At 30.2% G+C, this 57,671-nt stretch carries 53 protein-coding genes and 2 tRNA genes (1 of these 55 running past the window's edge); 37 read left to right on the forward strand and 18 right to left on the reverse strand.

Going from position 1 to position 57,671, the window contains the following annotated elements; all coding sequences use genetic code 11:
- The first annotated feature begins 223 nt into the window (after positions 1–223).
- The 3 genes from BM549_RS07910 to BM549_RS07920 are packed head-to-tail and all read left to right on the forward strand — an operon-like array spanning position 224 to position 3,675.
- The gene (locus BM549_RS07910) at positions 224–2,392 is read left to right on the forward strand and encodes a histidine kinase (protein ID WP_290469784.1); all 2,169 of its coding nucleotides are present in this window, start codon (positions 224–226) and stop codon (positions 2,390–2,392) included.
- A 31-nt stretch (positions 2,393–2,423) separates the two neighbouring features.
- On the forward strand, positions 2,424–3,161 hold the full coding sequence (locus tag BM549_RS07915) for a LytTR family DNA-binding domain-containing protein (RefSeq protein ID WP_290469785.1): 738 nt from the start codon (positions 2,424–2,426) through the stop codon (positions 3,159–3,161).
- Position 3,162: 1 nt separating this feature from the next.
- The gene (locus BM549_RS07920; protein ID WP_290469786.1) at positions 3,163–3,675 is read left to right on the forward strand and encodes a gamma carbonic anhydrase family protein; all 513 of its coding nucleotides are present in this window, start codon (positions 3,163–3,165) and stop codon (positions 3,673–3,675) included.
- Between the two features lie 172 nt (positions 3,676–3,847).
- On the opposite strand, the gene murI is transcribed toward BM549_RS07920, so the two are convergent.
- The 8 genes from murI to BM549_RS07960 all read right to left on the reverse strand — a co-directional run bounded on the left by murI (position 3,848) and on the right by BM549_RS07960 (position 12,163).
- Entirely contained in the window at positions 3,848–4,630 is a 783-nt protein-coding gene (gene murI, locus BM549_RS07925; protein ID WP_290469787.1) for a glutamate racemase, read from the reverse strand.
- A gap of 75 nt (positions 4,631–4,705) precedes the next feature.
- On the reverse strand, positions 4,706–5,206 hold the full coding sequence (locus BM549_RS07930; RefSeq protein ID WP_290469788.1) for an OmpH family outer membrane protein: 501 nt from the start codon (positions 5,204–5,206) through the stop codon (positions 4,706–4,708).
- A 30-nt stretch (positions 5,207–5,236) separates the two neighbouring features.
- Entirely contained in the window at positions 5,237–6,229 is a 993-nt protein-coding gene (locus BM549_RS07935; protein WP_290469789.1) for an OmpH family outer membrane protein, read from the reverse strand.
- A gap of 234 nt (positions 6,230–6,463) precedes the next feature.
- Positions 6,464–8,995 (reverse strand): POTRA domain-containing protein, encoded by a 2,532-nt coding sequence (locus BM549_RS07940; RefSeq protein ID WP_290469914.1) that lies wholly within the window; start codon positions 8,993–8,995, stop codon positions 6,464–6,466.
- Between the two features lie 52 nt (positions 8,996–9,047).
- Positions 9,048–9,785, reverse strand: coding sequence for an isoprenyl transferase (locus BM549_RS07945; RefSeq protein WP_290469790.1), 738 nt, complete (start codon positions 9,783–9,785; stop codon positions 9,048–9,050).
- A gap of 1 nt (position 9,786) precedes the next feature.
- Positions 9,787–10,479, reverse strand: coding sequence for a DUF6089 family protein (locus BM549_RS07950; RefSeq protein ID WP_290469791.1), 693 nt, complete (start codon positions 10,477–10,479; stop codon positions 9,787–9,789).
- A 144-nt stretch (positions 10,480–10,623) separates the two neighbouring features.
- Positions 10,624–11,499 carry an NAD kinase gene (locus tag BM549_RS07955; protein ID WP_290469792.1) on the reverse strand — a complete coding sequence of 292 codons (876 nt, stop codon included), beginning with the start codon at positions 11,497–11,499 and terminating at the stop codon, positions 10,624–10,626.
- 4 nt (positions 11,500–11,503) lie between these two features.
- Positions 11,504–12,163, reverse strand: coding sequence for an acetoin utilization protein acuB (locus BM549_RS07960; RefSeq protein ID WP_290469793.1), 660 nt, complete (start codon positions 12,161–12,163; stop codon positions 11,504–11,506).
- A gap of 92 nt (positions 12,164–12,255) precedes the next feature.
- Between BM549_RS07960 and BM549_RS07965 the strand changes: the two genes are divergently transcribed.
- From BM549_RS07965 to BM549_RS07995, 7 genes are all read left to right on the forward strand, one after another.
- Entirely contained in the window at positions 12,256–12,969 is a 714-nt protein-coding gene (locus BM549_RS07965) for a pyridoxine 5'-phosphate synthase (protein WP_290469794.1), read from the forward strand.
- Positions 12,969–13,739 (forward strand): alpha/beta fold hydrolase, encoded by a 771-nt coding sequence (locus BM549_RS07970; protein ID WP_290469795.1) that lies wholly within the window; start codon positions 12,969–12,971, stop codon positions 13,737–13,739. The genes BM549_RS07965 and BM549_RS07970 overlap by 1 nt, the downstream gene beginning before the upstream one ends.
- 18 nt (positions 13,740–13,757) lie before the next feature.
- Positions 13,758–14,111: a phage holin family protein gene (locus BM549_RS07975; RefSeq protein ID WP_290469796.1), complete on the forward strand. Its 354-nt coding sequence runs from the start codon at positions 13,758–13,760 to the stop codon at positions 14,109–14,111.
- Positions 14,112–14,208: 97 nt separating this feature from the next.
- On the forward strand, positions 14,209–15,537 hold the full coding sequence (tig, locus tag BM549_RS07980) for a trigger factor (RefSeq protein WP_290469797.1): 1,329 nt from the start codon (positions 14,209–14,211) through the stop codon (positions 15,535–15,537).
- Between the two features lie 184 nt (positions 15,538–15,721).
- Complete coding sequence (clpP, locus tag BM549_RS07985) at positions 15,722–16,396, forward strand: ATP-dependent Clp endopeptidase proteolytic subunit ClpP (protein ID WP_013870046.1); 675 nt, start codon at positions 15,722–15,724, stop codon at positions 16,394–16,396.
- A 73-nt stretch (positions 16,397–16,469) separates the two neighbouring features.
- On the forward strand, positions 16,470–17,702 hold the full coding sequence (gene clpX / locus BM549_RS07990; protein WP_290469798.1) for an ATP-dependent Clp protease ATP-binding subunit ClpX: 1,233 nt from the start codon (positions 16,470–16,472) through the stop codon (positions 17,700–17,702).
- Positions 17,703–17,767: 65 nt separating this feature from the next.
- Positions 17,768–18,292 (forward strand): GNAT family N-acetyltransferase, encoded by a 525-nt coding sequence (locus tag BM549_RS07995; RefSeq protein WP_290469799.1) that lies wholly within the window; start codon positions 17,768–17,770, stop codon positions 18,290–18,292.
- A gap of 212 nt (positions 18,293–18,504) precedes the next feature.
- Here the strand turns inward: BM549_RS07995 and BM549_RS08000 are convergent, their stop codons facing one another.
- The gene (locus BM549_RS08000; protein ID WP_290469800.1) at positions 18,505–20,019 is read right to left on the reverse strand and encodes a GH3 auxin-responsive promoter family protein; all 1,515 of its coding nucleotides are present in this window, start codon (positions 20,017–20,019) and stop codon (positions 18,505–18,507) included.
- A gap of 43 nt (positions 20,020–20,062) precedes the next feature.
- On the opposite strand from BM549_RS08000, the gene BM549_RS08005 reads away from it, so the two are divergent.
- Positions 20,063–20,854, forward strand: coding sequence for a DUF2797 domain-containing protein (locus BM549_RS08005; protein ID WP_290469801.1), 792 nt, complete (start codon positions 20,063–20,065; stop codon positions 20,852–20,854).
- Positions 20,855–20,923: 69 nt separating this feature from the next.
- Here the strand turns inward: BM549_RS08005 and rpsU are convergent, their stop codons facing one another.
- The 3 genes from rpsU to BM549_RS08020 form a co-directional block, all read right to left on the reverse strand.
- Entirely contained in the window at positions 20,924–21,118 is a 195-nt protein-coding gene (gene rpsU, locus BM549_RS08010) for a 30S ribosomal protein S21 (protein ID WP_013870051.1), read from the reverse strand.
- 95 nt (positions 21,119–21,213) lie between these two features.
- A complete protein-coding gene (locus tag BM549_RS08015) occupies positions 21,214–23,895 on the reverse strand; it encodes an AsmA-like C-terminal region-containing protein (RefSeq protein WP_290469802.1) in 2,682 nt (893 codons plus the stop codon).
- A 132-nt stretch (positions 23,896–24,027) separates the two neighbouring features.
- Entirely contained in the window at positions 24,028–24,759 is a 732-nt protein-coding gene (locus tag BM549_RS08020) for a queuosine precursor transporter (protein ID WP_290469803.1), read from the reverse strand.
- A gap of 107 nt (positions 24,760–24,866) precedes the next feature.
- Here BM549_RS08020 and folK point away from each other — a divergent pair, with 107 nt between their 5' ends.
- Positions 24,867–25,994 (forward strand): 2-amino-4-hydroxy-6-hydroxymethyldihydropteridine diphosphokinase, encoded by a 1,128-nt coding sequence (folK, locus tag BM549_RS08025; protein WP_290469804.1) that lies wholly within the window; start codon positions 24,867–24,869, stop codon positions 25,992–25,994.
- Between the two features lie 4 nt (positions 25,995–25,998).
- Here the strand turns inward: folK and BM549_RS08030 are convergent, their stop codons facing one another.
- Complete coding sequence (locus BM549_RS08030; RefSeq protein ID WP_013870055.1) at positions 25,999–26,529, reverse strand: RNA methyltransferase; 531 nt, start codon at positions 26,527–26,529, stop codon at positions 25,999–26,001.
- 180 nt (positions 26,530–26,709) lie between these two features.
- Between BM549_RS08030 and mutS the strand changes: the two genes are divergently transcribed.
- The 3 genes from mutS (at position 26,710) to BM549_RS08045 (ending at position 29,621) form a co-directional block, all read left to right on the forward strand.
- Positions 26,710–29,331, forward strand: a complete 2,622-nt coding sequence (gene mutS, locus BM549_RS08035; protein WP_013870056.1) for a DNA mismatch repair protein MutS — start codon at positions 26,710–26,712, stop codon at positions 29,329–29,331.
- An 86-nt stretch (positions 29,332–29,417) separates the two neighbouring features.
- Positions 29,418–29,489: transfer RNA gene (locus BM549_RS08040), tRNA-Gly, on the forward strand.
- Positions 29,490–29,537: 48 nt separating this feature from the next.
- A tRNA-Leu gene (locus BM549_RS08045) sits at positions 29,538–29,621 on the forward strand.
- A gap of 104 nt (positions 29,622–29,725) precedes the next feature.
- On the opposite strand, the gene BM549_RS08050 is transcribed toward BM549_RS08045, so the two are convergent.
- Positions 29,726–30,412 (reverse strand): hypothetical protein, encoded by a 687-nt coding sequence (locus tag BM549_RS08050; protein WP_290469805.1) that lies wholly within the window; start codon positions 30,410–30,412, stop codon positions 29,726–29,728.
- 273 nt (positions 30,413–30,685) lie between these two features.
- On the opposite strand from BM549_RS08050, the gene BM549_RS08055 reads away from it, so the two are divergent.
- Positions 30,686–31,309 (forward strand): Pycsar system effector family protein, encoded by a 624-nt coding sequence (locus BM549_RS08055; protein ID WP_290469806.1) that lies wholly within the window; start codon positions 30,686–30,688, stop codon positions 31,307–31,309.
- A gap of 64 nt (positions 31,310–31,373) precedes the next feature.
- Here BM549_RS08055 and BM549_RS08060 read toward each other — a convergent pair whose 3' ends face one another.
- A complete protein-coding gene (locus BM549_RS08060; RefSeq protein ID WP_290469807.1) occupies positions 31,374–34,010 on the reverse strand; it encodes a valine--tRNA ligase in 2,637 nt (878 codons plus the stop codon).
- A 185-nt stretch (positions 34,011–34,195) separates the two neighbouring features.
- Between BM549_RS08060 and BM549_RS08065 the strand changes: the two genes are divergently transcribed.
- On the forward strand, positions 34,196–34,621 hold the full coding sequence (locus BM549_RS08065; protein ID WP_290469915.1) for a DUF1573 domain-containing protein: 426 nt from the start codon (positions 34,196–34,198) through the stop codon (positions 34,619–34,621).
- Positions 34,622–34,674: 53 nt separating this feature from the next.
- On the opposite strand, the gene BM549_RS08070 is transcribed toward BM549_RS08065, so the two are convergent.
- Positions 34,675–36,009 (reverse strand): PDZ domain-containing protein, encoded by a 1,335-nt coding sequence (locus BM549_RS08070; protein ID WP_290469808.1) that lies wholly within the window; start codon positions 36,007–36,009, stop codon positions 34,675–34,677.
- 75 nt (positions 36,010–36,084) lie between these two features.
- On the opposite strand from BM549_RS08070, the gene BM549_RS08075 reads away from it, so the two are divergent.
- From BM549_RS08075 to BM549_RS08120, 10 genes are all read left to right on the forward strand, one after another.
- Complete coding sequence (locus BM549_RS08075; protein WP_290469809.1) at positions 36,085–37,275, forward strand: pyridoxal phosphate-dependent aminotransferase; 1,191 nt, start codon at positions 36,085–36,087, stop codon at positions 37,273–37,275.
- Complete coding sequence (gene murB, locus BM549_RS08080) at positions 37,275–38,288, forward strand: UDP-N-acetylmuramate dehydrogenase (RefSeq protein ID WP_290469810.1); 1,014 nt, start codon at positions 37,275–37,277, stop codon at positions 38,286–38,288. Before BM549_RS08075 ends, murB begins: the two co-directional genes overlap by 1 nt.
- Before the next feature lie 64 nt (positions 38,289–38,352).
- Positions 38,353–38,883, forward strand: a complete 531-nt coding sequence (locus BM549_RS08085) for a sigma-70 family RNA polymerase sigma factor (RefSeq protein WP_290469811.1) — start codon at positions 38,353–38,355, stop codon at positions 38,881–38,883.
- A gap of 34 nt (positions 38,884–38,917) precedes the next feature.
- Positions 38,918–39,688: an anti-sigma factor gene (locus BM549_RS08090; RefSeq protein WP_290469812.1), complete on the forward strand. Its 771-nt coding sequence runs from the start codon at positions 38,918–38,920 to the stop codon at positions 39,686–39,688.
- Positions 39,689–39,797: 109 nt separating this feature from the next.
- Positions 39,798–40,001, forward strand: a complete 204-nt coding sequence (locus tag BM549_RS08095; protein WP_290469813.1) for a membrane or secreted protein — start codon at positions 39,798–39,800, stop codon at positions 39,999–40,001.
- 5 nt (positions 40,002–40,006) lie between these two features.
- Positions 40,007–41,125, forward strand: coding sequence for a glycosyltransferase (locus tag BM549_RS08100; protein WP_290469814.1), 1,119 nt, complete (start codon positions 40,007–40,009; stop codon positions 41,123–41,125).
- Positions 41,116–41,661, forward strand: coding sequence for a sigma-70 family RNA polymerase sigma factor (locus BM549_RS08105; RefSeq protein ID WP_290469815.1), 546 nt, complete (start codon positions 41,116–41,118; stop codon positions 41,659–41,661). Before BM549_RS08100 ends, BM549_RS08105 begins: the two co-directional genes overlap by 10 nt.
- A gap of 77 nt (positions 41,662–41,738) precedes the next feature.
- Positions 41,739–42,620 carry a lipoyl synthase gene (gene lipA / locus BM549_RS08110; RefSeq protein WP_290469816.1) on the forward strand — a complete coding sequence of 294 codons (882 nt, stop codon included), beginning with the start codon at positions 41,739–41,741 and terminating at the stop codon, positions 42,618–42,620.
- Between the two features lie 3 nt (positions 42,621–42,623).
- Positions 42,624–43,637, forward strand: coding sequence for a type I glyceraldehyde-3-phosphate dehydrogenase (gene gap / locus BM549_RS08115; protein WP_290469817.1), 1,014 nt, complete (start codon positions 42,624–42,626; stop codon positions 43,635–43,637).
- A 71-nt stretch (positions 43,638–43,708) separates the two neighbouring features.
- Positions 43,709–45,880, forward strand: a complete 2,172-nt coding sequence (locus BM549_RS08120) for an ATP-binding protein (RefSeq protein WP_290469818.1) — start codon at positions 43,709–43,711, stop codon at positions 45,878–45,880.
- Here the strand turns inward: BM549_RS08120 and lpxK are convergent.
- Entirely contained in the window at positions 45,877–46,884 is a 1,008-nt protein-coding gene (lpxK, locus tag BM549_RS08125; protein ID WP_290469819.1) for a tetraacyldisaccharide 4'-kinase, read from the reverse strand. The genes BM549_RS08120 and lpxK overlap by 4 nt on opposite strands.
- 77 nt (positions 46,885–46,961) lie before the next feature.
- Between lpxK and BM549_RS08130 the strand changes: the two genes are divergently transcribed.
- From BM549_RS08130 to BM549_RS08145, 4 genes are all read left to right on the forward strand, one after another.
- A complete protein-coding gene (locus tag BM549_RS08130; protein ID WP_290469820.1) occupies positions 46,962–48,056 on the forward strand; it encodes a Nif3-like dinuclear metal center hexameric protein in 1,095 nt (364 codons plus the stop codon).
- A 2-nt stretch (positions 48,057–48,058) separates the two neighbouring features.
- Positions 48,059–48,838 (forward strand): C4-type zinc ribbon domain-containing protein, encoded by a 780-nt coding sequence (locus tag BM549_RS08135; RefSeq protein ID WP_290469821.1) that lies wholly within the window; start codon positions 48,059–48,061, stop codon positions 48,836–48,838.
- Between the two features lie 116 nt (positions 48,839–48,954).
- Positions 48,955–49,620, forward strand: coding sequence for a peptide-methionine (S)-S-oxide reductase MsrA (msrA, locus tag BM549_RS08140; RefSeq protein ID WP_290469822.1), 666 nt, complete (start codon positions 48,955–48,957; stop codon positions 49,618–49,620).
- A gap of 124 nt (positions 49,621–49,744) precedes the next feature.
- On the forward strand, positions 49,745–51,661 hold the full coding sequence (locus BM549_RS08145; RefSeq protein WP_290469823.1) for a T9SS type A sorting domain-containing protein: 1,917 nt from the start codon (positions 49,745–49,747) through the stop codon (positions 51,659–51,661).
- Here the strand turns inward: BM549_RS08145 and BM549_RS08150 are convergent.
- Complete coding sequence (locus BM549_RS08150; protein ID WP_290469824.1) at positions 51,658–52,458, reverse strand: bifunctional 2-polyprenyl-6-hydroxyphenol methylase/3-demethylubiquinol 3-O-methyltransferase UbiG; 801 nt, start codon at positions 52,456–52,458, stop codon at positions 51,658–51,660. The two genes, BM549_RS08145 and BM549_RS08150, sit on opposite strands and share 4 nt — an antisense overlap.
- A 64-nt stretch (positions 52,459–52,522) precedes the next feature.
- Here BM549_RS08150 and BM549_RS08155 point away from each other — a divergent pair, with 64 nt between their 5' ends.
- The 6 genes in view from BM549_RS08155 to BM549_RS08180 are tightly spaced (at most 39 nt apart) and all read left to right on the forward strand, a layout consistent with a single transcriptional unit that may run on beyond the window.
- Positions 52,523–53,173: a hypothetical protein gene (locus BM549_RS08155; RefSeq protein WP_290469825.1), complete on the forward strand. Its 651-nt coding sequence runs from the start codon at positions 52,523–52,525 to the stop codon at positions 53,171–53,173.
- 14 nt (positions 53,174–53,187) lie between these two features.
- Positions 53,188–54,453, forward strand: coding sequence for a kynureninase (gene kynU, locus BM549_RS08160; RefSeq protein WP_290469826.1), 1,266 nt, complete (start codon positions 53,188–53,190; stop codon positions 54,451–54,453).
- Between the two features lie 6 nt (positions 54,454–54,459).
- A complete protein-coding gene (locus BM549_RS08165; protein ID WP_290469827.1) occupies positions 54,460–54,804 on the forward strand; it encodes a hypothetical protein in 345 nt (114 codons plus the stop codon).
- Positions 54,797–56,194, forward strand: coding sequence for an NAD(P)/FAD-dependent oxidoreductase (locus BM549_RS08170; protein WP_013870081.1), 1,398 nt, complete (start codon positions 54,797–54,799; stop codon positions 56,192–56,194). The genes BM549_RS08165 and BM549_RS08170 overlap by 8 nt, the downstream gene beginning before the upstream one ends.
- 11 nt (positions 56,195–56,205) lie before the next feature.
- Positions 56,206–56,631, forward strand: a complete 426-nt coding sequence (locus BM549_RS08175) for a RidA family protein (protein ID WP_013870082.1) — start codon at positions 56,206–56,208, stop codon at positions 56,629–56,631.
- A gap of 39 nt (positions 56,632–56,670) precedes the next feature.
- Positions 56,671–57,671: the 5' portion of an aldehyde dehydrogenase gene (locus BM549_RS08180; protein WP_290469828.1), read on the forward strand. 442 nt of this gene lie beyond the right edge of the window; only the first 1,001 of its 1,443 coding nucleotides appear in the window; its start codon is at positions 56,671–56,673; the stop codon falls past the right edge of the window.

Consider the following 57,671-nt stretch of genomic DNA (forward strand, 5'->3'; position numbering starts at 1 on the left):
TTTAATATATATATATAAAACGCCATTGCATAGCAATGGCGTTTTTTGTTTCTACACATTTTATATTTAAAAAATGCAATTGAGTATATATAAGGTGTTAATGAGTGAATAGGCTTTTAAAATGAGTAAAACGTGTATATTAGTACATTATGTAATGCTATTTTAAAATTTATAGTTTTATTATACGATTAAAAGTGTGTAAGTTTATGTTTTACAATCTAAAATGATAAAATATATACAAGGCATTATTTTTTTGTTAGGCTTAATTTTAAGCCCGTTTGCTGTTGCCCAAACTAAAAGTAATGATGCTTCTGCAATTAAAAGTCAACAATTTACTATAAGAGGTACAGTTAAAGAAAGTGATACAAAACGACCTATTAAAAATGTAAGTATTCAAGTTAATGGAGGAAAATATACTTTTACAAATACAGAAGGCGCATTTAGGGTTGAAGCAAAAATTGGCGATGAACTTATAGTAAGTCATGAAGATTTTCATACTATTTATTATACAATAGAAAAAGATGAAAATATAGATGTAGAAGTAAAGCCTAATTACGAAAGTATACAATCTAAAAAATATAGAAATAATACAACGTTTGGAAGTCTTATAGATTCAGCTAAATTTTATAAAAGAAAATCTGCCGAAAAAAGCATCCAGTTTGTAAGTGAAAGTATAAAAAATAGCACATCGGCAAAAGAAAACGCCGAAGCTTTTGAAACACTTGGTGATATAAATATGTACTGGAAGCAGTATGATTTAGCTATTTCAAATTATAAAATAAGCTTAAATAGTGATCAAAACAATGGCGTAAAACTAAAGCTTGCAAATGCTTATAAGGCAAATAAAGAATATCAAAATAGTTTATTGGTTATACAAGGTTTAAAATTAAGTGACTTATCTAATTATCAAACTGTAGCATATTACGAAGCTTTAGGAGATACAAATAGAGCATTAAAAAAATACAATAGCTCTATAGACTTTTATAAAAAAGGATTAGAAGTAGCAAAACAGTATTTAATAAGCTCGAAAATAACAGATTTAAATTCAAAACTTGCACAAACATATAATGATAATGGAGCAAAAACAGAAGCAAAATCTTACTACCAGAACGCATTGTCTCTTGCGGCTAAAGAAAATAAATCTCGAGCAATAAAAGAAAAAATTAAAGTAGCAGATTTTAATAACTCTAATGCAGAATACGAAGAAGAAATAGTTTTAAGAAAAGAAGCTATACCACAAATAGAAGCTATAGAAACCGATTCTTTAATAGAGAATGAAAGCGATATTACAGTACAAAAACAAAATTATAAAATAGGAACTGCCTATTACCTTCAAAAAGACTATAATAAAGCCATTCCTTTTTTAGAAAAAAGTGTAGAAGAAGCCAGCAAAAGAAAAGATTTAGTAGTAGAAAAAGACGGAAACCGAAAGCTTTACGAAGTGTATAAAAGCGCAGGTGATTTTGAAAAAGCCCGAATTGCTTTTGATGAGTATGCAAAATCTTTAGAAAAACTATACATAGAAAAAGAACAGCAAATAACACAAATAGCGCGTTTTAACAAAAATATAGCCGAAAAACAAAACCGTATTATATCTTTAGAAAACGATAGAGAATTATCGCAAAGTAAATACCAATTAACAACAGAGCGAAATAAAAATCAAAAAATTATAATTTACTCACTAGTAGGCGGTTTGCTATTATTATCACTTGTAGCATACTTAATGTATAAATCTATAAAACAGCAAAAACTAGCAAATAATTTATTAGCATTAAAATCCTTACGAAGCCAAATGAATCCGCATTTTATATTCAATGCGTTAAACTCGGTAAATGGTTTTATAGCAATAAACGATGAGCGTACAGCAAACAAATATTTAAGTGATTTTTCTAAATTAATGCGTGCAGTATTAGAAAATAGCGAAGAAGATTTTATACCACTACAAAAAGAAATAGAACTTATAGAATTATATACAAAATTAGAACACTCTAGGTTTAAAAATAAATTTGACTATAATATAACAGTAGACAAAGCCATAAACTTAGACCACTATAAAATACCACCAATGCTGCTTCAGCCCTATATAGAAAATGCTGTATGGCATGGTTTACGTTATAAAGAAACAAAAGGCGTATTAGATATATCTATAAAAAAAACGGGAGCAAATCAAATTACTATTTCTATAATAGATAATGGCATAGGGCGTGAAAAATCTAAAGCCTTAAAAACAGCGAACCAAAAAAAGCAAAATTCAAAAGGTATGGGCAACATAAAAAAAAGAGTGTCTATATTAAACAATATGTATAAAGATAAAGTAGATGTTTTTATAGATAATTTTAAAAATACTGGCGATACAGGAACTAAAGTTGTTGTTACTTTAAAACGCGATTAAAAGCAACAACACACAATTTTATATTACAACCATGAAACTAACCTCAATAATAGTAGAAGACGAAGAAACCAGCAGAGAAATTTTAAAAAACTATCTCAGTAAGTACTGTCCAAATGTCGAAGTCGTTGGCGAGGCATCTAATATAAACGATGGATTAGAACTTATTAGAAACAATACCTTAGATCTCGTATTTTTAGATGTCGAAATGCCTTACGGTAATGCGTTCGATTTATTAGACAAAGTAGGCGATCGGCAATTCGAAACCATATTTGTAACAGCATACAACCATTATGCAATAGATGCATTAAATGCACATGCCTCTTACTATTTAATGAAACCCATAGCAATAGACGATTTAATAAAAGCAGTAGATTACGTTACAAAAATAAAAACCAAAGAAAACGCCTTACAAGATCAAGTTTTAGTACCCAAAGCACCAAAAAACATAGAAGGTAAAATAACACTACCACAACAAGACGGTTTCGAAATTATAAACACAAAAGATATACTATATTGTAAGGCAGACGATAATTATACAGAAATTTACCTAACCAACAATAAACGTAAAATAGTAAGTAAAACACTAAAGTATATAGAAGAAGCCTTAGGCGATATAAACTTTGCAAGAGTGCATAAAAGTTACCTAGTAAACGTAAACGAAATAATAAAATACGTAAAAGGAAAAGGCGGAAGCCTTATATTAACCAACGGAAAAGAAATTATAGTATCACCATCAAAAAAAGCACAATTACTCTCTTATTTTAAATAATATGCCAATAATAAAACCCGTAAACAACAAAGCACCACAATTACCAGACGATTGTTACATAGCAGAAAACGCAACAATTGTGGGAGATGTAACCGTAGGCAAACAATGCAGTATATGGTTTAATGCCGTACTTCGAGGCGATGTACATTATATAAAATTAGGAAACAAAGTAAACATTCAAGATGGAGCAGTAGTACACTGCACCTATCAAAAACACCCAACAAACATAGGCAACAACGTGTCAATAGGCCACAATGCAATAGTACACGGTTGTACAATTCATGACAATGTATTAATAGGCATGGGAAGCATAGTAATGGATAATTGTATAATAGAAAGCAATAGTATAGTAGCCGCAGGAGCAGTAGTTACACAAAACACCGTAGTAGAATCAGGAAGTATTTACGCAGGAGTACCAGCAAAAAAGGTAAAAGATATAAGTAAAGCCTTAATAAACGGAGAGATAAACCGTATTGCAGAAAACTATGTGAAATATTCCTCATGGTTTAAATAACCTTTGGGCATTCCTTTTTACAATAAAAAAATTGTAAAAAGTCGGGCTATCCACTATATCTTTTTGCAAAAAAAAGCAAAAAGGATGCCGTTACTATCCCTAATGCGGGCAAACCAATGTATATTAATTGTAGTTAAAAACAGGAGTTATTACAACACAGTAACAACAAACTTTAAAAATCTAGATGTTTAACATTAAAATTGCCACCTAAAAGCGATTGCATAACTGCCGTATTTTTAATGTTAATGTAAAAATCATTGTTAGGGTTTTTACCAATAGAGTTTAATAAATTATATTGTTCTAAAACAGACTTAGTTTGTTTAGCCACAGCCAACCCAGAATCTATAATTTTTACATGTTTAGGTAAAAGCTTTAAAAGTATAGGCATTAAATAAGGATAATGAGTACAACCCAAAACTAAATAATCAATATTTTTATCAAGCATAGGTTGTAAATACTTTTTAAGTAAAAACTCCATTTTAGGCGTATGTAAATCACCATTTTCAATTAGTTGCACAATACCTTCTCCAACTTGTTCAATAACCTTAATGCCATTAGTATATAAGTCTGTAGTTTTATGAAATAAAGCACTTGAAAGTGTGCCTTTAGTAGCAAGAATACCAATAACTTTAGTTTGCGTTTGTAAGGCAGCAGGTTTTATAGCAGGTTCAATACCAATAAACGGAATATTATAAGTATTTCTTAAAATGTCTATAGCGTTAGTAGTCGCAGTATTACAAGCAATAACAATAATTTTACAATTTTTTTCTATTAAAAACTCCGTGTTTTTTATAGATAAGTCAATAATATCTTTTTTGGTTTTAGAACCATAAGGAGCATATTTACTATCAGCTAAATAAATAGTATTCTCATTTGGTAATAGCGCGTGTATTTCTTTAAAAATAGAAGTACCGCCAACACCAGAATCAAATATACCAATCGAGTTATTTTGCATTGTGAAATTATATCAATAAAAATACAAAAGCCGCCTTAAAAAGGCGGCTTTTGTTATAATAATATTTTGTAAAAATTAGATGCCTAATTCTTTTTTTACATCTGCAAGTAAATCTTTACCATTAGCTGTAATTAAAGTAGCTCTATCAAATACATATTCGAAGCCTTGAGCTTTAGCTACTTTATTAATAGCATCAATAGCTTTCTTTTGTATTGGCTCTAATAAAGCAATCTCCTTTTTTTGTAATTCTTGTTGTGCGTTAGCAGCAAACTGTTGGATACTTTGTTGGTCTGTTTGTACTTCAATTAAACGCTTTTCGTTTTCTTCTTGCGTTTTTCCAGAAGCTTCAGCTTCATATCTCTTCATTTTATTTTGGTACTCTGTACGCATAGCTGCTAAATCTGCTTCGTAAGTTTTTCCTACTTTTTCCATTTCTGCTTGAGCAGATTTCATTTCTGGCATTAAAGAGATTAACTCGCTTACATTAACGTGTGCAACTTTAGATTGTGCATTTGTAAAACTTGTTGCTCCAATAAATAATGCTGCTGCAATAAGTAGTGTTTTAAATTGTTTCATTTTTAAAATAGTATTTGTGTGTTATAGTTATTAATTGTTTTCATCTTGATTTTCGTCGTCTTTAGCACGTTCTCTTTCTTCTTTTGCTTTCTTACGATCCTCTAAGATTTTCTTTCTTTTTTCTTCTAATTCTTTTTTTCTAGCAGCTCTGTCTGCTAATTTTTTTTGTCTGCGCTCTTCTAAAATTTGTTCTCTAGTTTTAGGTTCTTCTTCTTGAGTGCTTTTATTTACTTCACCTTCATTAGGCGTTTCTTCTTCAGTATTTTTTGCTTTGTTTCTTTCGTCTAGTTTAGCTTGTCTTGCGGCTTCTCTTTCTGCTAAAATTTTAGCTCTTTTTGCTGCAGCGGCTGCTTTACGTTCTTCAACTAATTTTTCTCTCGCTGCCTTTTTTTCATCTAGCAAACGTTGTCTTTCGTCTTTTCCTTCGTTAACTTCTACAACAACATCTTCGTCTTTAGCATTTTTAATGTCTTTTCTAGACTTAAGTTGTTTACGTTTAGATGCTCTGGTTATGGTTCTTAATACTTGCTCGCTCATATCAAAACGTTCTGCAGAGTATAGCATAACAACATCGGCAGATTTATCAAAAACAAAATCGTACTTTTTTGCTTTTGCAATGTCTTGTACTGCTTGAAAAATTTGATCTTGTACTGGTTGCATTAATTGCCTTTTCTGTATCATTAAATCTCCATTAGGACCAAAACGTTTTTGTTGATAATCTAATATTTCTTTTTCTTCAAAATTAATATCTTCTTCACGCTCTTCAATTAACTCTTTTGTTAATAAAGCTTTTTCTGTATTTAAAGCTTCGCGTTTATCTTTAATTTCATTAAGTCGTCCGTCTATTTCAGTTTTCCACTTTTGCACTTTGCTTTCTAATTGCGAAGTTGCTTCTGCATATTCTGGTACATTTTGTAAAATATATTCTGTATCTATATAGCCAATTCTAACACCACGTTGTGCATTAGCATTCCATGCGGTTACAGATAGTATTGTCAATAAAAAAAGAACTTTAATTTTCATCTGTTTAGTTTTTATATTTATAACGTATAAACTCAAAAATTGACAGATGATTGTCTTGTTACTGTCTTAAATTTTGAATTAATAGTTTCAAAATAACGAATTTTAATTTTAAAAATTTTAATTCTTGAACCAAATTCTTATTGTTCACATTGAAAATATCGTGCCAAAAATAAAAATTTTAAAGAATTCTATATACTAAATAGCCTTTAATTATAGAATTAAAGGCTATTGTTTTTAAAATTGTTGCCCAATTATAAAGTGGGTTTCCCATCCATGTTTTTGTGTTTGTCCTGGTAAGGCATCAAACCCATGACCAAAATCTATACCTAATAATCCAAAGGCTGGCATAAATATTCTTATACCTAAACCTGCAGATCTTTTTAGGTTAAATGGATTGTAATCTCTAAAGTTTTCATAAGATGCTCCAGTATCTAAAAAGCCTAATGCATATATTTTAGCACTTTGTTTTAATGTTATTGGGTATCTTAGCTCTAATGAGAACTTGTTATATATTGTACCTCCATCACTTGTTGATAGTGCTTGGTTTGGATATCCTCTTAAAGCAATTGCTTCTCTACCATCTAAGCTGTAACTTCCTAAACCATCACCACCAACAAAGAAACGTTCGAAGGGAATAATTCCTCTGTCTTGATTATACGCTCCTAAGAATCCAAATTCTATACTTGATTTAAAGACAAATTTGTCTATTAATTTAGTGTACCAATCTCCTTTAAATTTTATTTTATAGAATTCTAACCATTTAAATCGTTCTTGATCTATTTCAGATATTCTATCACTTGCTACGGCTGCTTGTCCTGCTGTGCTTGACTCATCTGCTAAGATGTCTAATTTATCTTCACGTTCTTCGTTTAAAGCTTCGTAATCTTCTCCATTAAATAAAGAATATGGTAAAGAAAATTTTGCTGTAATATTAAAGTTAGAACCACCTGTTGGGAATATTGGATCGTTAAATGTGTTGTTTCTACTTAAACCTACTGTATAAGAAAGGTTGTTTGAGTAACCATCACCAAATGTAAATAGGCCTGTATTGTAGTTTTTTAGATTATAATGTTGAAAACTTAAGGCTTGAGATAATGTAAAATAATCATCTGGTACAGATAAACGTTTTGCTAAACCAAATGTAATTCCTGTAATATTAAAACGTCTGTCTTTATCTGCTCTACCAGTTGTAGCATCGTAAAGAAATTGTTTTGTATGTGATAATGACGAAGAAAACTGTACTGGTTTTTTACCTCCTAACCATGGCTCTGAAAATGAGAAGCTATAGGTTTGATAAAAACGACTGGCTTGTAATCTTAAAGCTAATTTTTGTCCGTCACCAGTTGGTATTGGTTTATAGGCATCACCATTAAATAAGTTTTTTATAGAAAAGTTGTTAAATGATAATCCTAAAGTACCAATAAAACCGCCACCACCGTAACCACCTTGAAGTTCAATTTGGCTAGATCCAGCTTCTACTACAGAGTATTCCATATCTATAGTACCGTCTTCTGGATTAGGGTTGTTAAAGTTTGGTGTTATTTGTTCTGCATCAAAAAATCCTAGTTGACTAAGTTCACGAACAGTACGTACTACATTTGCTTTTCTATATAATTCGCCTGGTCTTGTTCTTATTTCTCTATAAACAACATGGTCGTTAGTTTTTACATTACCAACTACAGATATTCTATCAAAATATACCGGTTTACCTTCGGTAATTCTAATTTCCATATCTATTACGTTATTATCTGCACTAATTTCTACTGGATTTATTGTAGAAAATAAGTAACCATTGTCTTGATAAAGGTTTGTAATGTCGTTACCATCTGGTTTGGTTTCGTCTGCAATTCTTTTTGCTAATTCTATACCATTATATGTATCACCTTTTTCAATACGTAATACTCTTTTTAAATAGTCGTCTGTATAAACGGTATTTCCTACAAATGAGATGTCTCCAAAGCTGTATTTTTCTCCTTCTTCAATTTTAATATTTAGAGCAATATTTTTTTTGTCGATAACTGTCATTGTATCTGCAACAACTCGCGCATCTCTATAACCAATAGATTTATATTTATTGATTACACTTTCTAGATCTTCTTTATAATCTGCTTCAACAAATTTTGATCGTTTTAAAATACGAATTGGATTTTTTCTTTTCGTATTTTTCATTGCTTTTCTAAGCTTTTTATCGCTTAATACATTGTTTCCTTCAAAAGTAATATCTTTAATTTTTACTTTTTCTCCACGGTCTACGTATAGTAACATGTTTACTCTAGCTTTTTCGATAGAGTCTTGAACTTCTACTGTATTTATGGTAACTTTTGTGTTTAAAAAGCCGGCTTTTCTATTTTTATTTTGAATGTAATTTTTAGTAGTAGTAATTAAATTCTCGGTAACTTTTACTCCTTTTTGAAGGTTGTTTTCCTTAATTAATGCTTCTTTTTTACTCTTTTTTACTCCTTCAATTTTTAAGGTGTTTAATTCTGGTAGATCAGAAAGTCTTATTTCTAAGTATGCAGCTCCTTCTTCAACTTTAATTAAATAAACTTCTATATCACTAAATAAATTAGAGGTCCATAGTTTTTTTACAGCATTACTTATTTCTTCTCCAGGAATAGAAATGTCTTCTCCTTTTCTAAGGCCAGAATAAGTAACAATAGTTTGTTCGCTAAAACTAGTGTTTCCTTTTACTGTAATGTCTGCTATTGTGTACGTTTTACTGTTTGCGTAAGATAGGTCTTGAGCTTGTGTAAAAAAACTAGCCATACAAATGGCTAATATTAAGGTGTATTGTAAAATTGTTTTCAATTGTAATTGTTTAGCTAATTTGTTCACTTGTTTTCCCAAAGCGTCGTTCTCTTTTTTGATATTCTATTATAGCATCACACAAGTGCTGCTTTGTAAAGTCTGGCCAAAGTGAATTAGTAAAATATAATTCGGCATAGGCTATTTGCCATAACAGAAAATTACTAATACGTTGTTCTCCACTCGTTCTAATTAGCAGGTCTACGTCTGGTAAATTTTGCGTGTAAAGATGCTCATTTATAATCGATTCGTCAATATTTTCGGCAGAAATTATATTATTTTTAACTTTAACACTTATTTCTTTAATAGCATTTACCATTTCGGCGCGAGAACCGTAGCTTAATGCTAGTGTTAAAGTCATTTGTGTATTGGTTTCGGTTTTGCCAATAACTTCAATTAATTCTTTATATACCTTTTTTGGTAAACTTTGTAAGTCTCCTATGGCATTAAGTTTAATATTATTGTCTTGTAACGTTTTTATTTCTTTTTTTAGTGATGAAACTAAAAGTTTCATAAGTGTGTCTACTTCTAACTTTGGTCTATTCCAATTTTCTGTAGAAAAGGCATATAAAGTTAGGTTTTTTATACCAAGCTCTGTCGCTGCTTCTACAGTTTCTCTAACAGACTTTGTACCATTTTCATGACCTATGGCTCTAATTAAGCCTTTTTGTTTAGCCCAACGACCATTACCATCCATAATAATGGCGATGTGTTTGGGTAATTTTTTTGTATTTATTTTTGATGTATCCAATTTATTCTGGGCAAAAGCATGGGTTTCGGCCAAAGGTATACGTTAAAGTAATACCTGTAAACATATACCAATCATTATTATTAACATTACCAAAACTTACAGAAGAGTCTTCGTCTCCATAGTCTGGTATGCTTCCATCTATTTCGTCTGAAAATGTATATCGTGCTCCAATTTCTAAAGCTAATATAAAATTTGTAGATACTGTTGCTTTATAGCCTACTACCATTGGTATACCATAGGCTAAGCTTGAAGTGTCTTCTGGTGTTAAGTTGCCTTGTCTATCAAAAAAGAAATTATCGTGTTTGGCAATACTTATTCCAGTATATAAGTATGGTGTAGAAACAAAATCACCATCATGCAAATCAAATGGTAAAAAGGTATATTCCATACCTAAAGAGAGTTCTAAAATATCATTATTAAATTCAAAACCTCTAATTTGTCTGCTAGGGTCATCAGAATCTGTATCGATTCCTTCTAATTCTGTATACATTAATGAAATTCTATACGAGTGTCTTGGACTTCTATTCCATTTATAAATAGCGCCTAAAGCAACATTATTAGGGGCAATATAGTTTGTAGCACCAACATCACCAATAAAATTACTGCCACCAAGAAAAACACCAAATTCGTTAATTTGGGCAGTGCTAATTTGTGTGCTAAAAAATACTATTAATAAAAGCGTTAAATACCTCATGAACCTTCAAAGTTTGCAAATATAATAAATAAGATTAGCCTACAATAATTTAGGCTAAATTGTTACAGGTTAAAACAGTAATTAACTTGATTTATTGTAAAAATTAAACTTTGAATATGATAATTAACCAATTTTTAGTCTAAGTTAGTTACGTTTGTCTTCTCCCCAAAGTAGTTTTTTTCGTAATGTAGTTAAAAAGCTTTCTGAGTTTAACTCTATTAAATTTATAGTAAAAGGCGATTTTTTTATGGTTATTATAGTATCGTTTGATAGTGTAGCGATTCTAGAATCTAGAGATACTAAATAATTATCTTCTCTACCGCTTACTTTTAATTCTATAATAGTAGAGTCTTCTATTACTAATGGTCTTGCGCTTAAATTATGAGGTGCAATGGGTGTTAATACAAAACTTGTTGTATCTGGTGTTATTACAGGACCTGCACAACTTAGAGAATAGCCTGTAGAACCTGTTGGTGTAGAAATTATTAACCCATCACTCCAATATGAGGTTAAAAACTCACCGTTTAATTTTGTGTCTACAGTAATCATGGAAGTTGTATTTTTTCGACTTATGGCTATTTCATTAAGTGCGAAATTAACGTCTTTAATGTTATCGTTTTCTGGCGTAGTTTCAATAGATAACAATGTTCGTTTGCTAAGTGTATATGCTTTATTTTTTATTTGCTGTATTGCTTCTTTTATATTTTCTGGCTGTATTGTTGCTAAAAAACCTAGCCTTCCGGTATTTATTCCAATTACAGGAATATTTAAGTCTTTTACAAAAGTAATTGCTCTTAAAATAGTACCATCTCCACCTATACTTACAAATAAATCGAAAGTTTTATCTAAATCTGTAAAGGTATTATATGCAGAAATGTTACTAAGTTCTTCTTTGATATTTTTATAAAATTCTGCTTCAAGAAATAGTGTTGCGTTTATTTTTAAAAGTTCTTGAGTTAAAATTTTTAGTGAATCTTTAGATTGTTTTTTTGGGTATTGACTATAAATGGCAACCTTCATACAATTACATATTTAAATATTTGTTTAAATAATCTGATCGTTCTTTTAAGCCTATTAAATATTTATCATCTTCATAATTAGATAAAACATTGTAGCTGTAGCGCCTAAAAGACTGCATGATTTCATTTAAATCTGCTTCGCCAAGTTTTATAGTTATTTGTGCGACGTCATTTTCAATTTTAGAAATAAAAGCACCTAAAAGTTTACCATTATTAGACTCTACAATTTGACTTATTTCACTAAAAGAATAATCTTGTAAACTTTTTTCTATAATAAGTATAGAGCCAGGTTCAGAGAAAAAAGGTGTTTCGTTAAAAAGACTTATTACATCATTTAATTCATAATACCCTAAGTAAACATTTTTATTACTAAGTACAGGCATTATGTTAGTAGAATTTTGTGCAAAAGCTTCTAAAATATCAAGCCAATTGGTATCTTCTCTAACAAAAAAACCTTCGGCAGAATAGCTATAATCTTTAATAAGTTTTTCGCTGTCAAAACAATGGGCGTCATTTTCAGATATGCATCCTAAATAAATGTTGTCTTCATTTTTAATAGGAATATGAGAGTAAGTTAGCTGGTTAAAAAGCAATTGAATTTCGCTAACTTTATCTGTTACAGCAACAGGTTTTATGTCGTTAATTATATAGTTTAAAAGATTCATTCTTCTTATTTCATTTTTATGCAAAATAATTAAAAAATAGTTCAAAACCGCAGTTCTACTTCGTATTTTTGTTTTTTAAAAGTCTAGAAAACATGACAAAATTAAGTGTAAATATTAATAAAATAGCCACTTTAAGAAACGCTCGTGGTGGTGATACTCCTAATCTGCTTCAGTTTGCTAAAGACGTGCAGCGATTTGGTGCACAAGGTATAACTATACATCCAAGGCCAGACGAGAGACATATTCGTTACCAAGATGCAAGAGATTTAAAATCTATTGTTAATACAGAGTATAATATAGAAGGAAATCCTAACCCAAAATTTATAGATTTAGTTTTAGAGGTTAAACCAACGCAGGTAACATTGGTGCCAGATGCAGTAGATGCTATAACTAGTGATGCTGGTTGGGATACAATTAAGCATAGAGATTTTTTAACTGAAGTTATAAGCGAGTTTAAAAGTAACGGCATAAGAACATCTATTTTTGTAGATCCTGTACTTGCTCAAATTGAAGGTGCAAAAGCTACAGGAACCGATAGAATAGAGTTGTATACTGAAGCATTTGCACACCAATTTAGCCTTGGCAATACTAATGCAGTTAAGCCTTATACAGAATGTGCAGTTTTAGCTAATACTTTAGGTTTAGGTATAAATGCTGGACACGACTTATCTCTAGATAATATTAAGTTTTTTAAAGAGAATATTCCAAATTTATTAGAAGTTTCTATTGGTCACGCATTAGTGTCTGAAAGCCTATATTTAGGTATAGAAAATGTAGTGAATATGTATTTAAATAAATTAAAATAATGCAATTACACGCTAACATTTTAGGAGATAAAGGTAAAACACTTGTTATCCTTCATGGGTTTTTAGGTATGAGTGACAATTGGAAAACCTTAGGAAAACAATTTAGTGCTAATGGTTTTAAAGTGCATTTAGTAGACCAGAGAAACCATGGTAGAAGCTTTCATAGTGATATTTTTAATTACGATGTTTTAGCTCAAGATTTAAAATCGTATTGTGACGATAATGACCTTAAAAATATAGTGCTTTTAGGTCACTCTATGGGAGGAAAAACAGCAATGCTATTTGCTACACAGTACCCAGAATATGTTTCAAAATTAATTATTGCAGATATTTCTCCAAGGTTTTACCCTATACATCATGATGCTATTCTTGAAGGTTTAGGGCGTTTAGATTTTAAAACCTTAAAAAGTAGAAGCGAAGCAGATGAGCAGTTGTCTAATTACGTTAGTGATTTTGGTACACGACAGTTTTTACTTAAAAATTTATATTGGGTAGAAAAAGGAACACTAGGTTTACGAATAAATTTAGAAGTGTTAACCCAAAATGTAAGTGAAGTTGGTGAAGCCTTACCGTTACATGCTACTTTTGAAAAAGACACACTTTTTTTAAGAGGAGACAAAAGTGAGTACATTGCTGCGCAAGACGAAAGCTTAATAAAGTCTCATTTTATAAATTCAAAAATTGAAACAATAGCAAATGCAGGACATTGGCTACATGCCGAAAATCCAAAAGATTTTTATAAAGCTGTAATAGATTTTGTAAATTTATAGTACTAAAACTTTAAACTTATGAATCTTATTATAAAACTCCTACTAAATGCTATAGCAGTATTTGTATTATCACATGTTTTAAATGGGGTTAATGTAGATGGTTATATATCTGCAATAATTGTAGCAATAGTATTATCTATACTCAACCTATTAGTAAAACCAATTTTGGTAATATTTACCTTGCCAATAACAATATTAACACTAGGCCTATTTTTATTAGTAATAAACGCATTATTAATATTATTAGCAGATAAACTAATAGATGGGTTTGAAGTAATAAATATATGGTGGGCAATTTTATTTAGCGTTCTATTATCAATATTACAATCGCTATTACATTCATTTTTAAAAAAGGATAAAAATAAAGCGTAATAAAGACTGAAATTCAATACATTAAAAACTTTGATGGAGTGTAAAAAAGTAGTACTTTTGCACTCCATTTTTGGTTACATTAAATAGATTATTCAAAATGAATATTACAAGAGAAAATAAAGACGCATTAAATGCTGTAGTAACAGTAGCGATTGAGAAAGACGATTACGCTTCTAAAGTAGAAAAAATCCTAACAGATTATAGAAAAACTGCAAACATTCCTGGTTTTAGAAAAGGTCATGTACCAATGGGAATGGTAAAAAAGCAATACGGTAAAGCAGTATTAATCGATGAGGTTAATAAACTTATACAAGAAGGTTTAAATAAATATTTAACAGAAGAAAAGTTAGACGTTTTAGGTCAACCTTTACCAAAACCTCAAGATGATATTAATTGGGATGAAGATAATTTTTCATTTGAATTTGAATTAGGTTTAGCACCAGAATTTGATGTAGAGTTAAAAGCTAAAAAAGCAATAACTCAATACAATATTGTTGCAGACGATAAAATGATTGATGACCAAGTTGTAAATATCCAAAAACAATACGGTAAATTAATCGCACAAGATAAAGTAGCTAAAGACAGCGAAATTACAGGAACTTACACTAACGAAGAAGAAGGAATTGAAAACAAAGTAACGCTAACTTTAGATAAGTTTAAAGGGAAAGCTACCGAAAAGCAATTTATTGGAGCCAAAGTTGGAGATGTAATTACTTTAAAAACTAAAGGTTTATACAGTGATGATCATGAGTTAATGCACGCATTAAAAGTAGAGCATGACAAAGCACATGGTTTAGATATAGAAGTTAACTTTGAAATTTCTGAAATAAACAGCAGAGAATTAGCAGAATTAGACCAAGAACTTTTTGATAAGTTATTTGGTAAAGATGTTGTAAAATCTGTTACAGAACTAAAAGAGAAAATAAAAGAAGACGCAGAGAAGCAATTCGTTCAGCAGTCAGACCAAAAACTTTTAAACGATGTTACAGAATATTTAGTAGATGCTACTAAATTTGACTTACCAGCAGAATTTTTAACAAAATGGATGCAAGCTTCTGGAGAAAAACCAATGGATGATGCAACTGCTAAGGAAGAATACGAAAAATCTGAAAAAAGCTTACGTTACCAGCTAATTGAAGCTAAAATCATGGAAGCTAACGGACTTAAAGTAGACTTTGAAGATGTAAAAGAAAGCGCTAAAAACATGATTAAAGTTCAAATGGCACAGTTTGGACAAATGAATCCTAGTGATAAAGAATTAGATGATATTGCAGCAAGAGTATTATCTAACCAAGATGAAGTAAGACGTTTAAGCGAGCAAGTTGTTAGCCAGAAATTATTAAACCTTTATAAAGAAAAGGCAAATATTAAAACTAAAGAATTAACATACGAGAAGTTTGTAAAAGAAGTTTACGGCGACAAATAAACATAGACGTTCTTTTAAAGAATAATCATTATATTTAGGCGTTGAATTATTGTATATTCAACGCCTATTTTATTAGCGTTAAATTGAACTTAAAAAGTTTGTAAACAGTACATTTAACAATATATTGAAGTTTTTCTCTTTTATAAAGAGAAGCAATAAAAATTTTAAAATTCAAAAGATATATATGGATTACGGAAAAGAATTTGAAAAATTCGCAATAAAAGATCAAGGTATTAATAGTAATTACTATAGTAAGATTATTAGTAGCATGTACCCTCAAAGCATGACACCTTACGTAATTGAAGAACGTCAATTAAACATCTCTCAATTAGATGTTTTTTCTCGATTAATGATGGATCGTATCCTTTTTTTAGGAACAGGAATAAATGACAATATTGCAAATATTATACAAGCACAATTGTTATTTTTAGCAAGTACAGATAATACTAAAGATATCCAAATGTATATTAACTCTCCAGGAGGAAGCGTTTATGCAGGATTAGGTATTTACGATACTATGCAATTTATTGGTCCAGATGTAGCAACTATTTGTACAGGAATGGCAGCATCAATGGGAGCAGTATTATTATGTGCAGGAGAAAAAGGAAAACGTAGTGGTTTAGAACATTCACGAGTAATGATTCACCAGCCATTAGGAGGAGCCCAAGGTCAAGCAAGTGATATAGAAATTACAGCAAGAGAAATACTTACGCTTAAAAAAGAATTATACGAAATTATTAGTAAGCATTCAGGACAAGATTACGACACAATTTATAACGATAGTGATCGCGATTACTGGATGAAAGCAGATAGAGCTAAAGAATACGGTATGATTGATGAAGTCTTAAAAAGAGACTAAATAATTAAAAAAAATAATAGTTAAAGTAATAAAACTAAAATGTTTTATTGTTTTAACTCTTTAAAAAAATGTAATGGCAAAGGAAGAATTAGAATGTTCATTTTGTGGTAGGAAAAAGCCAGAAACAAGCTTGTTAATAGCAGGATTAGATGCGCATATATGTGATAGATGTATTGAGCAAGCTCACGGTATTGTTCTAGAAGAATCTAAACAAAGTGATAATAGTGAGCTGTCTGCAGAGTTAATGTTACGTAAACCGCAACAAATTAAAGCTTTTTTAGACGAGTACATTATTGGTCAAGAACACACCAAAAAAGTAATGTCTGTAGCAGTATATAATCACTATAAGCGTTTATTACAACAACCAACTAATGATGATATAGAAATTCAAAAATCTAATATTATTATGGTTGGAGAAACCGGTACAGGAAAAACATTAATGGCCAAAACCATTTCTAAAATGTTAAATGTACCTTTATCTATAGTAGATGCTACGGTATTAACAGAAGCAGGTTATGTTGGAGAAGATGTAGAAAGTATTTTAACACGTTTATTACAAGCAGCAGACTATAATTTAGAAAAAGCAGAAAAAGGAATTGTTTTTATAGACGAGATAGATAAAATTGCACGTAAAAGTGATAATCCATCAATAACAAGAGATGTTTCTGGTGAAGGTGTGCAACAAGCACTACTTAAACTTTTAGAAGGAACAGTAGTAAATGTACCACCAAAAGGAGGACGTAAACATCCAGACCAAAAGTTCATTGAAGTAAACACCGAAAATATTTTATTTATAGCTGGCGGTGCTTTCGATGGTATAGAACGTGTAATATCTAAACGCTTAAATATGCAAGCCTTAGGTTATAGCGCAGCAATGAGTGAAGATACAGTAGATAAAAATAATATACTACAATACATAATTCCAAAAGATTTAAAAGACTTTGGTCTAATACCAGAAATTATAGGAAGATTACCTGTGTTAACACACATGAACCCTTTAGATGCTAAGACACTTAGAGCTATTTTAACCGAACCTAAAAATGCAATTATAAAACAGTATAAAAAACTGTTTTCTATGGATGAAATTGAATTATCAATTACAGACGGCGCCTTAGATTATATTGTTGGAAAAGCTATAGAATATAAGTTAGGAGCAAGAGGATTACGTTCTTTATGTGAAGAAATTTTAACAGATGCTATGTTTGAGTTACCAGGAAGTGACACTAAAAAATTAAATGTTACTAAAACATATGCAGAGCAAAAACTTTCTAAATCAACACTAAAAAAGTTAAAAGCAGTCTCATAAATAATTTATATATATTATATTAAAGCCTATATTTATTAAAATATAGGCTTTTTTATTTAATTATTATGGTGCTTTCTAAAACAGAAAATATTGAAACAAATAGACTTTTTTTAAATAAAATTGGTCAACATCAAGTTGATATAATATTTAAATTAAGGTCTAATGAAACGGTATGTAAATATATTGAGCGTCCTTTGTATAAAAAAAGAAAGGAAGCTAGGATACATGTAGATAAAGTTGTTAATGAGTTGAGAGAAAACAATGCTATTACATGGGTTTTAACTTTAAAAGATAATAATAAAGAAATAGGGACAATTTGTTTATGGAATTTTTCTGAAGATAGGAAAACAGCAGAATTGGGTTATGATTTACTTCCAGAATACCACAATAAAGGCTATATGAGTGAGGCTCTAGATAACGTTATAAATTTTGGCTTTAATATCGCAAAATTAAAAAGTATTGAAGCCTTTACTCAATTTGAAAACAAAGCATCTATACATTTGCTAGAAAGCAAAGGGTTTGCTTTTAAGCCAAAAAGAAAAGATCCTGATTTTCCAAAAAACGCTATTTATGTTTTAAGTAAAACATAAAAAAAACCACTTGTAAAAAGTGGTTTCTTTTTTGAAATTGGATTAATTAATAAAATCATTTTCAAAAGGAAAAATTGAATAATAGCAATTAAATATACAAACAAATATCTGTTTTTCAGTTATTTATAGTTTATTTTTTTGTTTAGTTATACTCAATTTTTATTTTTAATGATACTATTTTTATAAAAAATCTAACATAATCTTACTATATGTTAAAGGTTTAGTTTTAACAAATCGTCCATATAATCTCTAGTGTTAGAGAGTCTAGGTACTTTATGTTGTCCGCCAAGTTTATCATTCTCTTTTAGCCAATCATAAAATAACTGCTGTCTTGCTACATTAATTTTTGGCTTGTTTAATGTCATGTTATTATAACGCTTAGCTTCATAATCAGAGTTTAAAGACTTTAAAGCATTATCAAAAAGTTCATTAAAGTAATTAATATCTTTTGGCGGTGTTTTAAATTCTATTAGCCATTCGTGTGCGCCTTTTTCTTTACCTTCCATAAAAATGGGAGCAGCCGTATAGTCTACAATTTCACTTTGTGTTTTTTTGCAAACTTTTTTTAAGGCATCTTCAGCGTTTTCAATAATTAACTCTTCACCAAAAACATTAATGTGGTGTTTTGTTCTACCAGAAACTTTTATGCGATATGGAGAAATAGAGGTAAACCTAACGGTGTCGCCTATTTTATAACGCCATAAACCTGCATTTGTAGTAATTATTACAGCATAGTTTTTGTTTTTTTCCACTTCGCTTAAAGGAATAATTTTCTCATTGGGCGTACCATAAGTATCCATTGGTATAAACTCATAAAAAATACCATAGTCAAGCATTAATAATAACTCACTAGAATGGTTTTTATCTTGAATGGCAAAGAAACCTTCAGAAGCATTATAAATTTCATAATATTTAAAATCTTTTCTAGGTAAAATATTACGATACTGTTCTAAGTAAGGGTTAAAACTTACGCCACCGTGAAAGTAAACTTCTAAATTTGGCCAAATATCAAACAATGAGTTTTTATCGGTTTTTTCTAATACATTATTTAAAAGCACGAGCATCCATGAAGGTACACCAGCTAAACTGGTAACATTTTCATTAATAGTTTCATTTACAATTGCAGCCATTTTAGTTTCCCATTCGCTCATTAAGGAAACACGGTTACTAGGTGTGCTACTGTATTCTGCCCAAAAAGGCATATTGTCTATAAGTATGGCGCTTAAATCTCCAAAAGCAGTACCATTTTCTCTGTACAATTCCTTACTTCCACCTAAGCGTAAGCTTTTACCAGTAAATAATTGAGAGTTTTCATTATTGTTTAAATACAAACACAATAAATCTTTACTTGCAGCATAATGGCAATCTTCTAAAGACTCAGAGCTTACAGGAATAAATTTGCTTTTTCCGCTTGTAGTACCACTAGATTTTGCAAACCATTTTATTGGTTTAGGCCAAAAAATATTATGTTCGCCTTGCCTTGAGCGTTCTATAAGTTCATGATATTCTTCATAATTAGAAATAGGAACACGAGAAGCAAAGTCTGCATATGTTTTTATAGAGCTAAAACCGTGTTGCTTACCAAACTCGGTGTCTTTCGCTGTTTCTATTAAACCTAAAAGTAGTTCTTCTTGAACTTCATTTGGGTATTTTAAAAAAAGATCTATTTGATGGAATCGTTTTTTTAAAAACCATGAGGCAATAGAATTTACTAAAGGTATTGGCATTTTTTTAATGTATATTTAGACTTTAAAAGTAAGATATTTTTTTATGACCTACCAAGGTGTTTTAACAAAAATGACGACAGAGCTCGGCAGCCCAATACAATATTATTTAATATTTGAGAATGATTTTATAAACATGAATCAATTGCTCAATAAAGAATTAAAACTTCAATTTATTAAACATCAATGTTTAAACTGTAAAAATGATAGGCCTATTTATAGACAAGGGTTTTGTAAAACTTGTTTTTTCGATATTCCTCAAGCTGCAGATTGGATTATGAAACCAGAGCTTAGTAAAGCTCATTTAGATCAAGAAGACCGTGATTTAGTGTACGAAAAGAAAGTGCAACTGCAACCACATATTGTTTATTTGGCAAATTCAAGTAATATAAAAGTTGGAGTAACGCGTAAAACGCAAGTTCCTACACGATGGATAGATCAAGGCGCACATGAGGCTATAGAAATCGTTGAGGTGCCTAATCGTTATTTAGCTGGTATCACAGAAGTTGCTTTAAAAGATTATGTTGGTGATAAAACCAATTGGAGAACAATGCTAAAAAATGATATAGTTGATGAAAACTTAGTAGATTGGCGCAACAATTTAAAGCAATATATTCCAGATGAAGCTTTAGAGTATTTTATTGAAAATAATACAGAAACCAATTTAGAGTTTCCCGTATTGCAATACCCTAAAAAACCAAAAAGTTTAAAAATAGAAAAAGCGCAAAGTTATACCGGTGTTTTAAAAGGAATAAAGGGACAGTATCTAATTTTTGAAGATGATACAGTTTGTAATATTAGAGGTAATGAAGGAAGTTATATTTCTTTAGAAATATAACGAAGCAAAAAAACCTCGCATTTTTTAAAATGCGAGGTTTGTATATATTGAAAAAATTCTACGTATTAATTATACGTTTTCAGCGTCTCTTAATCCTTGGATGTAAGATGCTTTTTGAATTTGACGACGACGAACAACAGAAGGCTTAGTAAAGAATTGGTTCTCTCTTAAGTTTTGCATTACTTTAATGTTACGGTGCTTTCTTTTGTAACGTTTTAACGCTCTTTCTATATTTTCTCCGTCTTTAATTTCTATTCTTAACATATCTATAAATTATGTGTATTCTTAAAATTCAGGTTGCAAATGTACGTCTAAGTTTTAAGTTATACAATAGACTTATTATTTTTTTGCAAATTATTTTATTTAATAGTATCTTTTTGTTTCTTTTTCTTGCCAAATAGGCCAATAATATTTTTTACAGTATTGCTCGTAGACTTTGTTGTGTCTGCTGTTGTAGACTCGGTGCTATTAGAATTGTTACCTAAAATAACATCTTTAATAATATCTTTTACAGGTGCATTTGTTTCTGTAGTTGTTGAGTCTTTAGTGGTTTGGTTACCACCTAAACCGCCTAAAAGATCTTTTATTTTATCTTTTCCGTCGTTTACTAACTTTTGTTTCTGTATTTCAATAAGTTGTGCTGTTAGATTTTTAACACCACTTGTTAAGTCTGTACTTACTTTTGGGCTATCAAAATTCCCAGTTAAACTTGCAGTAATTGGTACCGAAATATTATTTACTTCGCTGTCGTTTATTTGGCCTATTAAACGGTTTACATCGCTACCTAAATATTTGGCAGGAACATTAAAAACCAAATTATAGTCCATAGATTGGTCAAAGCCATGAGATCCTCCAATGCTAATGCCAATATCTTTATAATTTAAGTTAAAAGGTGTAATGTTTACTTTTCCATCATCAAACTGTAATGCTGTTTTTAAATCTTTTAAATCAAGTTTGTCAAAATCTATAAAATTTAATTTACTATTTAAAGCATTTAAAAGTTTTGCATTTTCTGGTTTAACATTTGTTGTTAAAAGCTCTGCTAAAGCACCACCAGAAATAGAGCTTAGTACAGGAGTAAAATCCTCTCCTAAATTTCCTTTTAAGTTTATTGCACTATTTAGTTTACCATCAAGCACTTTGGCAATAGGCGCTAAAGCTTTTAAAACATCAAGGTCTTTAAAAGATTGAGAGATATCAAAATTTTCAATACCTAAATCCATATTAAAATTAGGTGTTTCGGTTTTAGTATCTACAATTCCACTTAATGCTAAATTACCACCAAAAATACTTGAAGTTACTTTTCTTAAATCGGCTTTTTCATCTTGTATTACTAAAGTACCTTTTACATTTTTAAGTGTTAAATTATCATATAAAACGGTAGTTGCATTTGCATTAATTGTGCAGTCTAAAAAAGCTGGAATTTTTAAAGCATCATCTGGCTCTGTACTTTGGTTAATAGGTTTGTCGCTTCCGCCTTCAACCATAAAATCACTAATTAAAAATGTATTAGAGTTAACAGTAAAATCTCCTTTTAGTTTTTTATCACTTAATAAAAACCCAAGCACATTGTTTAAAGTTCCTTTGGCATCTAAATCTGTTTTTCCTGTGGTTGCTTTAAAATTTTCTAGAGTCGTTACATTAGGATTAAAACTAATGTTAGCTTCAGATATTTTTATTGGGTTTACAATATCTGCCGATGAGAATTCAAAGTTATGCACACTTACATTTCCATTATTTTTAATACGTTCGTAAGCATTAGTCTCAATAGCATTCATATCAAAACTTGTATTTAATTTAGCTTTTACAATACCTTGTAATTTATTTTCAAGTTCAATAGGATATGCCTGAGTAATATTTGCTAAATTTAATACACCATCAATATTTGCATTTATGTTTTGATTGCTGGTAAGGTTTTTAATAATTGCTGAAGATTTAAATTCGTCTTCATCTATTTTAAAATTAAGGGTTTTAATATCTAGAAAAGTGTCATCAACATTGCCTGTGGTGTTTTTAACTGAAGCATTAATACTTATGTTTTTAACAGTTTTTGGTAAATCTGGATATTTAAAAGATGCGTTATTTGAGGCTACATTTATATCTAATTTTGGTATAGTTTCGTTAGAAACTATACCTTTAATTAGACCTTTAATTTTAAAGTTTCCAGAGGTTTGAACATTGCTAATATTTTTAGAGTAGGTTTCTGGAATTACAGCAAGAAAATCTTTAAAGTCTGATCCTGGATTTTCAAAAGTAATATCTATATTTTGACCGTTTTCTATATTCTGAACAAAGCCATTAAACTCTAATGGTAAGTTATTTATATAACCTGTATTTTTTTTAAAGGTATATTTGTTTTCTTCTAAATTTAAATCAATTAATGCCGAAAGTTTAATTTTATTATTACTTAAGTACTCTGTGCTGTCAAGGCTAAATGTAACATTTGCTTCGGTTTCTGTATCAAGTTCAGATAAGGTTTCAGAAAATGTGCCTTTACCAGAATGATTTAATTCTGTAATATAAATTTGAGTGTTTCCAGCTTCGTCTAAATAGGTTAATGCGCTATTTTCTATAGCATAATCTTGAATGTCTAGTGTAAAACCTTCGGTGTTTGTGTTTGTTTTTTCAGTTTTACTTTCTTTAGCAATGTCCCAATTAGAATCTCCTAATTTGTTTGTTTTTAAGGTAACTAATGCTTCATTTACATCTATACCGTTAACAATAATTGGTCCTTCGCTAGCACTTTTAAAAAGTTCTTTTACAGACATGTCGAATGAAAAAGATTTTACACTCGCTAATGTTTCATCTTTAAAAGGTTCAAAGTTTGTTATTTTTAATTCGTCTACAGTAACATTTGCTTGAGGGAAGCTGCTTATAAAGCTTAGGCTAACATCGGCAAATTCTACATTTGCATTCACATTTTGATTTATAAAATTGCGAACCATGTCTTTTATTTGAGATTGAAAAACAAATGGAGCAAGAATTAATAATATAATTACTATAAGTAAAGTAATGCCTGTTATTTTTAGTATTTTTTTCATCTTTAGTTCCGCGAAAGCGGTAATAGTTTTAAAGGTTTTAAAAACAGAAATTTTCTGGTTAAGTATTGGTTACAAATAATATACGCAAAATTGTTAAAATTTGATCATAAAGGCTTTTGTTTTAAGAGAACTTTATAATATTTCAATTTCTTGATTTGTTTTTAGATTGAAGCGTTTTTTAAATAAATAAACACCTAAATAAAGTAGTGGTGTGTCTAGTGCAGCAATTAATACTTTAAATAAAAAACCACTTATAAGTAGGCCTTTAAAGTTCTCCCATGGAATTATACCAAAAGAAGATAGTAGTATTAATATGGTAAACGTGTCTACAAATTGAGAAAACCATGTAGAGAAATTATTGCGTAACCATAATTTTTTGCCTTTAGTGTAGCGTTTCCAAAAATGATAAATTTGAATATCTATTAATTGTGCTAATAAATAGGTTACCATACTTGCAAATACAGCTATTGTAGAGTTGCCAAAAACAGTGTTAAATAAATTGTCATTAACGTAAGACCATGATGTTGCTGGCGCAACGTTAGCTACTAAAATAATTAATAACGAGAAAACCGAAGCAAAAATACCTGCAACTACAATATCGTTAGCTTTTTTCTTTCCGTAAATTTCACTTATTAAATCGGTAATTAAAAATGTTATGGGATATGGTAGTATGCCAACAGAGATTTCAAAAAGTTTGCTTCCAAATATTTCAATATCTAGAGGATACCAATAAAAAAATTTCTGAAAAATTAAATTAGAAACCACTAAACTTGTTATAAATAAGCTGCCTAAAAATAGATAAATGCGTTGCGCAAAAAGTTTGTCTTTTGGGTCTAATGCATTTCTTTTTGTTACACTTGTCACAGTCAAAGAGTTTTATGTAGTTCGTAATTAAATTCGTTAATAAATTCTTTGTGTAAATATAAAGGAAACCATTTACTTTTAGTTATTTTGCCTTTCGACAATTTATAATGCATTCACAACAAATACACATATCTTTAGGAAGTAATAAAGGCGACAAATTCAAGAATTTGCAGTTGGCCATTAATGCTATTTATATAAAAATTGGACCAGTAAAAAACATATCTAAAGTATACAAAACACCTGCTTTAGGTTTTGAGGGTGACGATTTTTTTAATGCTTGTATTGCGGTAGAAAGCGATTTAAAACCAAGTAAGGTTTTAAAAGAGTTGTTGCTTATAGAAAAAAGCTTAGGTCGTGTAAGAAATAAAACCGAAGGCTACCAATCTAGAACTATAGATTTAGATATATTATTTGTAGAGCAACAAATAATAGATGTAAAAACGCTAAAAGTACCACATCCAGAATTGCAAAACCGAAAGTTTGTTTTACAGCCTTTACATAATATTGCGCCTAATTTTAAACATCCGGTTTTAGAAAAAGATATTTCTGTTTTAATAGAAGAGTGTGAAGATAAAAGTACTTTAGAGACTGTAAATATTTGGCTTAAAAACCCAAGTAAACAACATGATTTTTCTAAGTATAATTATATAGCTATAGAAGGAAATATAGGAGCTGGAAAAACAAGTCTAGCTACTAAAATGGCGAACGACTATAATGCGAAACTAATACTAGAGCGTTTTGCAGATAATCCTTTTTTGCCAAAGTTTTATAAAGATGCACAGCGCTATGCTTTTACTTTAGAAATGTCTTTTTTGGCAGATAGATACCAACAAATTAATGACGATTTATCTCAATTAGACTTGTTTAAAGATTTTATAGTTAGTGATTACGATATTTTTAAGTCTTTAATTTTTTCAAAAATAACACTACATCAAGACGAGTTTAAGTTATATCGTAAGCTTTTTTACTTAATGTATAAAGATATTGCAAAGCCAGAACTGTATGTGTATCTCTACCAAAATACAAAAAGGCTAAAAGAAAATATTAAAAAGCGTGGTAGAAAATATGAGCAAGATATAGATAACGAATATCTTGAAAAAATTAATGCTGGATATTTAAATTTTTTAAAAAATCAAACCGATTTAAATGTTAAAATTATAGATATATCAGATAAAGATTTTGTAAAAAACCGAGAGGATTATTTATTTGTATTAGATGCTATTTGTGAAGCTTAATATATTAAGCTTTTAATTTTGAGAACAAATCCCAAACAACAACACCGCAGCTAACAGAAATATTTAAAGAATGCTTAGTGCCAAATTGAGGGATTTCAATAACACTATCGCTGGCATTTACAATATTTTGGTCTACACCTTTAACTTCATTACCAAAAACTAAAGCATAAGTAGTATTTTTTTCTACAGTAAAATCGTTTAGCATGGTTGCATTTTCTGCCTGTTCAATGCTACAAATTTTCACGTCTTTAATTTTAAGTTTTTCAATAACTTCCATAGTGGTTTTTGCATATTCCCACGAAACAGCATCTGTACTTCCCAATGCGGTTTTGTTTATATCTTTATGTGGTGGCGTTGCAGTTATGCCACACAAATAAATTTTTTCAACTAAAAAAGCATCACTAGTTCTAAAAACAGAACCTATATTATTTAGACTTCTAATATTGTCTAAAACTATAATAATGGGTGTTTTACTAGCTTGTTTAAAGTCATCAACACTCAATCTGTCAAGTTCGCTGTTTTTTAGTTTTCTCATTGCCATTATTATTAATTAAAGTTATAAATAAAGTTAATATTCTTATTAATGCTATTTAAAATAAAACAGAAGCAAATTTGTGAATAATTATCAATAACTTAAAGAGATTAGATTTTAAAAAAAATCAATATTTAGTTACATTGCAAAGCTATATTAAATAATACTTAAAACAGAATACCTTTGGCAAAAAAGACTAAAAAAGTAACGCCTTTAATGAAGCAGTATAATGCGATAAAGGCTAAATATCCAGATGCTTTATTGTTATTTCGAGTGGGTGATTTTTACGAAACCTTTGGTAGCGATGCTGTAAAAGCAGCTGGAATTTTGGGTATTATACTAACCAAGCGTGGTGCAGGAAGCGAAACAGAAACTGAGCTTGCAGGTTTTCCTCATCATTCTCTAAATACGTATTTACCAAAACTGGTAAAAGCAGGAGAACGTGTTGCAATATGCGATCAGTTAGAAGATCCTAAACAAACAAAAACAATTGTAAAACGTGGTGTTACAGAGTTGGTTACACCTGGAGTGGCATTAAACGATGAGGTTCTACAATCTAAAACAAATAACTTTTTATGTTCTGTTTATTTTGGAAAAAATACCATAGGTATAGCATTTTTAGATATATCTACAGGAGAGTTTTTAACATCTCAGGGAAACCAAGAATACATTGATAAGTTGTTACAAAACTTTAGTCCAAGTGAAATATTAGTATCTAAACAAAAACGACTTCAGTTTGCAGAAAATTTTGGTGAAGATTTTCACACCTTTAATTTAGAAGATTGGGTTTACCAGTCAGACTATTCAAACGAAACACTTTTAAAGCATTTTAACACCAAATCTTTAAAAGGTTTTGGAGTTGAAAACCTTACTGAAGGTATTATCGCTTCGGGTTCAATTTTACATTACCTATCAGAAACACAACATAATAAATTAGAGCATATTACATCTGTGTCTAGAATAGCTGAAGATGAATATGTTTGGATGGACCGCTTTACAATTAGAAATTTAGAGTTGTATAACTCAACAAATAATAATGCAGTAACATTATTAAACGTTATTGATAAAACAATTTCGCCTATGGGTGGAAGACTTTTAAAACGTTGGTTAGCTTTACCATTAAAAAATGTAGAAAGAATAAAACAACGTCATGAGGTTGTTTCATTTTTAAAAGCAGAAAAAACGATACATCAAAAAATTCAAAATCATATAAAAAGTATAGGAGATGTAGAACGCTTAATATCTAAGGTTGCCACAGGAAAAGTAAGTCCAAGAGAAGTAATTCAGCTTAAAAATTCTTTAGAGTCTATTATACCTATAAAAGCATTATCGTCTAATTGCGATAATGAATCTTTAAAAATTATTGGAGATACTTTACAAGGCTGTGATATATTAAGAGATAAAATAAAACAAACGTTAGACGAAGAAGCTCCAGTAAATATATTAAAAGGAAAAACAATTGCAACAGGCTTTTCTAATGAGCTAGATGAACTTAGAGAACTTTCTGCTTCCGGTAAAAGTTATTTAGATAATATGCTAAAACGAGAAAGTGAACGTACAGGTATTACTTCACTTAAAATAGCATCTAATAATGTGTTTGGTTATTATATAGAGGTTAGAAATACGCATAAAGATAAAGTGCCAGAAGAGTGGATTAGAAAACAAACACTTGTTAATGCAGAGCGTTATATAACCGAAGAGTTGAAAGAATACGAAGCCAAAATCTTAGGAGCAGAAGAGCGTATAACTACTATCGAACAAAAATTATTTGCAGAACTTGTGTTATGGATGAACCAATACATAAAACCTGTACAGCAAAATGCTTTTTTAATAGCAAAATTAGACTGTTTGTGTGGTTTCTCTCAATTAGCTAATGAGAATAATTATGTATATCCAGAAATAGACAACTCTTACGATTTAGAGATAATAGAAGGAAGGCATCCAGTAATAGAAAAACAATTACCAATAGGAGAACAGTACATTGCTAATAACGTTTTTTTAGATCGAGATACACAACAAATAATAATGATTACCGGACCAAACATGTCTGGTAAATCTGCAATACTACGTCAAACAGCATTAATTGTATTGTTAGCGCAAATAGGAAGTTTTGTCCCAGCAGAAAAAGCAAGAATAGGTTTGGTAGATAAAATATTTACAAGAGTAGGAGCAAGTGATAATATATCAATGGGAGAATCTACTTTTATGGTAGAGATGAATGAAACAGCCTCTATCTTAAATAATATGTCCGATAGAAGCCTGGTCTTATTAGATGAAATAGGAAGAGGAACAAGTACGTATGATGGTATATCTATAGCTTGGGCAATTAGTGAATACCTTCATGAGCATCCAGCAAAAGCAAAAACGCTTTTTGCAACGCATTATCATGAGTTAAATGAAATGACCGAAACTTTTCCAAGAATAAAAAACTTTAATGTATCTGTCAAAGAGTTAAAAGACAATGTGCTTTTTCTAAGAAAACTGGTTGAAGGAGGAAGTGAACATAGTTTTGGTATACATGTTGCTAAATTAGCAGGAATGCCACAACAAGTTTTGCGTAGAGCTAATAAGATTTTGAAAAAACTAGAACAATCACATTCTAGTGAAGAGTTAACAGATAAGGTGAAATCTATTAAAGATGAAATGCAATTAAGCTTTTTTAACCTAGACGATCCGTTGTTAGAACAAATTAAAGAAGAAATTTTATTAACAGATATTAATACGTTAACACCAGTTGAAGCATTAATGAAGCTAAACGAAATAAAGCGTATGTTAGTGAAGACCAGCGAGGTAAAAAATAATTAAATTATTTTATAAAAAAACCTTTGTAATTAGAAGAAAAGTTTTAAATTTGCATCCGCAATAGCAATGTTGCTCGTTCATAAAAAACTGCGAAAGTAGCTCAGGGGTAGAGCATCACCTTGCCAAGGTGGAGGTCGTGGGTTCAAATCCCATCTTTCGCTCTGAGATTTACTTTAAAATATACCAAAGATGTTTATACATCTATGCCTGCTGAAGTGGTGGAATTGGTAGACACGTTGGACTTAAAATCCAATGTCCATTAGGACGTACGGGTTCAAGTCCCGTCTTCAGTACAGATGAAAAGCCGAAACGAAAGTTTCGGCTTTTTTATTTTAATTTATTATAAAAAAAAGCCTTACAATTTGTAAGGCTTTTTTAGTTTTTTTATTAAATGAGATTATTGCTTGTCGTCTGCAATTTTATTTAGTTTTTTAATCTCTTCATTGTATTCTTCTTTTGCATCTTCCATTTCACCGTCTTTAGCTTCTTCTCTATATTCTTCGTTAGCTTTACGGTTAATTTTTACATACATATCAAAAGTTTCGTTTATCTCTTCAACTAAATCGGCATAAGCTTCATTTATTTCTTCAATATTTTCGTTTACTACTTTTTCTTTTTCGTTTCTTTCTTCTACAAACTCATTATATTCTTTTTGTAAATCTTCAACATCTTCTCTTATTTCTTCAGTCATCATCCAATCTGGCCTATTCGTATTTAGTGCTGCTATTGTACTACTAATATTAGGAAGTGTAGTTTTCATTATAGTAAAGTCTGCACCTTCTAGTTTTTTCATTTGTATTGATAGGTCATTAAATGAATTCCATCCACTAATTTGCATAGCTTTTACATCGTTATCCATAGATCTTTCAACAGTAGTTCCATCTTTAGATACTACTCTGTTGTTTGATGCCATCATTTCTCCTTTTTCGCTTAAGGTAACGTTTGTGTCTGTTTCGGTATTTAATTCTGTATTCATTTCCATATTATCAGCTTCTGTATCTTTAGATTTTTTGTCATCCATACAAGAGGTAAAAGCTAATCCTGAAATTGCTATTGCAGCTACTGTTATCTTTAAATTTTTCATAATAATTTAATTTGGTTTTTTGGTTCGGTACAAAGTTATATTGTTGACTTGCGTTAGTAAAATTGCCGCTAATAAATTATTCTTAAAGTTTTTTATCTATTTAACATAAGGTCATATTAATTTAACGTTTAATTGATTTTTGTCTAATAATACTTAAAAATTTTAACTAATTAGTTGACTGCGTTTTTGCAGGAATTAAAATGATATTAGACTATGAATTAGAACAACATATTTAAATAATAGATTATCTTTAAGCTTAAAATTGAATTATTAGTGTCTAACAATAAAAAACTTAAAGCTTCAATTAAAAAGGAAGCCATGCTAAAAGATGGCCTTGAAGGATTAGAAACTAGTCCTGAAAGAGCTATACAATCTTTTTATATGATTTCTTTAAAAAATCACATCAAGTTAGCTGCTATTGCAGATACTAAAGCTAATATTCTACTATCCGTTAACGCAATTATTATATCGTTAGTTTTAACTAATTTAATTTCAAAAATTGGAGAGCCAAACAATAAACACTTAACAATACCTATAATTATAATTTTAATATCTAGTTTGCTTTGTGTGGTAATTACGATTTTTATAACTCGACCTAATGTTACTGAAGGCAAGTTTACTCAAGATGATATTAAGAACAACAAAGTGAATTTAGCTTTTTTTGGTAATTTTCATTCTATGGATTATAAAGCCTATGAAGCTGCTGTAAACGATATGCATAGTAAAAACAATTATATATATGGAGCGTTAACTAAAGATCTTTATTTTTTGGGAGATGTAATGAGTTTAAAATATAAATGGTTACGTATTGTTTACACTATATTTTTAGTTGGTTTAATAGTCTCTGCTTTAGCATTTGGTATTGCGATTAAATTTTTTGGACCACACCTATCTTAAATATTAAAATAAAAAAAAGCCTTTTCTTTTAAGAAAAGGCTTTTGAATTTAAAAGCAAAGTGATTTACTTTAAGTTATCTAAACTACTTTTTAATGTTTCAATTTTAGCTAAAGCGTCTGCTTCTTTCTTTTTCTCTGCTGAGACAACTTGTTCTGGTGCTCCTGCAACAAAACGCTCGTTAGATAGTTTCTTTTGTACAGATTTTAAGAAACCTTCTGTATAGTTTAGCTCTTCTGTTAGCTTTTTAATTTCTGCTTCAATGTCTATTGCGCCTTCCATTGGTATAAAATATTCGTTAGATTTTACTCTAAACGTCAATGCGCCTTCAACAGGTTCTTTAACATAGTCTATAGCTTCTAAATTTCCAAGTTTTGCTATTACTGTATCAAAATCTGAATTAAATTTTTCATTGTTTATAACTGAAAAACTTATAGCATCTTTAAAGGCTATATTTTTTTCTTTTCTAATGTTTCTAATACCTGAAATAACTTCTGAAGCAAATTCAAATTGAGAAATAATCTCTTTATTTACAGGTTTAGCTTCTGGCCATTTTGCTATTATTAATGCTTCTTCTGGAGTACGTTTTGCAATGTATTGCCAAATTTCTTCAGTTAAGAAAGGCATAAACGGATGTAGTATTTTAAGGTTATCCTCAAAAATAGACATTACCTTATTATATGTTGTGGCATCAATTGGTTGTTGGTAAGCTGGTTTTACAATCTCTAGTAACCAACCACAAAAATCATCATAAATTAATTTATAAATTGCCATTAAAGCATCACTTAACCTGTATTTACTAAAGTGATCTTCAATTTCTAAAAGTGCTTCGCTAAACTTAGCTTCATACCATTTTAAAGCAATTTTGCTTGATTCTGGTTGAGTAATACTATCGCTTACTTCCCATAAGTTAGTTAGGTTAAAGGCATTCCACATTTTATTTCCAAAGCCTTTTCCTTGTTGGCATAATGCTTCATCAAACATTAAATCGTTTCCTGCGGCACTACTTAAAAGCAATCCAACACGAACACCATCTGCACTATAATCTTCAATTAACTTTAAAGCATCTGGTGAGTTACCTAAAGATTTTGACATTTTACGACGTTGCTTGTCACGTACTAAACCTGTTAAGTATACATTGTTAAATGGTTTTTGGTCTTTATACTCGTAACCTGCAATAATCATACGTGCTACCCAAAAGAATAAAATATCTGGTCCCGTTACTAAGTCGTTAGTTGGATAGTAGTATTTTATTTCTTCGTTTTCTGGATTACGTATGCCATCGAAAACAGACATAGGCCAAAGCCATGAGCTAAACCAAGTGTCTAAAGCATCTGTATCTTGTTTTAAATCTTCGGCTTTTAAATCTTGATTTTTTGTTTTTGCAATAGCTTTTTCAAGTGCTAACTCAATAGTTTCTGCAACTACAAAATCTTCTTTTCCGTCGCCATAGAAATATGCAGGAATTTGTTGTCCCCAAAGTAATTGTCTAGAAATATTCCAATCGCGAATATTCTCCATCCAATGGCGATAGGTGTTTTCAAACTTCTTTGGGAATAATTTAATTTCAGAATCTTCGCCTAAAACAGCTTCAATTGCTGGCTTTACCAGCTCTTCCATTTTTAAGAACCATTGGTCGCTTAATCTTGGCTCGATAACTGCTTTGGTACGTTCAGATGTTCCTACCTTATTTATATGTGTTTCAGTTTTTACTAAAACACCAATGTTTTCTAATTCTTTTGCTACATTTTTTCTTGCTACAAAACGGTCTTGACCTTCAAATTGTAAACCATAGCTATTTAATGTTGCGTCTTCATGAAAAATATCTATTACCTCAAGTTTGTGTTTGTCTCCTAGATTTTTATCGTTTTCATCATGTGCAGGTGTTACTTTTAAGCAACCTGTACCAAATTCAAGGTCTACGTATTCGTCTTGAATAATTGGTATTACCCGATTGCTAATTGGTACTATGGCTTTTTTTCCACGTAAGTGTGCAAAACGTTCATCTTCTGGATTAATACAAATTGCTGTATCACCAAATATTGTTTCAGGACGTGTTGTTGCAATGGTTAAGCTGTCATCACTTCCTTCTATTTTATAATTTATGTAATATAAGTTTCCTTGTCTTTCTTCGTGTATTACTTCTTCATCAGACAAAGTTGTTTTTGCTTCTGGATCCCAGTTTACCATACGGTAACCTCTGTAAATTAACCCTTTTTCATGCAAATCAACAAACACTTTAATTACTGCTTCAGACATATCGTCATCCATTGTAAATTTAGTTCTGTCCCAATCACAAGAACAACCTAATTTTTTAAGTTGCTCAAGTATAACACCTCCATATTCTTCTGTCCATTCCCAAGCATGCGCTAAAAATTCGTCACGTGTAAGGTCGTTTTTATCTATACCTTGTTCTTTTAATTTAGCGACAACTTTAGCTTCGGTTGCTATTGAGGCGTGATCTGTACCAGGAACCCAACAAGCATTTTTGCCTTGTAAACGTGCACGACGAATTAAAACATCTTGAATTGTATTGTTTAGCATATGTCCCATATGCAAGACTCCCGTTACGTTTGGTGGAGGAATTACTATTGTGTAAGGTTCTCTTTCGTCTGGAGTAGAATGAAAATAGTTATTCTTCATCCAGTAGTCGTACCACTTGTTTTCTACCGCTTTTGCATCATATTTAGATGGAATGCTCATACTTTGGAATAGTTTTTGAATATTGATTAGCAAAAATACTTATATTTCTGTTTCTGCGAAAAATTAACAAGTATTAATGTAAAGTTAAATCTATATAATGAATTTGTGAGATTGCATTACATCTAATATTTTTGGAGGACGAATAAAAAGTATCTAAATTTACAAAACACTTAAAACAGTAGATGATGAAAAATTTAATAGTAGTATTATTTGTCGGTTTAATGACATTATCTCTTAATGCTCAAGAAAAAGTAGCAAAAATAGAGTTTAAAGAAACCACAATAGATTACGGTACCATTGAAAAAGGTGCTAATGGCTTAAGAACATTTGAATTTACAAACACTGGAGATGCACCTTTAATTATCTCTAAGGTAAGTTCTAGTTGTGGTTGTACAGTGCCAAAGAAGCCAAAAGATCCTATTATGCCAGGAGAAACTGGAGAAATAGAAGTAAAATATGATACTAAAAGAGTAATGCCAATTAGAAAAACAATTACAGTTTTATCTAATGCAGATACTCCTAGCGTAGCTTTAAAGATTAAAGGAGAAGTAATAGATCCATCTAAAACTAGTGTTTTAGATAACAAGAAAAAAAGTGTAATGGAACAATAGTACTTTTTTAAAAATAAAATTATAGGGTCAAAAACAACGGTTTTTGGCCTTTTTTAGTTTAATGGAGATTTAAGTTTAAACTTAAATTTTAAAATATTACCATTTCTATCTACTGTTAGCGTTATTTTTTTTCCATCTTCTTTATAAAACTTAGCAATAAGTTGTTGTAAATTATAGTTTTTAGTGTCTATACTATTAATACTTAATATAACATCGCCTTTTTTTAATCCAGAATAAAAAGCAGGTGAGTTAGGTCTAATTTCCCAAATTACAAATGCTGGTTTTATATCAAATTTAGTATTGGTAGAAAAGGTGTTGTTTGCAGAATTTTGATTTTGCGTACCATAAGTAAAAGACGTACTGTTATCAATTTCCTCTACTAATCTTATGCCTTCTTTAATAATTGTTAGACCGCTTTTATTATAATTAAATTGATCTTTATAATTTCTATTTTTTTTTAACTTTATAATGGAATCTCTATAGTTTATAGTGATATTAAAACGTTTTAAAATTTCACCACCAATACTACCATTTCTACCACTTATTTTTTTTATTAAAGTTGTATATTCTTCATCTGGAAACGATACTTTAGGGTTTTTAAATATAAAAGATTTTAATCTTACACCATCAATTTTTGAGCGTTTACCATGAATGCTTCCGCTAAGACCAAAACCTAAAAAATCATTAAAATATTTTTTTGGGTTAACAATCCCTAAACTATCATTATTAAAAAGCCATAAAGAATCACTACTTCCTGTATCTATTAAAAGTTTTACCGGAATTATGTTTTTATTTATTATGGTTTCTATTTTAAAATAGGGCTTGTTATTAAAAAAATCTAATTTATAAAATTCACATTTTCTGCACTTTCTAGATTTGTAATTGGCATGATTGTAAAGTTTTAATATTTTTTTAGAATAATTAATTTCAACTATTAGATCTTTAAAAATATCATAACCAATAATGCCGTGTATTGGGACGCCAAGGTATGGAGCAAAGTTTATAGATGAGTCTAAGACAACAAAAAAATCTTGATTAAAATTTATAGTGTTTCCTAATTTAAAAATATTGTTTTTCGATTTAAGTGCTTGAATTAAGCCACCATTACCTAAACCTTTAAGGTATATTTTCTCTGCATTTATAGCATTTAAAGAATCAGAAACATTTAAAACATCAAAAACAATAGGTTTATTAACTCCAGAATCTAATAAAAAAGATAGTTTGATGCCATTAACTTCTATGGGTATAACAATTATGTTATTAACCAGTTTAAAATCTATTTTATCAACACCAGATTTGTTTTGAATAAAATATCCATTTTGTGCAAAAGTTACATTAATAGTGCACAATATAAATAAGAAGCCTAAAGCAATATTTTTAAAAAACATAACATAGTAAGTTAAGCAATTTATTAACATAGATTAGACTTTTTTTTTGCAACTTTGTTTTTTAAAATTATTACTATGCCAAAGATTTCAAAAAAAGGGCAATTAATGCCACAATCACCTATAAGAAAGCTTGTGCCTTATGCAGAGAAAGCTTATAAAGCAGGGAAAACTGTTTATCATTTAAATATTGGGCAGCCAGACATAAAAACACCACAAGTGGCACTTGATGCTGTTAAAGTTCACTCGTTAGATATTTTAGCTTATACACGTTCTGAAGGATCTGAAATTTACAGACAAAAAATAGCAAATTATTACGAAAAAAATGATATTCATGTAAATCATGATGATATTATTGTAACTACTGGTGGTAGTGAAGCTTTGCTATTTGCTTTTGGAAGTATTATGGATGTTGATGATGAAATTATTATTCCAGAACCATTTTATGCTAATTACAATGGGTTTTCTACAGCTTCTGGAGTAAAGGTTGTGCCAGTAATATCTAAAATTGAAAATAATTTTGCTTTACCTCCAATTGAAGAATTTGAAAAATTAATTACAGCAAATACAAAAGCTATATTAATATGTAATCCTGGAAATCCTACCGGGTATTTATATTCTAAAGAGGAAATTAAAAAGCTTGCAGATATTGTTAAAAAACATGATTTATTCTTAATTGCCGATGAGGTTTACAGAGAGTTTGCGTATGATGGTGCAACACATTATTCAATACTACAAGAAAAAGGTTTAGAAGATTATGCAATTGTTATAGATTCTGTTTCTAAACGTTATAGTATGTGTGGCGCAAGAATAGGTTGTTTAGTATCAAAAAATAAAGAGGTAATACAAACGGCTTTAAAGTTTGCTCAAGCAAGATTGAGTCCGCCAACATTAGCACAAATTGCTAGTGAGGCAGCTTTGCAAACACCACAAAGTTATTTTGATGAGGTTATAGAAGAATATGTAGAAAGAAGAAATACATTAATTTCAGAATTAAATAAAATTGAAGGCGTTCAAGTAGCAAACCCAAAAGGTGCTTTTTATTGTATAGCTCAATTACCAATAAAAAATAGTGATGCTTTTGCACAGTGGTTATTAGAAGAGTTTGATGTAGATGGAGAAACTGTTATGGTTGCTCCAGCAGCAGGATTTTATTCAACTCCAGGAGTAGGCTTAAATCAAATAAGAATAGCTTATGTGTTAAATAACGAAAGCTTAATAAAAGCCGTTAACATTATAAAGCAAGCCTTAAAAGTTTATAAAGATTAGTGCAAATACAACACAACATAGCTCTTAAAAAGTATAATACTTTTGGTTTAGACGTAGTTGCTAAACATTTTGTGACTATAAATTCTTTAGAAGATCTATTAGAAGTATTAGAACTTGAAACTTATAAAGAGAAATTTATAATTGGAGGTGGAAGCAACATGCTTTTAACTAAAAATATAAATGCCTTAGTTATGCATATTAATATAAAAGGTATAACTATAACTCGAGAGACAGAAAATCATGTGTATGTTAAGGCTAATGCTGGTGAAAACTGGCATGAATTTGTACAATGGACCCTAAATCATGATTTTGGTGGTTTAGAGAATATGTCTTTAATACCTGGTAATGTAGGGACGTCGCCAATACAAAACATTGGTGCCTATGGTGTAGAGCTTAAAGATTATTTTGTGTCTTGTCAAGCGCTAAACTTAAAAACTTTAAAATTAGAAACCTTTACAAAAGACATTTGTAATTTTGGTTACCGCAATTCTATATTTAAAAATGAAGTAAAAGGACAATATGTAATAACTAATGTTGTTTTTAAACTAACAAAAAACAATCACAAGCTTCATACTAATTACGGTGCAATACAAACTCAATTAGAAATAATGGGTGTTAATACACCAACAATAAAAGAGGTTTCAAAAGCTGTAATTGCAATTAGAGAAAGTAAGTTGCCAAACCCAAAAGAGATTGGTAATAGCGGTAGTTTTTTTAAAAACCCAATAATTTCATTAGAAGAATTTGAAAAATTAAAAGAAAATTTTCCAAAAGTACCAAGTTATAAAGTTTCAGAAAGTCAAGTTAAAGTACCTGCAGGTTGGTTAATAGAAACTGCTGGTTTTAAAGGAAAAACGTTTGGTAATTATGGCGTGCATAAAAAACAAGCTTTAGTTTTAGTTAACTATGGTGGAGCAAAAGGAGAAGATATCCTTAATCTTTCAAAATTGATACAAAAAACAATTTATCGTATCTTTAAAATATCTATAGAAGCAGAAGTAAATATTATATAGATTTTACTGTAAATTAATAATAATATAATGCGCTAACTGTTAACTAACTAAACAAAAAATAGTATTGAGTAATACCATAGAAAATAAAATAATAACTCTGCTTAAAAACAACGATAAAAAAGCCATATCATTATTGTATGAAAATTACTCTGGTGCACTTTTGGGTGTCATAAAAAAAGTAATTAAAGATGATGATACAGCACAAGATGTCTTGCAAGAGAGTTTTGTAAAAGTATGGAAAAAAGGAAAGAGTTATAATCCAGAAAAAGCAAAATTATTTACATGGTTATACCGTATAGCATATAATTCTGCTATTGATAAAGTTCGTTCTTTAAACAATAAAATGTCTAAAGAAGTCCAAATTGAAGAATCTAACGTATATAAATTGACAACCAATAGTTTAAATCAAGATACAATAGACTTAAAAAAACATTTAAGAAGTATAGATTTAAAGTATCAAATTGTATTAAACGCATTGTTTTTTGAAGGTATGACCCAGCAAGAAGCAAGCGACGAATTAGATATTCCGTTAGGAACAATAAAATCAAGATTAAAAATAGGATTACGTGAATTGAAGAAAATTTACAACCCATAATTGTAAGAAAATGACTGTTGATAACCAAACATTTTTGAAATCAGGCTTATTAGAAAAGTATTTAATAGGTCAAACAAATACTCAAGAGACACTTGAGGTAGAGAAACGTTTAGATGCTTCTCAAGAAATTAAAGCAGCCTACAATAAATTAGAAAATAATTTAGAGTTTGTAGCAATGGCTAATGCTCAAGAAGCACCCGTACATATTTTAGGAGATATATTAAACGAGCTTGATGAAAAACCAGTAAAAACTATGCCTGCAAAACCTAAAAAGTCGTTTTTTGCTTTTGGCATAGCAGCAAGTGTTGCCGCATTAATTTTTGCAGGAACTTCATTGTTTTTCTATAATACAAATGCTAGTTTAATGGAAGAAAACCAGAAAATAGTAGATGAGGTTTTCGATCTTAGAGATGATATTTTAGGAAATAATTTAAAATTAGAAGCCTTATCAAACCAATTAGCACAACTTAACGATCCTGAGACAGAAAAGTATGTTTTAAAGGGAGATCGTAGAGCAAAGAACTTAAAAACGGTAGCTTATATAAATCCAAAAAAGAAAAAGGCAATGATTGATGTTGTGTCTTTACCTATTTTACCAGCCAATAAAGAGTACCAAATGTGGGTAGAAATACAAGATAAAATGGTAAATATGGGAGCGCTAACAGTAACAGAACGAAGGTTGCAAGAAGTACCATTTACAAAAGATGCCTTAGGGTTAAGTATTACTATAGAAGAAAAAGGAAAAAACGTTTTAAAATCTTCTGAAACACCAGTTGCAGAGATCGAGTTTAAAATTAACGATTAAACGTTTTAAATCTCAAAGAATTTAAGCCTTGCAATTTGCAAGGCTTTTCTGTTTTTTAGTAGAAAATAAAAGCAGTATCTTTGTAGTCTTAAATTAAAAGAATAACAAAGTGAAACTTTTATTAGTAACATTAGCATTATTAGCTCTAGCTGTAGCAGGAATTGCAATAAAAATCTGGGCAAAAAAAGATGGTAAATTTGCAGGAACTTGTGCAAGCCAAAACCCTATGATTAATACTGATGGTGAAGCCTGTGGTTTTTGTGGAAAAACACCAGACCAATTCGAGAATTGTAGCGAACCACAACACTCATAGATTTTATGGGTCTTTTGGACTTTGTTTTCTATAGCTTTATAGTTGTAGTAAGTGTACAAATTGTTTTTTACGCATTTTTATTTGGTAAATTTGCATTTTTAAAATCAAAACCACCCATAAAAGAAACAGTTTTAGAACCCGTTTCAGTTTTAATATGTGCGAAAAATGAAGCTCAAAATTTAAAACAATTTTTACCTTTAATCTTATCTCAGGACTACCCAGATTTTGAAGTCGTTTTAATAAATGATGCTTCGCATGACAGTACTTTGGATGTCATGGAAAAATATGCTTCAAAATACAGTAATGTTAAAATTGTAAACGTTAAAAATACAGAGGCGTTTTGGGGTAATAAAAAGTATGCATTAACTCTAGGAATAAAAGCAGCAACCCACAAGTACTTATTATTTACAGATGCAGATTGTAAACCTGTTTCTAACCAGTGGATACAAAATATGGCTTCTCATTTTGTAAATAATAAAACAATTGTTTTAGGTTATGGTGCATACCAAAAAATTAATAAATCTTTTTTAAACAAGTTAATACGTTACGAGACTTTATTAACTGCTATACAGTACTTTTCGTTCGCAAAAATAGGAATTCCCTATATGGGAGTAGGAAGAAATTTGGCGTACCATAAAAATGAATTTTTTAAAACTAATGGCTTTATTAAACATATAAAAATAAGATCTGGAGATGACGATTTGTTTATTAATGAGGCTGCAAATGCAAATAATACTAGTATTAGTTATTTAGAAAATAGTTTTACAATCTCAAATCCAAAAACAACATTTAATAGTTGGTTTAGGCAAAAACGACGTCACGTTTCTACAGCAAAACTGTATAAAGTAAAACATAAAATATTGTTAGCATTATTTTACTGTTCGCAAATATTGTTTTGGGTCGTTTCAATAGCACTATTAATTACGCTTTTTAAGTGGCAATTTGTAATTAGTTTAATGTTGTTAAGGTTTGTTATTCAATATTTAACGGTAGGTTTTTCTGCAAAAAAATTAAATGAAATAGACGTACTATATTTACTCCCGTTTCTTGAAGTTTTTTTAATTGGTTTTCAATTAACTATATTTATAACCAATCTTATATCAAAACCTAACTATTGGAAATAGAAGAAGCCATTGCTAAGGCAAAAAAAAACAATCAAAAAGCATTTAATTTCTTGTTAGATGAATTTTGGGATTATGTTTATGGTTATCAATTAAAACGAATTGAAAATGAAAATGATGCCGAAGACATTACCATTCAAACATTTTCAAAAGCTTTCGATAAAATAAATACATATAACGAGAAATATGCATTTAAAACGTGGTTAATAACGATTTCTAAAAATATTCATATCGATTTACTTCGAAAAGAAAAAAGTTCTATTCACTCAAAAATAACAGATCAAGACGAAGAGAAAATATATCGTGTTATGGATGATGCGCCATCACCAGAAGATAAATTAATCACCGAACAGAATTTGGCAAAACTTCTACGTGATATAAAAAAACTTAAACCACATTACCAAGAGGTTATAAATTTAAGATATTTTCAAGAGTTAAGTTATTTAGAAATTAGTGAACAGCTTAGTGAGCCAATGAATAATGTTAAAGTTAAATTACTTCGAGCAAAAAAGCTATTAGCAGCAATTATTAAAAAATAGGCAAGACAGCTTTTAGTATTTACTAGCAGCCTATTTTATAGAATACTTCGTATCTTTGTATCTGGATATTTTTATATATGAGTACAGAAACAATATTAAAACCAAAACAAACCGAAAGACAGCCAAAACCTAAATGGTTACGTGTAAAATTACCAACAGGTAAAAAATACACAGAGCTTCGTGGTTTAGTAGATAAATATAAGTTAAATACTATTTGTACATCGGGTAGTTGTCCTAATATGGGAGAATGTTGGGGAGAAGGAACTGCTACGTTTATGATTTTAGGTAATGTATGTACACGTTCATGTGGTTTTTGTGGTGTAAAAACAGGAAGACCAGAAACAGTAGATTGGGATGAGCCAGAAAAAGTAGCACGTTCTATTAAAATAATGAATATTAAACATGCTGTTTTAACTAGTGTTGATAGAGACGATTTAAAAGATATGGGTAGTATTATGTGGGCAGAAACTGTAAAATCTGTTCGCCGTATGAATCCACAAACCACAATGGAAACACTTATTCCAGATTTTCAAGGTATAGAAAAGCATATAGATCGTATAATAGAGGTTGCTCCAGAAGTAGTATCTCATAATATAGAAACTGTAAAACGTTTAACACGTGAAGTTAGAATCCAGGCAAAATACGAACGAAGCTTAGGTGTTTTAAAATATTTAAAGCAACAAGGGCAACGCCGTACAAAATCTGGTATTATGTTAGGTTTAGGAGAAACTAGAGAGGAAGTTATACAAACACTTCATGACCTAAGAGAAAATGATGTAGATGTTGTTACAATTGGTCAATACTTACAACCAAGTAAAAAACATTTGCCTGTTAAACAATTTATAACTCCAGATCAATTTAAAGAATATGAAACTATAGGTTTAGACTTAGGGTTTAGACATGTAGAAAGTAGTGCATTAGTTCGCTCATCGTACAAGGCACAAAAACACATTAATTAATAAATGATTACTGTTGCCATAAATGGTTTTGGTCGTATAGGTCGTCGTGTTTTTAGACTGCTTCAAGATTATAATAACATAAAAGTTGTAGCGATTAATGACTTAGCCGATGCTAAAACATTGAGTCATTTATTTAAATACGATAGTATTCACGGTGTGTTTAATGGGAATGTTTCTTCAGGAAAAAATAGTATTATTGTTAACGAAGACGAAGTTCCGCTATATAGCTTTAAACACCCACAAGATATAGACTGGAGTGCTTTAAAACCAGACTTTGTAATAGAAGCCACAGGAAAGTTTAAAACAACCGAAACATTAAACCACCATATTAAAAACGGTGCAAAAAAAGTAATTTTAAGTGTTCCAGCCATAGACGATGATATAAAAACAATTGTTTTAGGTACCAATGAAAATATTTTAGATGGTACAGAAACCATTATTAGTAATGCATCATGTACTACTAACAATGCAGCACCAATGATTGCTATTATAAATGAGTTATGTGGTATCAACCAAGCTTATATTACTACAATTCACTCCTATACAACAGACCAAAGCTTGCATGATCAACCACATCGCGATTTACGTAGAGCAAGAGCAGCAGGACAATCTATAGTACCAACAACTACAGGAGCGGCAAAAGCATTAACTAAAATATTTCCAGAGTTAGAAGAGGTAATAGGTGGTTGTGGTATTCGCGTACCAGTAGCTAATGGATCTTTAACAGATATTACTTTTAATGTTAAAAAAACAGTTTCTATAGAAATTATAAATGCAGCATTTAAAAATGCCGCAAATACAAAATATAAAGGTATAGTAGAATATACAGAAGACCCTATTGTGTCAATAGATATAGTAGGTAACCCACATTCTTGTATTTTCGATTCTCAAATGACATCTGTAATAGGAAATATGGTAAAAATTATTGGTTGGTACGATAATGAAACAGGTTATTCTAGTAGAGTTATTGATCTAATAATCAATTTATCGGAAAAGAAAGCGCTTTTATCGATATAATAATTATATTTGAAATTAAATAAACAAGAATAATGTCCCTTTGCAATAAGATATTAAGTGCTATTTTATTATTGTTAAGTATTACAGTTCATTCTCAAGACTTAAATGAGCAAGAGATTGAATCGTTACAGGTGTCTATAGATAACTATCTAAAACAAGCCCAAACGAGCATTAATGAACACAAATACTTTAAAGCGCAACAAAATTTAGAATTTGCATTAAAAAATGCATCAGTCTTAGACAATAAAAAAAGTCTTGGCTTGATTTACTCAAAAATGGGTAAAACTAACTATGCTTTAGAGGCGCCGGAAGATGCTGTAAAAATGCTTATTAAAGCAAGTGAGCTACAACGTTTTGCTAAAGACTACATTAATTTAGCAGAAACGTATAAAACACTTGGAGACGTTTATACTTACACAAAAGAATACTCTAAAGCTTTAGACTATTATAAATCAGCAGAAACTTATTTTAGTCAAGAAGATTTACATAAATATGAAACAGAAGCAATATTAAAAAAAGGTAAAGTTCTTTTAGCAATTGGAGATAAAAAGAAAGCTATTAAAGCATTTGAACACGCAAACGATTTAGCAAATAAACACCAATTAAAAAAAATATCTAGTGCAACTTTGTTTTCATTAGCAAAAGCACAAGAAAATGATAATTTAGATTTAGCTTTAAAAAATGCAAATACCGCTTTCTCAATAGCGAAAGAAAATAATTATTCTAATATATTGAGCGATGGTTATTTAATTTTAAGTAACCTATATGAGAAAAGTAATAATTTAAAATTAGCAAACCTTTACTTAAAGGCACATATGAAAGTGTCTGATTCTTTATTACAAGAAAAAAGATCTTATTTAGCAGCAGAAAAAGCGCAGTTATTAACAGCAAACCGTACAGAGTTTCAAGACTCAAAAGAAGCAGATTTAGAAGCAGAATCAGATTTTAGTACATTCGATCAATTAACAACAATTTTAAGTATTGCATTAATAACTATATTATCATTACTAACCTTATCATTATATAAGAATAACAACATTAGATTAAAATCTAATAACATACTCCATAAAAAAAATAGTGAGTTAATTGTAGCCATGGAAAAAGCAGAATTGGCTTCTAGAACTAAAGCTAATTTTTTATCTACAGTAACGCATGAATTACGTACACCATTGTATGCTGTTACAGGTTTAACCAATATGCTTTTAGATGAAGACCCAAAACCAGAACAAGTTCAACATTTAAAATCATTAAAATTTTCAGGAGATTACTTGCTTACATTTATTAACGATATTCTTCAAATTAATAAAATTGAAGCAAATAAGGTAGATATTGAAGCAGAAGTTTTTAATCTTAAAAAGAAAATATCTAATGTCATTTCTGCTTTAAATAATTCAGCTTTAGATAATAATATAAAAATACATTTTGAATACGATGAGCGTTTACCGCTTAACTATAATTCAGATCAACTAAAAATATCTCAAATTTTAATTAATTTAATAGGTAACTCTATAAAATTTACAAAAGATGGAGATATTTGGGTTCGAGCAAAAAAAATAGACGAAAATAACGGGCTTTATAACATTTTATTTGAAGTTGAAGACAACGGTATAGGTATAAGCAAAGAAAAACAAGAACACATGTTCGAGAGCTTCTCTCAAGGCTCAATTCAAATTAACAGAAAATACGGTGGAACAGGTTTAGGGCTATCTATTGTTAAAGGATTAATAGATATTTTAAAAGGAAAAATTTACTTAAAAAGTGAATTAGGAAAAGGATCTACTTTTTATTTCGAACTACCAATGCAATATACAGAGCAAGTCGTTAAAGAAAAAGAAGTAAATTACTTTAAAGATGTTGAAGAAGTAAAGCTAGATAATGTTAAAATCTTGGTGGTTGAAGACAATAAAATCAACCAAATGATTACTAAAAAGATTTTAAATAAAATGAAGCTTAACTGCGATGTTGTAGACAATGGTGAAGCAGCAGTAGATAAAGTACAAAATGGTAATTACGATGTAGTTTTAATGGATATTCATATGCCAGGAATTAGTGGTATAGAAGCTACAAAACTTATTAGAGCTTTTGATAAAGACTTAACCATTTTTGCACTTACAGCAGTGACCATAGAAGATAAAATGCAGGAATTTGACGAAGCTGGATTTACAGATATAATTTCTAAGCCTTTTAAACAAGAAGATTTCGAGAAAAAGTTATACGAAGCTTTAATTGTAAAACAAAACTAAAAACGTTTTATAAAGTTTAAAATAGAGGTATTAAAATCCTTAGTATTATCAATAGAAACTGTAATAGGTAAGTAATATAAGTTGTCACTTAGCTCACTGTAGTCTTTAAGCCTAACAAAATCTTTTTCGGTAGTAATTATTAATGTTTCTTTAGCAAAACGCTCTATATCTAAAGCAGAAAAATTATAATGATCTTTAAACTCAAGATGATTAAATTTAAGTTGTTTTTTATTTAAAAAAGAAACTAAAGGTTTAGCGTTTGCAATACCTGTAACTAATGTAAAACTTTGCACATCTTGTAACGCAATTTTTTTAGAGTTAGAAATAACAAACTCACTATAACTAATAGAGCTAAAAAAAACTTTTTGGTAAGGCTTAGGTTTTATTTTACTAATAATATTATCTTTTTCAAGCTTGCTAATAGTTTCTGGGCATTTAGTTACAACAATAACTTGTGCTCTTTTCGCGCCATTTTTAGGTTCTCGTAAATCACCAGTAGGTAAAACAAAATCACTGTAAAAAGGCTTATTATAAGTTGTTAGTAAAATATTAAATCCTGCTTTTACTTTTCTATGCTGAAATGCATCGTCTAATACCACAACTTCAGGTTTGTTTTTTAACGCTCTAAGTATTTCAATACCATGTTGTCTATTCTCATCAACAGAAACTAAAATATCATCTTTAAATTTATGATAAAACTGAAACGGTTCATCTCCAATTTCTAATGCAGTAGTAGCTGCATTTGCTAATCTAAAACCTTTCGTCTTTCGGCCATAACCACGACTTAATGTAGCCAGTTTAAAGTCATCCTTTAAAAGTCTTATTAAATATTCAACCATTGGTGTTTTACCAGTGCCACCAGCACTTAAATTCCCAACACATAATACAGGAAATGCATAAGATTTAGACGATTTGTAGCCCAAATCATAAAACAAATTTCTAAACCATGTAATTGCAAAATATATGGGTACAATAGGTAATAATAAAAGTCTAATTAATTTCATTAACTGTGTTTAAGCATAACGAAAGTAAAAATTTTATATTTGTTAAGTATTATTTCAACAAAACAATTACAAATCACATGATAATTCAAGACGTTATAAACCATTTAGAAGACTATGCACCACTAGCTTATGCCGAAGCGTTTGATAATGTAGGATTATTAGTTGGCGATAAACAAAATGAAGTCACAGGAGTTTTAGTCACACTAGACACGCTTGAGGCAGTTGTAGACGAAGCAATTGAGAAAAACTGCAACCTAATTGTAAGTTTTCATCCTATAATATTTAAAGGTTTAAAAAAACTCACGGGTAAAAATTATGTAGAACGTACCGTATTAAAAGCCATAAAAAATGATATTGCAATTTACGCCATACATACAGCTTTAGATAACCATATAAATGGAGTAAACGATATTATTTGCAGCCAGTTAAAATTAAACAACCGTAAAATATTAATACCACAAGAACAAACAATAAAAAAGCTAATAACCTATGTACCTAAAAACGAAGCAGAAAACTTACGAAATGCTATTTTTAAAGTTGGAGCAGGAGCAATAGGTAATTACAATCACTGTAGTTTTAATGTAGAAGGCATTGGCACCTTTAATGGAAACGAAAATTCAAACCCAACAATTGGAGAAAAAGGAAACACCCATTTTGAAAATGAAACACAAGTTTCAATAACATTTTCAAAACATCTAGAATCTAAAGTAATTAAAGCTTTGCATAAAAATCATACATATGAAGAAGTAGCGTATGAGATTACAACTTTAGAAAACAAAAATCAAAATATAGGAATAGGCATGATAGGTGAGTTGCAAACTACTATGGAAGAAACAGAGTTTTTCACCTATTTAAAACAAAACATGAATGTAAATGTTATTCGTCATTCTAATTTATTAAATAAACCCATAAAAAAAGTTGCCGTATTAGGAGGTTCTGGAAGTTTTGCAATTGGTGCAGCAAAAGCAATGGGAGCAGATGTTTTTATTACTGCAGATTTAAAATATCATGACTTTTTTCAAGCAGAAAACAATATAATCTTGGCAGATATTGGGCATTATGAAAGCGAACAATACACAAAAAACGGAATAGTAGCACATCTTACAAAAAAAATTAGTAATTTTGCAATCATTTTATCAAATATAAATACCAATCCTGTTCAATATTTTTAAGTATGGCAAAGAGTAAAGAAGTAACTGTAGAAGAACGATTAAGATCTTTATACGACTTACAATTAATCGATTCTAGAATCGACGAAATAAGAAACGTTCGTGGAGAACTGCCTTTAGAAGTTAGTGATCTAGAAGATGAAGTTGCTGGTTTAAACATAAGACTTGAAAAACTAAGTGATAGTTTAGCACTAATAGACTCACAAATTAGTGATAAGAAAAATTTAATTGAAGAGGCAAAAACTTTAATTAAAAAATACAGCGAGCAGCAAAAGAATGTTAGAAATAACAGAGAATTTAACTCTTTAACTAAAGAAGTTGAATACCAAGAGCTTGAAATTGAATTAGCAGAAAAACACATTAGAGAGTTTAAAGCTCAAATAGAGCAAAAAAACGAAGTAATTGCTAAAACAAAAGAATTAACTAAAGAAAGAGAAAAGCACTTAAAGCACAAAAAAGGTGAGTTAGATGCTATTCTTAGCGAAACAGCAAAAGAAGAAGAAGCTTTACTTAAAAAATCTGAAGATTATAAAAAGAAAATCGAAGAGCGTTTAGTAAAAGCATACAACCGTATTCGTGCAAACGTAAAAAATGGTTTAGCAGTTGTGCCTATCGAAAGAGGTGCATCTGGAGGTTCTTACTTTACAATTCCACCACAAGTACAAATGGAAATAGGCTCTCGTAAAAAAATTATTACAGATGAGCATTCTGGACGTATTCTTGTAGACGAATTATTAGCTGCAGAACAAAAAGAAAAAATGGAAAAAATGTTTAAAAAACTATAGTTCCATTACAAACTAAAAAAAGCCTTCACCGTAGTGAAGGCTTTTTTTTTGCATAATTTTAAAACAATTTAAATTAAGTTTTAATAGCTTTATTCGACTAAGAACAAAAATTAAATATGAAAAAGATACTATTATTACTAACAGTTAGTTTGTTTTTTAGCTGTAAAAATACCGCTCAAAACATAAATAAAACAGCAGAAAAACAAGATGTTAAAACAGCAACACCAGTTCAAGTACCTTTAGAAAACGGAAAAGCAAAAGCCTACTTTGCAAGTGGCTGTTTTTGGTGTGTAGAAGCAGTATACGAAAGTGTAAAAGGAGTAGAAGAGTCTATTAGCGGTTATGCTGGAGGTCACACTAAAAACCCAACTTACGAATCAAGCAACACAGGCAGAACAGGTCATGCCGAAGCTGTTGAGGTTATTTATAATCCAGATGTGGTAAGCTTTGCAACTTTAGTAGATGTTTATTTTGCTTCGCAAAACCCAACACAAGTTAATGGTCAAGGTCCAGATAGAGGTTCACAATACCGTTCTATAATATTCTATCAAAATAATAAACAAAAAGAAATTATAGAGCGTAAAAAAGAAGCACTGGCAAAAAAAATAGGAAAACCAATCGCAGCAGAAGTGTATCCGTTTCAAAAATTTTGGATAGCAGAAGATTATCACCAAGATTATGAAAAATTACATCCAAATAATCCTTACATAAAAAATGTTTCTGTACCTAGATTAAAGCGTTTTCAAGCTAAAATGCCAGAAGTTATAAAAGAAAAGCATTAATAATTACAGTTAAACGTTAAAATAGGTTACTTTAGCTTTTAAACTTATTAATAGCCTGTAAACCAAAATAAAACAATACAGGCTATTTATTTTTATCGCAAAATCAATATTTAACCTTTTTTAAATGAAAAAATTAATACTTTTCGCTTTAACTGCTATTTGTGGTTTAATAAGCTATGCACAAACAACAGAAGTTGTATTAACAGTAAATTGGCCTAGTTGGTCATCAGAGAATAAAGTTGAACTTTATAGCCCAAGTGGAGTACTATTACAAACTATTGATAATGGGTATGATGGTGTTACAAATAACTCTTATAACGAAACTACAACAGCAGTAAGTTACCCAGTTAATAGTAGTACAACTTCAGGTTATTATGTTGTTTTATATGATTTTTATGGAGATGATTGGAATGGCGGAGGTAATTTAACTATCACTGCAGATGGGCAAACAGCTTTTTATTTCAATGGAGATTTTAATCCTAATAGTACCTCAAATCCAATTGAAGTAACACAAACATCTTACTTTGCTTTAGAGCAACCAGCGCCACCACCAACACCAGTTCCAGAAGCTTCACAGTTTGATACAAGCGGTAATGAATATATTGAATATATCCCAGGTACAATTCCAATTATTATATCAGCTCCACATGGAGGAGTAAAACTATCTGGCCAAACTATTGGTGGTATATTTTATCCAGATAATGATAGTGCTTTGCCAGATAGAAACTGTGGTGTTAATGAAAGGGATGATAATACAGAAATTTTAATACGTGAAATTCAACAATCTGTTTACGATCAAACAGGATGTTATCCATATATAATTATAAACAATTTACACCGTAGCAAGTTAGATCCTAATAGAGCTTCAGCCGAAGCAACTTGCGGTGATTCAGATGCATTATTTTATTGGAATGCATATCACAATTTTATAGATCAGGCTAGTACAGATGTAGTAAATACTTTTGGTAAAGGTTTATATATAGATTTGCATGGGCAAAGCCATTCTATACCAAGAATTGAAGCTGGCTATAATATCTCGGCCTCAAATTTAAATAATACAACGGCCAATCACTTAAATACAGTTTCAAACTCAACAATTACAAACTTGGTTTCAAATAATTTAGGAGGATTAAACCAAGAACAATTAGTAAGAGGAGTAACAAGTTTAGGAGGATTGTTTAGAACCACTGGCGGAGCATTTTATAATGATCAAGGATATTCAGGATGTGGCGTGACTTCAGGATACCGTACACTTCCAAGTGATTTTAATGGAGGCTCTCAGGCTTGTGATGATACAAAGCCATATAATAATGCATATTTTGATGGTGATTATTATAGTAATAGGCGTCATGGTTCTGGTCCAGCAGCAAGCGATGGTCTTGGTGGTGGTGGTACTATAGATGGTATTATGACAGAGGTAAATAGAAGAGTGCGTGACTTAGGAACTTACAATGGTAATACATATGATACAAGACCACAAACACTAGTGCCGTTTGCAGATGATTATGCAACAGTAATTGTAAATTATATAGATATACATTACAATGATTTTGCAGAATTTAATTATTCAGATATGGCATATAATACTACAGATCCAGATCCAACACCAGTAATGGTGAATAATTCTAGCGGAACATTTTCTAGTACCACAGGTTTAGTTATTGATAGTGTAACAGGTACTATAGATACGTCGGCATCAACTCCAGGAAATTATGTTGTAACGTTTCAAGTAGGAAACTGTGATGCATATATGGCAACTAGAAATATAGAAATTATAGATAATACATTAGGATTAGATACTTATAGTAACATAAAATTTAAATTGTTTCCAAACCCTACAGATAATGAAATAACATTTCAATCTAATAAAAACATTTCGATGGTGAAAGTTTATAATTTATTAGGGCAGGAAATGTTGAAAATAAATCCTCTGGCAAAAAACGCATATATAAACCTTTCAAAGTTAGCGTCTGGATCTTATATAATAACTTTTTATATAAATGAAAAAATAGTTACTACAAAACGAGTAATAAAAAATTAGAGTTTAGTTGCTTTAAGTTCAAAAATAAGAGGATATAATTTATCCTTTGTTACATAATTGCCCGATTTAGTTTGCTCTAGGTCGGGCAAAACATTATAAGGGCTTTCGTTATGCTCATTTAAGTATTCAATTTTTAAACCAGCTTCAGTCAAAGCATTAATTACTTCGCTTAAACCATGATTCCAGCCATATTCTTTGCTAGTAATATTAGCATTTTCATTAGCATAAGTGCCTTCATATTCTTCATAAATTACTTCGTCTTGCATATAGCCATATTTCATTACTGGTTTCCCATCTAAATAATCAAACATCCAAACTATTGGGTGAAATTCAGCCATATAAAATGTGCCTCCAGTCTTTAATTTTTCAGCAATCATTTTTCCCCAAGGTTTTAAATCTGGTAGCCAACCAATAACACCGTAGCTTGTAAATACAATATCAAAAGTGTTACTAACGTGTTTAGCTGTATCTAACACATTACAGCACACAAATTCTGCATCTAAATTTAATTCATTATTTAAATCTTTAGCTAGTTTTATACCTTCATCGCTTAAATCTACACCAGTACATTTTGCTCCCAATCTACTCCAGCTTAAGGTGTCTTGGCCAAAATGACATTGTAAATGTAATAGTGATTTTCCTGTAACATCACCCAAAGCATTTAACTCATAAGGCATTAGTGAATTTTTTCCTTTTTTAAATGCATCCATGGCATACATCTCACTTTCAGCATGTACTTTTACTTTGTTATTCCATGTTATTTTGTTAGTACTAAAGTATTGAGAATTATCGGTCATATCTTAAGCTGTATTTTACCAAAACTAATTATAATTTCTTAGCTTTGAAAGAAAACCAAAAACCATGTATCGATTACTATTTATTTGCCTGTTTGTTGTGCTTTCTTGTAAAGAAGAAAAACCCGAAAAACAATACACTCTTGCCGAAAAAATAGCAAATGCTCATGGCTTTAAAAACTGGGATAGAGTAACAGAATTTCAATTTACTTTTAATGTAGATACAGATAGTACAAACTTTGGACGCTCTTGGATTTGGAAACCAAAGGCGAATAAAGTGACCATGCTTACAGCAAAAGATACCATAGTGTATAATACATTTAAAGTAGAACAAGAAAGTTTAAATGCAGATCGTGCATTTATAAACGATAAATATTGGGCACTACTACCATTTCAATTAATTTGGGATACAAGTGCAACATTAAGTGAGCCAATAAAATCTCAAGCGCCAATTAGTAAAAAGCAACTTAATAAAGTAACATTAACTTACCCAGTTAAAGGTGGTTATACGCCAGGTGATGCTTATGATATTTTTTATAATGACGATTTTATAATTCAAGAATGGGTGTTTAGAGAAGCTAATGCAAAAGAGCCATCTATGATAAATACTTTTGAAAACTACAAAGAATTTAATGGTATTAAAATAGCTCAAGATCATAAAAAAGAAACCGGAAGCTGGAACCTTAATTTTACAGATATAAAAATAATTACTCAATAAAAAAATACAACCAAGTGTCAAACTATACATTAGGTCGCGATTTTGCACAACAATTAGACAAAGAAGACCAACTAGCACATTATAGAAATCAATTTCATATTCCAAAAGATAAAAATGGAGACGATTTAATATATCTCTGCGGAAACTCTTTAGGCTTACAACCAAAAGCAACAAAAGATTATATTAATCAAGAATTAGAAGATTGGGCAAACTTAGGAGTAGAAGGGCATACCGAAGGTAAAAACCCATGGCTACCATATCATGAGTTTTTAACAGAAAGTATGGCAAAAGTTGTAGGAGCTAAACCTATAGAAGTTGTAGTTATGAATACTTTGACTGCAAACCTTCACTTTATGATGGTTAGTTTTTATAAACCTACCAAAAAACGATATAAAATTTTAATCGAGGCAGATGCTTTTCCAAGTGATAAATATGCAGTAGAATCACAATTACGTCATCATGGCTTTGACGACAAAGAAGGTTTAGTATTATGGAAAGCACGAGAAGGTGAAGAATTAGCCAATTATGAAGACTTGGAAGCTATACTAGAAGCGCAAGGCGATGAAATAGCTTTAATCATGATTGGAGGTGTAAACTACTATACTGGTCAGTTTTTCGATTTAAAACGCATAGCAGCCTTAGGTCATAAAAATGGCTGTATGGTTGGTTTTGATTGTGCTCATGGTGCAGGAAACGTAAATTTAGATTTGCATAATTCTGGAGCAGACTTTGCTGTGTGGTGTACTTATAAGTATATGAATGCAGGACCAGGTAGCTTATCTGGCTGTTTTGTACACGAACGTCATGCTCATAATAAAGATTTAAATCGTTTTACAGGTTGGTGGAGCCACAATAAGGAAACCCGTTTTAATATGCGTGGAGAGTTTGACCAGTTACCAGGAGCAGAAGGTTGGCAATTATCTAACCCACCAATTTTATCTATGGCTGCAATAAAAGCTTCAGCAGATATTTTTGCAGAAGTTGGTATGGAGAAACTTACTCAAAAATCTAAAAAATTAACAGGCTATTTTGAGTTTTTAATAAACGAATTAAATAATTCAGATATTAAAATAATTACGCCAGATAACCCAAACGAGCGTGGCTGTCAATTATCAATACAAGTTAAAAATGCAGATAAAGCATTACACCATAAACTTACAGAAAGTGGTGTAATTAGCGACTGGAGAGAGCCAGATGTTATACGTTGCGCACCAGTACCACTGTATAATTCTTTTGAAGATGTTTATAATATGGTAGAGCGTTTAAAGGCTTGTTTGTAATATATTTTGAATTCATTTTATAAAACTATAAAGGGTGAGGAAACCTTATTTAAGATTAAAAAGAAAAGTGAGATAGGTTTTTGGCAATATCAAATTCTAGGTCTATTTAGTTATTTTGTAAATAAATCTTCAGATTATTTAATTATTACAGATAGAAGAATTTTAATAGTAATTAAAGATGAAATTGTAAACAATTTACAATATGAAGACTTTTCCAAAATAAAGTATAATTCGATTAGTGGTATTTTAAGTTTTCAGAATACATTAAATAAAACAAAAAACTTATCATTAAAAAAACTAAGATTAACTTATGAAGAAATTCAATTACTTAAAAAGAAGTTAGATGTCTAGCAAACAAAACATACTAATAGTTGGCGCAGGATTATGTGGTTCACTTTTGGCTTTAAGATTAGGGCAAAGAGGTTATAATGTAACTGTAATGGAAATGCGTCCAGATTTACGAAAAGTAGATATCTCTGCAGGACGTTCAATAAACTTAGCTTTTTCAGATCGTGGAAATAAAGCTATGAAACTCTGCGGTATAGAAGATAAAGTAAAAGCACTTTGTATACCAATGCATGGTCGTATGCTTCATGATATAGAGGGCAATACAATTATGGCTAATTATAGTGGCCGTGAGCATGAATATATCAATTCAATATCAAGAGGAGAATTAAATGCATTATTACTTGATGAAGCAGAGAAACATGAGAATGTAACCATTCATTTTAATAAAAAATGTAAGTCTGTAGATTTCGAAAATACTACAGCACTTTTTAAAGACTATAATACAAAAGAAGAATTTGTAGAAGATGCCGATGCTATAATAGCAACAGATGGAGCAGGTTCTGCAATGCGTAAAAGTTATTATCTAGGTAAAAAATTTCTATTTAGCTTTTCTCAAGATTATTTAACACATGGTTATAAAGAGTTAAGTATTTTGCCTGCAAAAGATGGCGGTTATAAAACCTATAAAAATGCACTACATATTTGGGGTAGAGGCGACTTTATGGTAATTGCTTTACCAAATTTAGACGGAAGTTTTACAGTAACATTATTTTTAAGTTATAACGAAGGTGAATATAATTTTAATAATCTAACAACAAAAGAACGAGTTTTAGAATTCTTTAATAAGTATTTTAAAGACGCTTTAGCATTAATGCCAAACCTTGTAGACGATTTTTTCGAAAACCCAACAGCGCCACTAGGTACAGTAAAATGTTCACCTTGGCATTATAAAGGTAATACTTTATTAATGGGAGATGCTGCACATGCTATAGTTCCATTTTATGGGCAAGGTATGAATGCATCTTTTGAAGATGTTGTAGAGTTCGATAAAATTTTAGACCAAGATCATGATAATTGGGAAAGCATTTTTAAAGCATACCAAACCGCAAGAAAACCAGATACAGATGCTATTGCAGATTTAGCAATCGATAATTTTCATGAAATGAAAGGTCACGTTAATAATGCAAATTTTAGAGAAAAACGTACTTTAGAAATGGCATTAGAAAAAGAATTTCCTACACAATATTCCTCAAAATATTCATTAGTAACATTTAATGAAAATATTGGATATCGCGAAGCAATGTTAAGAGGAAGAGCCCAAGATAAAGCCATATTAAATATGTTGGCAGAAGGAACTTTAGATATAAAAGACGATTTAAAAAGTAATTTAGAAAAGGTTTTAACCGAAACTAAAAATATTTTAGAAGAAGATAAAATAGCAGGATTACATTAGAAACTAAAAATATGAGTGAAAAAAATCAAACTTCCGAAGGAACAAAAGTAACACCAAGAGGTGCTTATCCTCATGTAAAGCGTGTAGGTGATTTTATTTTTGTTTCTGGCACAAGTTCACGTAGAGCAGATAATAGTATAGCAGGAGTAGATATTATAGACGAAATGGGTACAAAACGCTTAGATGCAGAAGTACAAACCAGAGAAGTTTTAAAAAATATAGACACAAACCTTAAAAAAGTTGGAGCAAGTATTAAAGATGTAGTAGATGTAACATCATTTTTAGTAAATATGAATGACTTTGCAGGTTACAATAAAGCATACGCAGAGTTTTTTGAAAAAGAAACAGGACCAACCCGTACAACCGTTGCAGTACACCAATTGCCACATCCAGATTTGGTTGTAGAAATTAAGGTTATGGCCTATAAAAAACAATAAAAAAATTAGTATCTCGCAGCTATCTACCATATAATTATAATGGAAAACATTAAAAACTACATAAACGGTACGTTCTCATCACCAGTTAATAATAATTGGATGGATAATTATAATCCTTCTAATGGCGAAGTGTATGGGAAAATTCCAGAGTCATCAAAAGAAGATGTAGATTTGGCATACAAAGCAGCAAAATCTGCATTTAAACAATGGTCACAAACCACATTAGAAGAACGTAGTAGAATACTCAATAAAATTTCAGAATTACTAGAAGCAAACTTACAACGCTTTGCAGAAGCAGAAAGTAAAGATAATGGGAAGCCTATAAGTTTAGCAAAAGCGGTAGATATACCAAGAGCAGCAAGTAATTTTCGTTTTTTTGGTAATGCAATTACTCAATTTGCAAGCGAAAGCCACGAAAGCATTGGGCAACAAGCAGTAAATTATACTTTAAGGCAACCCATAGGCGTTGTTGCTTGTATTTCACCTTGGAACTTGCCATTATATTTATTCACCTGGAAAATTGCTCCAGCAATAGCAGCAGGAAATTGTGTAGTAGCAAAACCAAGTGAAGTCACACCAATGACTGCTTATTTATTAGGTGAAATTTGTAATGAAGCTGGTTTACCTAAAGGTGTTTTAAATATTATTCATGGTTTAGGCGGTACAACAGGTCAGGCAATTATTGAACATCAAGATATTAAAGCAATATCATTTACAGGAGGTACAGCAACAGGAGCACATATAGCAAGAGTAGCAGCACCAATGTTTAAAAAACTCTCTTTAGAATTAGGCGGAAAAAACCCAAATATCATTTTTGCAGATTGTGATTACCAAGAGATGTTAAATACAACCTTACGCTCTTCATTCGCAAACCAAGGTCAAATTTGTTTGTGCGGAAGTCGCATTTTTGTAGAAGAAAAAATATACCAACAGTTTAAAACCGATTTTGTAACAAAAGTAAAAGCACTAAAAGTTGGTCATCCAGCAAAACAAGCAACAAATATTGGAGCTTTAGTTTCAAAACCACATCTTGAAAAAGT

Source organism: Lacinutrix sp. MedPE-SW (assembly GCF_001874145.1).
In the GTDB taxonomy this organism is placed as follows: domain Bacteria; phylum Bacteroidota; class Bacteroidia; order Flavobacteriales; family Flavobacteriaceae; genus Lacinutrix.

Bases quoted from the DNA above. Each gene is read 5' to 3' on its own strand.
- BM549_RS07920 (WP_290469786.1), top strand. From the start codon at position 3,163: ATGCCAATAATAAAACCCGTAAACAACAAAGCACCACAATTACCAGAC.
- BM549_RS07910 (WP_290469784.1), top strand. From the start codon at position 224: ATGATAAAATATATACAAGGCATTATTTTTTTGTTAGGCTTAATTTTA.
- BM549_RS07960 (WP_290469793.1), bottom strand. From the start codon at position 12,163: ATGAATCTTTTAAACTATATAATTAACGACATAAAACCTGTTGCTGTA.
- BM549_RS07955 (WP_290469792.1), bottom strand. From the start codon at position 11,499: ATGAAGGTTGCCATTTATAGTCAATACCCAAAAAAACAATCTAAAGAT.
- BM549_RS08150 (WP_290469824.1), bottom strand. From the start codon at position 52,458: ATGACCGATAATTCTCAATACTTTAGTACTAACAAAATAACATGGAAT.
- BM549_RS07935 (WP_290469789.1), bottom strand. From the start codon at position 6,229: ATGAAAATTAAAGTTCTTTTTTTATTGACAATACTATCTGTAACCGCA.
- BM549_RS08015 (WP_290469802.1), bottom strand. From the start codon at position 23,895: ATGAAAAAAATACTAAAAATAACAGGCATTACTTTACTTATAGTAATT.
- BM549_RS07930 (WP_290469788.1), bottom strand. From the start codon at position 5,206: ATGAAACAATTTAAAACACTACTTATTGCAGCAGCATTATTTATTGGA.
- BM549_RS08070 (WP_290469808.1), bottom strand. From the start codon at position 36,009: ATGTTTTTTAAAAATATTGCTTTAGGCTTCTTATTTATATTGTGCACT.
- lipA (WP_290469816.1), top strand. From the start codon at position 41,739: ATGAGTACAGAAACAATATTAAAACCAAAACAAACCGAAAGACAGCCA.
- BM549_RS07995 (WP_290469799.1), top strand. From the start codon at position 17,768: ATGGTGCTTTCTAAAACAGAAAATATTGAAACAAATAGACTTTTTTTA.
- BM549_RS08060 (WP_290469807.1), bottom strand. From the start codon at position 34,010: ATGAGCATTCCATCTAAATATGATGCAAAAGCGGTAGAAAACAAGTGG.
- BM549_RS08135 (WP_290469821.1), top strand. From the start codon at position 48,059: ATGGCAAAGAGTAAAGAAGTAACTGTAGAAGAACGATTAAGATCTTTA.
- tig (WP_290469797.1), top strand. From the start codon at position 14,209: ATGAATATTACAAGAGAAAATAAAGACGCATTAAATGCTGTAGTAACA.
- BM549_RS08050 (WP_290469805.1), bottom strand. From the start codon at position 30,412: ATGAAAAATTTAAAGATAACAGTAGCTGCAATAGCAATTTCAGGATTA.
- rpsU (WP_013870051.1), bottom strand. From the start codon at position 21,118: ATGTTAAGAATAGAAATTAAAGACGGAGAAAATATAGAAAGAGCGTTA.
- BM549_RS08075 (WP_290469809.1), top strand. From the start codon at position 36,085: ATGCCAAAGATTTCAAAAAAAGGGCAATTAATGCCACAATCACCTATA.
- BM549_RS08130 (WP_290469820.1), top strand. From the start codon at position 46,962: ATGATAATTCAAGACGTTATAAACCATTTAGAAGACTATGCACCACTA.
- BM549_RS07970 (WP_290469795.1), top strand. From the start codon at position 12,969: ATGCAATTACACGCTAACATTTTAGGAGATAAAGGTAAAACACTTGTT.
- BM549_RS08005 (WP_290469801.1), top strand. From the start codon at position 20,063: ATGACCTACCAAGGTGTTTTAACAAAAATGACGACAGAGCTCGGCAGC.
- BM549_RS08175 (WP_013870082.1), top strand. From the start codon at position 56,206: ATGAGTGAAAAAAATCAAACTTCCGAAGGAACAAAAGTAACACCAAGA.
- BM549_RS08155 (WP_290469825.1), top strand. From the start codon at position 52,523: ATGTATCGATTACTATTTATTTGCCTGTTTGTTGTGCTTTCTTGTAAA.
- BM549_RS07915 (WP_290469785.1), top strand. From the start codon at position 2,424: ATGAAACTAACCTCAATAATAGTAGAAGACGAAGAAACCAGCAGAGAA.
- gap (WP_290469817.1), top strand. From the start codon at position 42,624: ATGATTACTGTTGCCATAAATGGTTTTGGTCGTATAGGTCGTCGTGTT.
- BM549_RS08065 (WP_290469915.1), top strand. From the start codon at position 34,196: ATGAAAAATTTAATAGTAGTATTATTTGTCGGTTTAATGACATTATCT.
- BM549_RS07940 (WP_290469914.1), bottom strand. From the start codon at position 8,995: ATGGCTAGTTTTTTTACACAAGCTCAAGACCTATCTTACGCAAACAGT.
- murI (WP_290469787.1), bottom strand. From the start codon at position 4,630: ATGCAAAATAACTCGATTGGTATATTTGATTCTGGTGTTGGCGGTACT.
- clpX (WP_290469798.1), top strand. From the start codon at position 16,470: ATGGCAAAGGAAGAATTAGAATGTTCATTTTGTGGTAGGAAAAAGCCA.
- folK (WP_290469804.1), top strand. From the start codon at position 24,867: ATGCATTCACAACAAATACACATATCTTTAGGAAGTAATAAAGGCGAC.
- lpxK (WP_290469819.1), bottom strand. From the start codon at position 46,884: ATGAAATTAATTAGACTTTTATTATTACCTATTGTACCCATATATTTT.
- msrA (WP_290469822.1), top strand. From the start codon at position 48,955: ATGAAAAAGATACTATTATTACTAACAGTTAGTTTGTTTTTTAGCTGT.
- BM549_RS08170 (WP_013870081.1), top strand. From the start codon at position 54,797: ATGTCTAGCAAACAAAACATACTAATAGTTGGCGCAGGATTATGTGGT.
- BM549_RS07975 (WP_290469796.1), top strand. From the start codon at position 13,758: ATGAATCTTATTATAAAACTCCTACTAAATGCTATAGCAGTATTTGTA.
- BM549_RS08030 (WP_013870055.1), bottom strand. From the start codon at position 26,529: ATGAGAAAACTAAAAAACAGCGAACTTGACAGATTGAGTGTTGATGAC.
- BM549_RS08145 (WP_290469823.1), top strand. From the start codon at position 49,745: ATGAAAAAATTAATACTTTTCGCTTTAACTGCTATTTGTGGTTTAATA.
- BM549_RS08100 (WP_290469814.1), top strand. From the start codon at position 40,007: ATGGGTCTTTTGGACTTTGTTTTCTATAGCTTTATAGTTGTAGTAAGT.
- clpP (WP_013870046.1), top strand. From the start codon at position 15,722: ATGGATTACGGAAAAGAATTTGAAAAATTCGCAATAAAAGATCAAGGT.
- BM549_RS08000 (WP_290469800.1), bottom strand. From the start codon at position 20,019: ATGCCAATACCTTTAGTAAATTCTATTGCCTCATGGTTTTTAAAAAAA.
- BM549_RS07950 (WP_290469791.1), bottom strand. From the start codon at position 10,479: ATGAGGTATTTAACGCTTTTATTAATAGTATTTTTTAGCACACAAATT.
- BM549_RS07965 (WP_290469794.1), top strand. From the start codon at position 12,256: ATGACAAAATTAAGTGTAAATATTAATAAAATAGCCACTTTAAGAAAC.